At 57.2% G+C, this 57,671-nt stretch carries 43 protein-coding genes and 1 other RNA gene (2 of these 44 cut by a window edge); 37 read left to right on the top strand and 7 right to left on the bottom strand.

Annotated features, from left to right (window positions below):
* Window positions 1–422: the 5' portion of a thioesterase family protein gene (locus tag Q3Y58_RS10585; RefSeq protein WP_274218461.1), read on the bottom strand. 160 nt of this gene lie to the left of the window's left edge; only the first 422 of its 582 coding nucleotides appear in the window; the start codon lies at window positions 420–422; its stop codon lies beyond the left edge, outside the window.
* Window positions 423–700: 278 nt separating this feature from the next.
* On the opposite strand from Q3Y58_RS10585, the gene Q3Y58_RS10590 reads away from it, so the two are divergent.
* Both Q3Y58_RS10590 and Q3Y58_RS10595 read left to right on the top strand, forming a co-directional pair.
* A complete protein-coding gene (locus Q3Y58_RS10590; protein WP_319622201.1) occupies window positions 701–1,819 on the top strand; it encodes an endonuclease/exonuclease/phosphatase in 1,119 nt (372 codons plus the stop codon).
* Window positions 1,820–1,980: 161 nt separating this feature from the next.
* On the top strand, window positions 1,981–2,958 hold the full coding sequence (locus Q3Y58_RS10595) for a calcium/sodium antiporter (protein WP_319622202.1): 978 nt from the start codon (window positions 1,981–1,983) through the stop codon (window positions 2,956–2,958).
* A 625-nt stretch (window positions 2,959–3,583) separates the two neighbouring features.
* Here Q3Y58_RS10595 and Q3Y58_RS10600 read toward each other — a convergent pair.
* A complete protein-coding gene (locus Q3Y58_RS10600) occupies window positions 3,584–7,183 on the bottom strand; it encodes a hydantoinase B/oxoprolinase family protein (protein WP_319622203.1) in 3,600 nt (1,199 codons plus the stop codon).
* Between the two features lie 455 nt (window positions 7,184–7,638).
* On the opposite strand from Q3Y58_RS10600, the gene Q3Y58_RS10605 reads away from it, so the two are divergent.
* From Q3Y58_RS10605 to Q3Y58_RS10620, 4 genes are all read left to right on the top strand, one after another.
* Complete coding sequence (locus Q3Y58_RS10605; RefSeq protein ID WP_319622204.1) at window positions 7,639–8,637, top strand: TRAP transporter substrate-binding protein; 999 nt, start codon at window positions 7,639–7,641, stop codon at window positions 8,635–8,637.
* A gap of 67 nt (window positions 8,638–8,704) precedes the next feature.
* Window positions 8,705–9,262: a TRAP transporter small permease gene (locus Q3Y58_RS10610; protein ID WP_274218466.1), complete on the top strand. Its 558-nt coding sequence runs from the start codon at window positions 8,705–8,707 to the stop codon at window positions 9,260–9,262.
* Complete coding sequence (locus Q3Y58_RS10615) at window positions 9,262–10,566, top strand: TRAP transporter large permease (protein WP_319622205.1); 1,305 nt, start codon at window positions 9,262–9,264, stop codon at window positions 10,564–10,566. Before Q3Y58_RS10610 ends, Q3Y58_RS10615 begins: the two co-directional genes overlap by 1 nt.
* Window positions 10,567–10,583: 17 nt before the next feature.
* Window positions 10,584–11,120, top strand: coding sequence for a winged helix DNA-binding protein (locus Q3Y58_RS10620; protein ID WP_274218468.1), 537 nt, complete (start codon window positions 10,584–10,586; stop codon window positions 11,118–11,120).
* 5 nt (window positions 11,121–11,125) lie between these two features.
* Here the strand turns inward: Q3Y58_RS10620 and Q3Y58_RS10625 are convergent, their stop codons facing one another.
* Window positions 11,126–13,222, bottom strand: coding sequence for a putative bifunctional diguanylate cyclase/phosphodiesterase (locus Q3Y58_RS10625; protein WP_319622206.1), 2,097 nt, complete (start codon window positions 13,220–13,222; stop codon window positions 11,126–11,128).
* A gap of 258 nt (window positions 13,223–13,480) precedes the next feature.
* Between Q3Y58_RS10625 and Q3Y58_RS10630 the strand changes: the two genes are divergently transcribed.
* The 3 genes from Q3Y58_RS10630 to Q3Y58_RS10640 all read left to right on the top strand — a co-directional run bounded on the left by Q3Y58_RS10630 (window position 13,481) and on the right by Q3Y58_RS10640 (window position 15,694).
* Window positions 13,481–14,173, top strand: a complete 693-nt coding sequence (locus tag Q3Y58_RS10630) for a J domain-containing protein (protein WP_274218470.1) — start codon at window positions 13,481–13,483, stop codon at window positions 14,171–14,173.
* Window positions 14,170–14,925 (top strand): N-acetylmuramoyl-L-alanine amidase, encoded by a 756-nt coding sequence (locus Q3Y58_RS10635; RefSeq protein WP_319622207.1) that lies wholly within the window; start codon window positions 14,170–14,172, stop codon window positions 14,923–14,925. Before Q3Y58_RS10630 ends, Q3Y58_RS10635 begins: the two co-directional genes overlap by 4 nt.
* 274 nt (window positions 14,926–15,199) lie before the next feature.
* Window positions 15,200–15,694: a lytic transglycosylase domain-containing protein gene (locus tag Q3Y58_RS10640; protein WP_319622208.1), complete on the top strand. Its 495-nt coding sequence runs from the start codon at window positions 15,200–15,202 to the stop codon at window positions 15,692–15,694.
* Window positions 15,695–15,841: 147 nt separating this feature from the next.
* Here Q3Y58_RS10640 and Q3Y58_RS10645 read toward each other — a convergent pair whose 3' ends face one another.
* Window positions 15,842–16,552, bottom strand: coding sequence for a pyridoxamine 5'-phosphate oxidase family protein (locus tag Q3Y58_RS10645; RefSeq protein ID WP_319622209.1), 711 nt, complete (start codon window positions 16,550–16,552; stop codon window positions 15,842–15,844).
* Between the two features lie 271 nt (window positions 16,553–16,823).
* On the opposite strand from Q3Y58_RS10645, the gene pdxR reads away from it, so the two are divergent.
* The 25 genes from pdxR (at window position 16,824) to Q3Y58_RS10770 (ending at window position 50,541) form a co-directional block, all read left to right on the top strand.
* Window positions 16,824–18,263 (top strand): MocR-like pyridoxine biosynthesis transcription factor PdxR, encoded by a 1,440-nt coding sequence (gene pdxR, locus Q3Y58_RS10650; RefSeq protein WP_319622210.1) that lies wholly within the window; start codon window positions 16,824–16,826, stop codon window positions 18,261–18,263.
* A gap of 50 nt (window positions 18,264–18,313) precedes the next feature.
* An RNA gene (gene rnpB / locus Q3Y58_RS10655) (RNase P RNA component class A) lies at window positions 18,314–18,706 on the top strand.
* A 92-nt stretch (window positions 18,707–18,798) separates the two neighbouring features.
* Entirely contained in the window at window positions 18,799–19,620 is an 822-nt protein-coding gene (locus tag Q3Y58_RS10660) for a sugar phosphate isomerase/epimerase family protein (protein ID WP_319622211.1), read from the top strand.
* A gap of 425 nt (window positions 19,621–20,045) precedes the next feature.
* Complete coding sequence (locus Q3Y58_RS10665; protein ID WP_274218476.1) at window positions 20,046–20,516, top strand: division/cell wall cluster transcriptional repressor MraZ; 471 nt, start codon at window positions 20,046–20,048, stop codon at window positions 20,514–20,516.
* Window positions 20,513–21,550 carry a 16S rRNA (cytosine(1402)-N(4))-methyltransferase RsmH gene (gene rsmH / locus Q3Y58_RS10670; RefSeq protein WP_319622212.1) on the top strand — a complete coding sequence of 346 codons (1,038 nt, stop codon included), beginning with the start codon at window positions 20,513–20,515 and terminating at the stop codon, window positions 21,548–21,550. Before Q3Y58_RS10665 ends, rsmH begins: the two co-directional genes overlap by 4 nt.
* Window positions 21,551–21,554: 4 nt before the next feature.
* A complete protein-coding gene (gene ftsL / locus Q3Y58_RS10675) occupies window positions 21,555–21,908 on the top strand; it encodes a cell division protein FtsL (protein WP_274218478.1) in 354 nt (117 codons plus the stop codon).
* 7 nt (window positions 21,909–21,915) lie between these two features.
* On the top strand, window positions 21,916–23,622 hold the full coding sequence (locus Q3Y58_RS10680) for a peptidoglycan D,D-transpeptidase FtsI family protein (protein ID WP_319622213.1): 1,707 nt from the start codon (window positions 21,916–21,918) through the stop codon (window positions 23,620–23,622).
* A gap of 85 nt (window positions 23,623–23,707) precedes the next feature.
* Entirely contained in the window at window positions 23,708–27,082 is a 3,375-nt protein-coding gene (locus Q3Y58_RS10685; RefSeq protein ID WP_319622214.1) for a UDP-N-acetylmuramoylalanyl-D-glutamyl-2,6-diaminopimelate--D-alanyl-D-alanine ligase, read from the top strand.
* Window positions 27,083–27,091: 9 nt separating this feature from the next.
* On the top strand, window positions 27,092–28,177 hold the full coding sequence (gene mraY / locus Q3Y58_RS10690; RefSeq protein ID WP_274218481.1) for a phospho-N-acetylmuramoyl-pentapeptide-transferase: 1,086 nt from the start codon (window positions 27,092–27,094) through the stop codon (window positions 28,175–28,177).
* An 11-nt stretch (window positions 28,178–28,188) separates the two neighbouring features.
* On the top strand, window positions 28,189–29,595 hold the full coding sequence (gene murD / locus Q3Y58_RS10695) for a UDP-N-acetylmuramoyl-L-alanine--D-glutamate ligase (protein ID WP_319622215.1): 1,407 nt from the start codon (window positions 28,189–28,191) through the stop codon (window positions 29,593–29,595).
* A complete protein-coding gene (ftsW, locus tag Q3Y58_RS10700; protein ID WP_274218483.1) occupies window positions 29,595–30,752 on the top strand; it encodes a putative lipid II flippase FtsW in 1,158 nt (385 codons plus the stop codon). The genes murD and ftsW overlap by 1 nt, the downstream gene beginning before the upstream one ends.
* A 27-nt stretch (window positions 30,753–30,779) precedes the next feature.
* A complete protein-coding gene (gene murG / locus Q3Y58_RS10705; RefSeq protein WP_319622216.1) occupies window positions 30,780–31,904 on the top strand; it encodes an undecaprenyldiphospho-muramoylpentapeptide beta-N-acetylglucosaminyltransferase in 1,125 nt (374 codons plus the stop codon).
* Window positions 31,901–33,322 carry a UDP-N-acetylmuramate--L-alanine ligase gene (gene murC / locus Q3Y58_RS10710; RefSeq protein ID WP_319622217.1) on the top strand — a complete coding sequence of 474 codons (1,422 nt, stop codon included), beginning with the start codon at window positions 31,901–31,903 and terminating at the stop codon, window positions 33,320–33,322. Before murG ends, murC begins: the two co-directional genes overlap by 4 nt.
* Window positions 33,322–34,278 (top strand): UDP-N-acetylmuramate dehydrogenase, encoded by a 957-nt coding sequence (murB, locus tag Q3Y58_RS10715; protein ID WP_413697808.1) that lies wholly within the window; start codon window positions 33,322–33,324, stop codon window positions 34,276–34,278. Before murC ends, murB begins: the two co-directional genes overlap by 1 nt.
* A gap of 40 nt (window positions 34,279–34,318) precedes the next feature.
* Entirely contained in the window at window positions 34,319–35,242 is a 924-nt protein-coding gene (locus Q3Y58_RS10720) for a D-alanine--D-alanine ligase (RefSeq protein ID WP_319622219.1), read from the top strand.
* Window positions 35,243–35,361: 119 nt separating this feature from the next.
* Window positions 35,362–36,144, top strand: coding sequence for a cell division protein FtsQ/DivIB (locus Q3Y58_RS10725; RefSeq protein WP_274218488.1), 783 nt, complete (start codon window positions 35,362–35,364; stop codon window positions 36,142–36,144).
* Complete coding sequence (ftsA, locus tag Q3Y58_RS10730; protein ID WP_274218489.1) at window positions 36,141–37,463, top strand: cell division protein FtsA; 1,323 nt, start codon at window positions 36,141–36,143, stop codon at window positions 37,461–37,463. The genes Q3Y58_RS10725 and ftsA overlap by 4 nt, the downstream gene beginning before the upstream one ends.
* A gap of 105 nt (window positions 37,464–37,568) precedes the next feature.
* Window positions 37,569–39,305 (top strand): cell division protein FtsZ, encoded by a 1,737-nt coding sequence (ftsZ, locus tag Q3Y58_RS10735; protein ID WP_274218490.1) that lies wholly within the window; start codon window positions 37,569–37,571, stop codon window positions 39,303–39,305.
* Window positions 39,306–39,556: 251 nt separating this feature from the next.
* Complete coding sequence (gene lpxC / locus Q3Y58_RS10740) at window positions 39,557–40,513, top strand: UDP-3-O-acyl-N-acetylglucosamine deacetylase (protein WP_413697812.1); 957 nt, start codon at window positions 39,557–39,559, stop codon at window positions 40,511–40,513.
* Between the two features lie 156 nt (window positions 40,514–40,669).
* A complete protein-coding gene (locus Q3Y58_RS10745; RefSeq protein ID WP_319622322.1) occupies window positions 40,670–41,536 on the top strand; it encodes an outer membrane protein assembly factor BamD in 867 nt (288 codons plus the stop codon).
* Window positions 41,537–41,568: 32 nt separating this feature from the next.
* Window positions 41,569–43,239: a DNA repair protein RecN gene (recN, locus tag Q3Y58_RS10750; RefSeq protein ID WP_319622220.1), complete on the top strand. Its 1,671-nt coding sequence runs from the start codon at window positions 41,569–41,571 to the stop codon at window positions 43,237–43,239.
* A gap of 180 nt (window positions 43,240–43,419) precedes the next feature.
* Window positions 43,420–44,637 carry a glycosyltransferase family 87 protein gene (locus tag Q3Y58_RS10755; protein ID WP_319622221.1) on the top strand — a complete coding sequence of 406 codons (1,218 nt, stop codon included), beginning with the start codon at window positions 43,420–43,422 and terminating at the stop codon, window positions 44,635–44,637.
* 105 nt (window positions 44,638–44,742) lie between these two features.
* Window positions 44,743–46,923, top strand: a complete 2,181-nt coding sequence (gene ligA / locus Q3Y58_RS10760) for an NAD-dependent DNA ligase LigA (protein ID WP_319622222.1) — start codon at window positions 44,743–44,745, stop codon at window positions 46,921–46,923.
* A 173-nt stretch (window positions 46,924–47,096) separates the two neighbouring features.
* Entirely contained in the window at window positions 47,097–49,532 is a 2,436-nt protein-coding gene (locus tag Q3Y58_RS10765) for an ATP-dependent helicase (RefSeq protein WP_274218495.1), read from the top strand.
* 106 nt (window positions 49,533–49,638) lie between these two features.
* Window positions 49,639–50,541: a 50S ribosomal protein L11 methyltransferase gene (locus tag Q3Y58_RS10770; RefSeq protein ID WP_274218496.1), complete on the top strand. Its 903-nt coding sequence runs from the start codon at window positions 49,639–49,641 to the stop codon at window positions 50,539–50,541.
* Between the two features lie 392 nt (window positions 50,542–50,933).
* Here the strand turns inward: Q3Y58_RS10770 and Q3Y58_RS10775 are convergent, their stop codons facing one another.
* On the bottom strand, window positions 50,934–51,113 hold the full coding sequence (locus tag Q3Y58_RS10775) for a hypothetical protein (RefSeq protein ID WP_274218497.1): 180 nt from the start codon (window positions 51,111–51,113) through the stop codon (window positions 50,934–50,936).
* 302 nt (window positions 51,114–51,415) lie between these two features.
* Between Q3Y58_RS10775 and Q3Y58_RS10780 the strand changes: the two genes are divergently transcribed.
* A complete protein-coding gene (locus tag Q3Y58_RS10780; RefSeq protein ID WP_319622223.1) occupies window positions 51,416–53,233 on the top strand; it encodes an aminopeptidase P family protein in 1,818 nt (605 codons plus the stop codon).
* A gap of 83 nt (window positions 53,234–53,316) precedes the next feature.
* The gene (locus Q3Y58_RS10785) at window positions 53,317–54,351 is read left to right on the top strand and encodes a phytanoyl-CoA dioxygenase family protein (RefSeq protein ID WP_274218499.1); all 1,035 of its coding nucleotides are present in this window, start codon (window positions 53,317–53,319) and stop codon (window positions 54,349–54,351) included.
* Window positions 54,352–54,374: 23 nt separating this feature from the next.
* Here Q3Y58_RS10785 and Q3Y58_RS10790 read toward each other — a convergent pair whose 3' ends face one another.
* Together Q3Y58_RS10790 and Q3Y58_RS10795 are read right to left on the bottom strand one after the other, a co-directional pair.
* The gene (locus Q3Y58_RS10790) at window positions 54,375–54,689 is read right to left on the bottom strand and encodes an AzlD family protein (protein WP_274218500.1); all 315 of its coding nucleotides are present in this window, start codon (window positions 54,687–54,689) and stop codon (window positions 54,375–54,377) included.
* Window positions 54,686–55,435, bottom strand: a complete 750-nt coding sequence (locus tag Q3Y58_RS10795; RefSeq protein ID WP_274218501.1) for an AzlC family ABC transporter permease — start codon at window positions 55,433–55,435, stop codon at window positions 54,686–54,688. The genes Q3Y58_RS10790 and Q3Y58_RS10795 overlap by 4 nt, the downstream gene beginning before the upstream one ends.
* 482 nt (window positions 55,436–55,917) lie before the next feature.
* Between Q3Y58_RS10795 and Q3Y58_RS10800 the strand changes: the two genes are divergently transcribed.
* Window positions 55,918–57,671 carry the 5' portion of a chloride channel protein gene (locus tag Q3Y58_RS10800; protein ID WP_319622224.1) on the top strand. The gene runs 61 nt beyond the window's last position, so the window shows 1,754 of its 1,815 coding nt (coding positions 1–1,754); the start codon lies at window positions 55,918–55,920; its stop codon lies beyond the right edge, outside the window.

Raw genomic sequence — 57,671 nt, forward strand, 5'->3', positions numbered from 1 at the left:
TCGCGGTCGTAAAGACCGACGCGCACCAAAGCACTAGCCGCCAGAATGCCTTTCTTGGGGCCGCTGCGGAACCGAAACCGCTGCTCGATGACGCTGGTTTCCTCATTCCAGTATACGATGCGGCTTTCCAGCGTGAATGGCTCGAACAGCCGGATTTCCTTGCGAAACCTGATCTTGGCCCCTGAGACCACTGGCATCCACTTGTGACGCATGACCGCTTTCCAAAGGCCGGTACGCACCATGAGGTCGAGGCGGCCCAGATCCATGAAGGTGAGGTACTGGCCGTTGTTGAGATGCACATTGGTGTCGATGTCTGACAGGTGAACGCGGTAGTTCAGGGTGGAAAGGTCCGTGCCGGACTTCAACCGCGGACGAAACGGCGTGAGGAGGAAGAAGAGGACGAGGCGAAACCAGAGGCGCATGGCGATACTTTATTTTTCAAAGTTCTAGGGAGGATTGATCCGCATTTGTGGCATGCACACACCGCTTTCACAAGCGGCCTCTTGGTCTGAGTTTCTGCCGAGTGTGGTGGCAGGCTGGTTGTGCCGCGCCGTTGCGCCCTGCCAGACAAAGGCCTGGGTTGTTGCGCTTTGAGCTGCGCGTGCCGCCCGCCGAGCTCCCTGAATTTTGAGGGCAGGGATGTCAGGGAAGCGTCATTTGCTGGTCCTAGTGTAAGGCTAGATGGCAGATGGGGGGCGTGATGCAAAGCTTCAAACTGACCAGCTGGAACATTGAGAATGCCGACAAGTTGTTGGACGCGGTTGTTTCCGAAGACGAAAGTGTCAAGCGAAAAGCCTTGGTGCGGCTTGACGCGATCCGCGAAGAGATCTCGGAAATTGATGCGGATGTGCTGCAAATCTGCGAGGGGCCAAATGGCGAAGCGCGGGCACACGCGTTTTTTGACAAGGTGGCGCCGGACTATACGCTGGTGGTGCGGGGAACAGAAGATGCCAACGCCTACGGCATAAAGGGGGCTGAAGGCCCATTTGGGCGGCAGTGGATCTGGTTCCTGATCAAGCAGGGCACGCCCATCTCCGGCCGTTTGCTGCATATTGATGCTTGGCAACAAATGACTGAGGCCAACTCTGGCGGTGCGCATAAAGAGGGGAAATGGGCCATCTCCTATCCGCGTCTTGTAGAGGATGAACTGCACTTCGACATTGAGAACCAGCACAGCTACTGGCGCCACCCGCAGGTGCTGCTCTTGGAGGTTGATGGTCACTTTTGCGAGGTGATCGGTCTGCACCTGAAGAGCAAGCACACCGGCACGGCCATTGAAGGGGATGTGAATGACGCCGCCTTCTTTGAAGATCACCCCAAGCTGGTAGCAGAGCTGATCAAGGACCGCACCAAGATCTCTACCGAGTGCGTTGATGTACGCCACTACATTGAGCAGCGTTTTGAGGCGGATGCGAGTGCCCCCATCATCATTACCGGGGACCTGAACGATGGGCCGGGCAAGGAGCGGATCGAGCAGCGCTTCATGTATCACGACCTGTTGGGCGCCCTGCAGGGCGATGTGTTTTTCGCCCGGCGTTTCTTGAACCATGCCTTGTTCGATGTGGAAGAGGATGAGCGCTGGTCGGTCCATTTTCAAGACAAGCTCGACCCCGGTCGGAACCCACATATCTTGCTGGACCACATTCTCTTCACGCAGAGCTTTACCGGCAATCCGAGGGTGGTGCCCTTCGCCTTCAAGGCCACGCGTGGGGGCGGCAAGGTGGAGCACGAGGTCCATCACCGGGTGACCGGACAGCGGCCCAAATATGCCATGACAAGCGACCATCGCCCGATCTCCATGGTGTTTGAACGCCGATAGCGGTGCTTTTTGTGCCTGCGCCCGATGTGCTTCGGGCGTTCCGTAAATTTTTTAGATGGCACAATTATTCGGTGATCTCTTGTAAGCGCCTGAGTGCTTCCCCATGTTCGCTGCGGTCTTAACATCAAGCGCAAGAGGCGCTTTTAAAAAGTCTTCGCAAAATGGTTATTCTTCAACTGGTCGGGGGGCTGGTGCTGCTGCTTGTGGGCGGCGAAGCACTGGTGCGCGGCAGTGTGGCTGTGGCCACCCGCCTTGGCGTTTCAAAACTCTTCATTGGCCTGACGCTTGTGGGCTTTGGCACCTCCATGCCGGAACTGGTCGCCAGCCTTCAGGGCGCGTTTGCCGGCTACCCCGGTGTTGCTGTTGGCAACATCGTGGGCAGCAACATCACCAATGTGCTGCTTATTTTGGGTACGTCTGCGCTCATCATGCCCATGGTGGTCAACAGGGAAGCGTTCCGCCGCGACGGGGCTGTTCTGGCGTTTGCCAGTCTTGTCTTGCTGGCTGTTGTGTTGAGTGGCGCCTTGTCTCGCCTTGCGGGGTTGGTGCTTGTTGGCCTGTTGCTGGCCTATACGATCTGCAGTTTCTGGGTGGAGCGGCGGGCGAAAACAGCCGCCAGCGCGGTGCATGAAGCTGAGGCGGACGAGCTGTCCGAGCCGCAGCTTTCTGTTGGCTGGGGCGCGGTTCTTTTCTTCGCTGGCGTAGGCGGCATTGTCTTTGGGGCGGATATGCTGGTCTCCTCCAGTGTGGATGTGGCAAAGCGCATTGGTGTTTCGGATGCGGTGATCGGCCTGACGTTGGTCGCCATTGGCACCTCCTTGCCGGAACTGGTGACATCGATTGTGGCGGCTGTGCGCGGACACAGCGATGTCGCCTTTGGCAACGTGATTGGCAGCAACATTTTCAATATCTTTGGCATTGGCGGGGTTACGGCGCTGGTCGTTCCAATTCCTGTGCCTGCAGAGATTGCCGGGCTCGATATCTGGGTGATGGTGGGCACCGTTGGGCTCATGGCGGTGGCCTGCATAACCGGGTGGCGGGTGAGCCGCCGGGAAGGTCTGTTCTTCCTTGCCTGTTACGGGGGCTACTTGGCGTTGCAATTGACGCCGGGCCTGCGTGCGGCTTTGGGCCTCGCCTGATAGTGTAGGGGGCGGCGGCCGGAGGGTCATGATTGGAGTATGCCTCCGCTTTCACCTAGCGAACCGATGGAGGTCATCCCGCACTTGATGCGGGATCCAGACGGTTGTTTGATTATTGCGGGGTGAGGGTTTGGGGCTCGCGATTGCTCACGCTTTTTGTGCTGGATCCCGGATCTGCGTTCAGCTGTTTGCTGCACTTGTCCGGGATGACGGTGAAGGGGAGGTGGGGCCAGTGTGCCTTGCCGGGATTTCTAGGCGGCTCGTGGGCCTTTCTGGGCTTCTATGGCGGTGAGTGGGTCTCACTGGGTATTCTTGGAGGCTGGTGCTGCCAGAGCGCCTTGAGTTCGCAGAGGCGGTTCTTTTTGTCAGCGCTAGAGTTTTTGGCGCGTCATGAGGCCGCTTTCGCTTGCCACCCCAACGGAGGTCATCCCGCACTTGATGCGGGATCCAGACGGTTGTTTGGTCGCAAGGGATAAGGGTTCTGTGCTCGCAGTTGCTCGCGCATTTTGCGCTGGATCCCGGATCTTCGTTTCGCTGTTCGCTCAACTTGTCCGGGATGACGGTAGAGGGGAGGGGAATGCCCGGAGTGTCTCCGGGCATTCATGACCTGTCGAGCCAATGGTTGCTAGGCCTTGCCCCAGCCGCCGCTGGTTGGGGTGATGACGGTGACGGCTTCGCCTGCTTCCAGTACTGTTTGGTCACAGCCCTTCAGCGTTTCGACGGTGCCGTTCAGGCGGCGGACTTGTGTGCTGCCAACCTGACCATTCTCGCCGCCTTCCATGCCTTTCGGCTCGATCGTCCGGTGCGAGGAGAGGATGGCGCAGTCCATTTTCTCCAAGAAGCGGATGGTGCGTTTGGTTCCATCGCCTGCATGCCACTTGCCCTTGCCGCCAGACCCTTTGCGGATGTGGAAGTCTTCCAGCAGCACCGGATAGCGGAACTCCAGAACTTCCGGATCCGTCAGGCGGGAGTTGGTCATGTGGACATGAACACCATCCGTGCCGTTGAAGCCGGGACCTGCCGGGGAGCCTGAACACAGTGTCTCATAATACTGATAGGTCTCGTTGCCGAAGGTTAGGTTGTTCATGGAGCCTTGGGAGTTGGCCATGGCGCCAAGAGCGGCAAACAGCGCGTTGGTAACGTGCTGGGAGGTTTCCACGTTGCCTGCGACAACGGCAGCGGGATAAACCGGGCGCAGCATGCAGCCTTCCGGCAGGATGATGTTGATGGGGCGCAGGCACCCTGCGTTCATGGGGATGTGACCTTCCACCATGACGCGGAAGCAATAAAGCACGGCGGCGCGGGTCACCGGTTCGGGCGCGTTGAAGTTGTTCTCCTTCATGGCACTGGTGCCGGTAAAGTCGACGGTGGCTTCACGCTTTTCCTTGTCGACGGTGATCTTGACCTTGATGACTGCGCCCTGGTCGGTCGGGTACTCGTAGGCGCTGTCTGACAGGGCCTCGATGACGCGGCGCACGCTTTCTTCGGCGTTGTCCTGAACGTGGCCCATATAGGCCTGAACGGTTTCAAGACCGAAGTGGGTGGTCATCTTGCGCAGCTCTTGAACGCCCTTCTCGTTGGCGGCGATCTGCGCCTTCAGGTCCGCCACGTTCTGGTGCACGTTGCGCACCGGATACGGGTGTTCCGTCAAGAGCTTGACCAGCGCGTCTTCCTGGAACGTGCCCTGATCGACCAGCTTGAAGTTGTCGATGAGGACACCCTCTTCATCCACCTTGGTGGCCAGCGGGGTCATGGAGCCGGGGGCGGAGCCGCCTACATCGGCATGGTGACCACGGGAGGCGGCCCAGAACAGAATCTCCTTGCCTTTCTCATCAAAGACCGGGGAGACCACAGTGATGTCCGGCAAGTGGGTGCCGCCATTATAGGGCGCGTTGAGGGCGAACACGTCACCCGGTTTGATCTGGCCGTTGTTGAGCTTGATCACGGCCTCGACAGAGCGGTCCATGGAGCCAAGGTGTACGGGCATGTGCGGGGCGTTGGCCACAAGCGCGCCGTTTTGGTCGAAGACAGCGCAGGAGAAATCCAGCCGCTCCTTGATGTTGACGGAGTAAGCGGTGTTTTGCAGGGTCACGCCCATCTGCTCGGCGATGGACATGAAAAGGTTGTTGAACACCTCCAGCATGACCGGATCGGCGGTGGTGCCGATGGCTTCCGTCTGGCGCAGCGGAACAACGCGGGTGAGGATGATGTGATCCTTTGCGTTGATGGCAGCTTGCCAGCCCGGCTCCACCACCACAGTGGCGTGGGGTTCCATGATCAGCGCCGGTCCGGAAATGGTCATGCCGGGAAGGAGAGCGTCGCGTTTGTAAACATTGGCCGCCTGCCAATCGCCATCGGAGAAGAAGCGGGTTGCCTCTGACGGTTCGGGAGAGTTGGAGGCAAGGGTGAGGTCCGGTTCGGTGAGGCCCGCGCCGCCGCCGACGGCCTCCACTTCCAGTGCCTCAACGACGATGCCCTTGTTCTCATAGGCAAAGCCGAACTGCTTTTTGTGCGCTTCGGTGAATTCGGCAATCATGCCATCGCGGTCGCCATCAAGCATGGCAACGGGCAAGGGGGTGTCGGTGCCATCGTAGCGCAGGTGGACACGTGGCAGCAGGGTGATTGCATCGGGTGCAACGCCTTGCCCTTCCACCTCGGCGCGCGCGTCTGCGGCAAGATCGTCTTTGAGCGCGGTGAGAGCGGCAAGCTGGTCGGTTTCAAGGGGCTTGACGACCGCCTTCTGACGGGTGGCGCGAATGTCGGCAAGGCCCATGCCGTAAGCGGACAGAATGCCGGAAAGGGGGTGAACGATCACCGTCTTCATGCCAAGGCTGTCGGCGACCAGACAGGCGGCCTGACCGCCCGCGCCGCCAAAGCAGGTGAGGGCGTACTCGGTGACGTCATAGCCACGCTGAACGGAGATCTTCTTGATGGCGTTGGCCATGTTCTCAACGGCGATCTTCTGGAAGCCTTCGGCTACCTGTTCGGCTGAAAGGCCATTGTCGATCTCCTTGGCAAGGGCGGCAAACGCGGCGCGAACCGCGCCTTCATCGAGCGCTTCGTTCTGATCGGGACCGAAGATCTTCGGGAAATAGGAGGCCTTGAGCTTCCCGGTCATGACGTTGGCGTCGGTGACGGTCAGCGGGCCGCCGCGTCGGTAGCACTTGGGGCCGGGGTTGGCACCAGCCGAATCTGGGCCGACCTGAAAGCGTCCATCCTTGTAGTGAAGGATGGAACCGCCGCCTGCGGCCACCGTGTGGATCATCATCATGGGCGCGCGCATGCGCACACCGGCCACTTCGGTTTCAAAGGCGCGTTCGTATTCCCCGTCGAAGTGGGAGACGTCGGTGGACGTGCCGCCCATGTCAAAGCCGATGACCTTTTCAAAGCCCGCCATTCGGGAGGTTTCCACCGCGCCTACAACACCGCCGGCCGGGCCGGAGAGAATGGCGTCCTTGCCCTGAAACAAGGAAGCGTCGGTGAGACCGCCGGAGGACTGCATGAACATAAGGCGGCAGTCTGTGTTTTGGATGTCCAGCTCGCCTGCGACCTGCTCCACATAGCGGCGCAGAATTGGCGAGAGATAAGCGTCCACCACGGTGGTGTCGCCGCGGCCCACCAGTTTCATCAGCGGGGAGACTTCGTGCGAAACGGAAATTTGCGGAAAGCCGACCTTCCTGGCGATTTCAGCAAACTGCTTCTCGTGCTCGGGGAATGCATAGGAATGCATGAGAACGATGGCGATGGAGCGAATGCCGTCGTCGAACGCGGCGCGCAGGTCTTTTTCGACCGCGGCAAGATCTGGCGCAACTTCAACGGTGCCATCGGCGCGCACACGCTCTGCTGCCTCGATCACCTGATCGTAGAGAAGTTCCGGCTTGATGATTTCCTTGGCGAAAATGTCCGGGCGGGCCTGATAGCCGATTTCCAACGCATCGCGGAAACCTTGGGAGATGAGCAGCAGCGTGCGGTCGCCTTTGCGCTCAAGCAGCGCGTTGGTGGCAACTGTGGTGCCCATTTTCACGGTTGCGATGTTTTCGGAAGGAATGCGCTCGTTCTTGCCGATGCCCATAAGGTCGCGAATGCCCTGAATGGCGGCGTCCTTATAGGCCTCTGGATTTTCAGAGAGGACCTTGTGGGCCTGTAGTGTGCCGTCGGGCTTGCGCGCAACGATATCGGTAAAGGTGCCGCCACGGTCTATCCAGAAATCCCATTTGGCTGTCATGATCATCCCTCTGTCTATTTGGCTGCCGCGTTGAGCGGGCGGGTATGTATTTTCCGCAATGCTGACATTTTATCGATAAATTGTCGATGACTTTTTCGCGTTTTTTTGCGATCTGGCGAATTTTCGGCCTCAGGCCCTGTTGATTAGATGTGCTCGAAAATGACCAGAATGGAAGGATTTTTCTGATCCTTGGCAATTATCAGTATGACTGGTGCATTTGGTTTTGCAAAAGTTTCAAACAGGGGGTGGCGCCGGGAACTGGTATATCTAACAGTAGCTTGGCAGTTCATTTTAGCAGGCTAATCAATATTGATATTGATAATTTGTCGATAAATTGTTGCCGTATGTGTTTTTCCGGTCTACGCTGATCCGTAATTGCACTTGCATGAGAAGCCTGAAGACAGGTCCACAGGTGCAATGATTGGGGAAAATGCCGCTTCCAAGAGGAGAACATCATGCCGCACACCCGTTCGATCACCAAGGCTGGATTCCATCTGGCCGCTGTTGCTGCACTCGGCCTTATGGGGCTGACTTCGGCTTCCGCGCAGACCAAATGGGAAATGCCGACGCCGTATGGAGACAGCAACTTCCACACGCAGAACATTGCGGCGTTTGCAGATGAGGTTGCCGCAAAGACCGATGGGTCTTTGACGATCCAGATCCATTCTGCCGGGTCATTGTTCAAACATCCGGAAATCAAGAATGCCGTTCGAAAGGGGCTGGCCCCGATCGGTGAGGTGCTGGTTTCGCGTCTTTCCAACGAAGATGCCGTGTTTGGCGTGGATTCCGTCCCGTTCCTCGCGCCCTCCTATGATCAGGCGTGGGAGCTTTATCAGGCCTCCCGCTCTGCCATGGAGGAAAAGCTGGAAGAGCAGGGGCTTCAGCTGCTGTTTTCCGTGCCGTGGCCCCCGCAAGGTATCTTTGCCAAAACCGAGATCAGTGAGGGTTCCGACCTCAAAGGCCTGAAGTTCCGTGCCTACAATGCGGCGACCGAACGCATGGCGCAGCTGGCGGGTGCAGTACCAACTCAGGTGGAAGTGCCGGACATTCCGACCGCGTTCTCAACTGGCCGCGTTGAGGCGATGATCACCTCCCCATCAACGGGTGCCAACTCCAAGGCCTGGGACTTCCTGAGCCACTATCACGACACGCAGGCCTGGTTGCCGAAGAACATGGTGATCGTAAGCCAGCGCGCGTTTGACCGTCTGAGCGAAGCAGAACAGGTTGCGGTGCTGGAAGCGGCTGCGGCAGCAGAACAGCGCGGCTGGGAAGCGTCCAAGCAGGAAACAGCAGCCAAAACCGCAATCTTGCAGGATAACGGCATCACCGTTGTTGCGCCAAGTGAACAGCTCCTTAGTGATCTGGCCGTGATTGGCGAAACCATGACGGCCGAGTGGAAAGAGCAAGCCGGAGATGCCGGCGCGGCTATTCTGGACGCCTACAAAAATCAATAGGAAACGGCGCACCGAGCTTTTGGTTCGGTGCTTCCTTCTTCAGCATCTAGTCCGCTAGGGGGAACCGATGCGAAAGGCATTAAACGCGCTTTATCAGGCGTCAACGATCCTTGCTGCCTGCTGTTTGGTGGGGATTGCAACACTTGTCGTTCTTCAGGTCGGCGGACGGCTGATTGATGGAGGACGGTCGCTCATCGGGCTTGAGCCTCTTGGGTTGCTGGTGCCCTCTCTGGCCGAAATCGCAGGCTTCATGTTGGTGGGCGCGTCGTTTCTTGCGCTTGCCGGCACACTGCGCCGCGGCGACCACATTCGGGTGTCGATCTTGATTCAGGCGGTGCCAGCGAAAGTCGGGCGGTTTCTCGATGTGTGGGCACTGCTCGTTGGGTTTTGCCTTGCAACCTATTTTGCATGGCATGCAGGGCTGCTGGCCTATGACAGCTATGTCTATGACGAGGTGTCGTTCGGCATCATTCCCATTCCACTGGTTTATCCGCAAGCCGTGATGACATTTGGCATCGGCGTTCTTGCCATCGCGTTTCTGGATGATCTGGTAACCATGCTTTCCGGTGATGCGCCGAGCTTTGAGGCTGGCCATGCTGACGACATTGTAGAGGGGACGGAGTAATGGATCTTTCGTTCGTCGCGCTCTTTCTTGGCCTTGGCATGCTGGCCGCTCTTGCAACCGGGGTTTGGGTTGCTGCCTCCCTGTTTGGTGTTGCTTTGGTTACCATGATGGTGCTCGTTTCTGTACCGGCAGGCACCGTGATGGCGACCACTGTTTGGGGGGCGGCCAATTCATGGGATCTGACCGCGCTGCCCATGTTCATCTGGATGGGGGAGATCCTGTTCCGGTCGCGGTTGTCTGAGGACATGTTTGCCGGGCTGTCGCCGTGGATGCGCAATCTTCCGGGGCGGCTGTTGCACGTCAACATTCTTGGGTGCGGTATCTTTGCCGCTGTATCTGGTTCTTCAGCTGCCACAACGGCGACCATCGGCCGGATGTCTCTGCCGGAGCTGAGAGAGCGCGGCTATGATGAGCGCATTGCCATTGGAACGCTTGCCGGATCCGGAACGCTTGGCTTGCTGATCCCGCCCTCCATTATCCTGATCGTTTATGGGGCGGCGACGGAGCAGTCCATCGCCCGTCTGTTCATGGCCGGGGTGTTGCCCGGTGCCATGCTCTGCCTCTTGTTTATGGGATATGTGGCTTTCTGGGCCTTCATGAACCGGGACAAGATGCCTGAAAAAGAGGAGCGGGTGCCGCTTGGCGCGCGCCTGATGGCAACGCGCCGCCTGCTTCCGGTGGTTGGGCTGATCGTCGGTGTGATCGGTTCCATTTATGCTGGCCTTGCTTCGCCGACCGAAGCTGCGGCAATCGGGGTGGTCTTGTCTCTGCTCCTGTCTTGGGCGTCCGGCACCTTGAACCGGGAGAGCTTCACCAAAGCCTTGCTTGGAGCTACCCGCACTTCGTGCATGATTGCCTTCATTTTGGCGGGAGCGGCGTTCCTGACCGTGGCCATGGGTTACACCGGCATTCCTCGGGAACTGGCAGGCTGGATCGGCGGCATGGATCTGTCACCTTATGTGCTGCTGATTGCGCTCACTCTGTTCTTCGTTGTGCTTGGATGTTTTCTTGACGGGATTTCCGTTGTGGTTCTGACCACCTCCGTGATCCTGCCCATGGTTGAAAACGCCGGGTTGGACCTGATCTGGTTTGGCATCTACCTGGTGCTAGTGGTGGAAATGAGCCAGATTACACCGCCAGTGGGCTTTAATCTGTTCGTGCTTCAGGGCATGACGGGGCACAACATTTTCAAAGTTGCGCGGATGGCCCTGCCGTTCTTCATGCTGATGATTCTGGCAGTCTTCCTGATTGTTGCGTTTCCCGGGCTGGCACTTTGGCTGCCGGAAACCATGCTGAGCAACTGATGCAAAGGACCTGAACAATGACCGACACGCCTCGGAACCCGCTGGATAAATCTGTCGGCCCAGTCGTGTCGGCTGCCCATCTGGCCTCTGGCGAGATGCCCGCTCTCTCCGAGATCGAGTTTGCCGTGACCATGATGGTGCATGCCTATCAGCGTTGGATGGTGCGTTGTATGGCGGCCGCTGGTGTCGAGGGAATGTCGGCTCTGGATGTATTAATTCTGCATAGCGTCAATCACCGGGGGCGTTCAAAGTCCATGGCCGATCTTTGCCTGGTGCTGAACATTGAAGACACGCACACTGTCGCGTACGCCCTGAAAAAGCTGCAAAAGGCCGGCCTCATTGCCACCGGAAAGCGCGGCAAGGAAAAGACGGCGACCATCACCGAAAAAGGTGAGGAGATTTGCCAGCATTATAAGGAGCTGCGTGAAGCGTTGCTCATCAAGCCGATGAAAGAGCTGGGGCTGGATGAGGCGGAGTTGTCGCGTCTGGCAGCTACCTTGCGCTCTGTTTCCGGGCACTATGATCAGGCGGCACGCTCTGCAACCGCCATGTAGGTTTTCTAGGAACTGACCGGATGCTCGTGGCTTGAGAACGCGTTGTCCATGCGTCCCTCGCTGACGTTTTGAAGGCACTTGACGGCTGCGTATGGATTTTCCGGATCAATGACCCTGGGCTTGCCAAACAGGAACCCTTGAACCAGATCGCACCCGGCGGCCCGAAGGATCTTGCGCTGGGTGTCGTTCTCCACGCCCTCGGCGGTAATCAGCACATCAAGAGAGCGGCCCAAGCCAATGATGGAGGCGACGATGGCGTCTGTGTGGGCATCCTGACCGAGGTTGGTAATGAAGCTGCGGTCGATCTTGATCTTGTTGAATGGAAACTTGGAAAGATAGCTCAGGGATGAATAGCCGGTGCCGAAGTCATCCATGGCGATGGAAACGCCCATGTCGCTGATCCGTTTCAAGGATGCGACCACGTTTGAAGTGTCCTTCATGAGAAGGCTTTCCGTGATTTCGATTTCCAAACGCCTTGGGGGCAGACCGGCATCGCGCAGTGCGCTCTCGATCTTGTTTTCAATTTCGCCCGTTCGGAACTGGGAGGGAGAGAAGTTGACGGCCACCTTGAGGCTGGAATCGACCCAGCTGGCGGCGTCCTTGCACGCCTTGCGCAAGATGTATTCCCCCAACTCCTCGATGAGGCCGGTTTCTTCTGCCAATGGGATAAAGACATCTGGGGAGATCCAGCCCCGATCCTCATGTTGCCAGCGCAGCAGAGCCTCAAAGCCCTTCAGCTTCTTGTCGGAGAGGCTGACCTGCGCCTGATACTGAACCGAGAAGTTGTCGCAGGCCAGAGCCTTGCGCATCTCCGCTTCGAGCGCCTTACGGTACTGAAGCTCCTCATCCATGCTGGGGTGATACCAGGTATAGCCGTTACGCCCACCGGTCTTGGTGCGGTACAGGGCAAGGTCAGCACAATGAAGCAGCCGTGAACTGCGCCATGCCGCGTCGGAAGACTTGGCAATGCCCATGGAAAGCGAGATTTCCAAGTTCTTGCCGTCTACGTGGCAGGGTGCCTTGACGGCGGATACAAGGCGTTCAGCCAGCACCTCCACTTGCTTTTGGGAGGGGACTTCCTCGAGAAGGACTGCAAACTCATCGCCGGAAATACGGGCGACCAGATGATCATCAAACACAAGGCGGAGGCGGTCTGCGATCACCTGAAGGAACAGGTCTCCGGCGGCGTGGCCGTGGGTGTCGTTGATCTCTTTGAACTTGTCCACGTCGACAGCAATCACATAGACCTCGGCAAGCGTGACGTTGGACTTGCGCAGGGCCTTGGTCAGTTCTTCATTGAATACGGCGCGGTTTGGCAGGTGCGTCAGCGGATCGTTGTGGGCCAGAAAGCGAATGGTCTTGGTGGTTTGCCAGCGCTCTTTCAAAGAACGCCACAGGAAGGCGACGGCGGAAACGGCGAAAATCAGAACGATCAGGAAACCGCAGGCAGTTGCCGCGGCTACGGCCCGCACCACGGTTTGGTGGGTCACGGTGGGCTCTGCTTTCAAGACAAAGCTGTAAAGCACATCGCCGTTATGGCTGTAGGGCACGATCGCAGTGAACTCTGGTGTGCCGAACGTAAAAACCTCGAAGTTTCCAGCGAAGCTGATGAGGCCGGTGTCCTGCGCAGCGTGCCAAGCCTGCTTGAGCGCGTCGTCCTTCAACAGCTCAATGGCAGATTTCTGCGGCATCTGTGCCGGGAAGACCGACAGGACTTCGCCCTGATTGCTGACGCCGAGCAGCCAATGCACGGGGAACACCGAGGAAAGCTCGTCCGCCAGCAGCGGGGCCGTGGTGGCGTCCATTACGTGGTCATTGTTCAGCAAGCGCTCATGCCAGGACATTGTCTGGTCTTGGGTGCCCCGCAAACCGATTCCGGAAACCTCCTGTTGAGGCTGTAGCATGACATTTCGGGGCAGGATCAGTTCTTCGTTCTCTTCGATCTTGGTAATCAGGCGGTCGACGTTTTCTTGCGCCTCGGACCGGAAGGAGAAGTAAAGTACCGTTTTGTTAACTATAAAAAAGGCCGCTGCGAGAACTAGAAAGCCAATAAGAATGCAAAGAACATAATTGATGCGCTTGAATTGCGGCGACGCTTCCAAGAGAGACTCCATCTACGCGAGAGTCGAGGGTGGTTAACCCAGCCCTTTTCTATAGGTCTTCCCTTATAATTTCCCAATTATGAATAAATGGTAGTAATTGACATTGTGTCTATTCACATTTTCTGAAAATGCTAGTGTGTTCAGTGCAAATGCTGGCGGGTGCCCGTGAAGGCTGTCTCCTGTAATTCTCAGGGGAAATGATGTCGAGGTGAGAGAGGGCACCTCGAAACCGCAATTAAGATAGCTTAAGGTTCTTTTATGGATATCTGGAGCCGCCTATCGGCCATTGTGGTCGCCCTGCAGGAAAGCAGTGCTCAACTTGCTGAGCGCTTGCAGCAACTCATCAAGAACACGGGTGAGGCGCGCAGGTCCGTTGCCTTTACTGCGGCCATGATTGCGCTTTCGGCCAAGATGGCCAAGGCTGACGGCGTGGTGACCACGGATGAGATCCTCGCATTTTATGAACTCTTCGAAATTCCCGAAGGAGAAGAGCGGAACGTGGCCCGGCTGTTCTCGCTGGCGCAGCAGGACGTGGCTGGCTACGACCTTTATGCGGAAAAGCTGTATCAGCTGCTCGCCGATGATCCGCAAACCTGTGTGGATGTGCTGGACGGCCTGTTTTACATCGCCAAGGCTGATGGTGTCATCCACGAGGCGGAACTGAGCTATCTGGAAAAAGTGGCCTCCATTTTCCGTTTGGAGCCGGTGAGTTTCAGCCGCATCAAGGCACGGCATATGCGCGGTCACTATGACCCTTACATGGTGCTGGGTGTAGATCCGGAAATCAGCGACCTTGATCTGCAGAAGGTTTATCGGCAGGAAGTGCGTGAGACCCATCCTGACCGGTTGATCGGGCGGGGCGTTCCAGAAGAATTTGTTCGTATCGCCAATGAGCGGCTTGCGGCCTTGAATGCGGCCTATGCGCAGGTACGAGCGGAAAGAGGCCTATGAGCGTGAAACCTGAGTGCGGTGTGCCCGCACAGCTGAAACCTTCTCCCAATCACAATGAACGTGCAATGCCGGTGGACATGCTGGTGCTGCATTACACCGGGATGCCCGACCATGACGAGGCGCTGGCCCGGCTTTGTGATCCCCGCAGTGAGGTTTCCGCTCACTATGTGGTGATGGAAGACGGCAGCATCTATCAGTGTGTGCCAGAGGGCCGCCGGGCATGGCATGCCGGGAAGGCCTGGTGGAAGGGGGAGACTGACATCAACTCCTGCAGCATTGGCATCGAGATTGCCAATGTCGGCCATGATGGTGGCCTGCCGGAGTATCCGGAAGCGCAGATCGAGGCGCTCATCGGACTCTGCAAGGACATCCTGAGCCGTCACGACATTCCTCCGGCGCGGGTGCTGGGGCATTCAGATGTGGCGCCAGACCGAAAGATCGATCCGGGCGAGAAGTTCCCTTGGGAGCGCCTTTACAATGAGAGCATCGGGCATTTTGTAGCTGAGAAAATGCAGCCACAGAGTTCCGGCTTCTTCCAGCGGGGGGATGAAGGTGCGCCCATTGAAGCGATCCAGGCTCTTCTCGGACTTTATGGTTATCATATCCGTCAGTCCGGCGTGTTTGACCAAAAGACCTATCAGGCTGTGGTCGCGTTCCAGAGGCATTTCCGTCCGAGCAGTGTTGATGGGGTTGCAGACCCGGAAACCATCACGTTGCTGCATAGCCTCCTAAGGGGTTTGCCTAGTCTTTAATGCGGAGCGCTTACCCAGGGTTACGTGAGGGTTATGTGAAATAGGCCCCTTGCCAAGGTTAATATGACGTTAGGTAAGGTGCTTATGGTTTCACAGTTTCAGCCAAATTGAGGCGGGGTTGCCGCCTCTTTGCCTTATATTCCACAAATGCGGGCTAATCTGTCACTTAAGTGACATAAAACTTGAAACAGTTTGTGAATTCCCGTGCCCGATTTTCGTCCCATCCGGCAATCATAACCGCCCTCGCTCAAAACAACTTTGCCAGGACAGACAAATGAAACTTATGAAACGCGCTCGGGCCGCGGTACTTCCTCTTTGTGCGATTGCAATTCTTGCGGGTAATCCAGTTGGTTATCTTGATGGGGACTTTGCAGCCTCCGCCAAGTCTGAGGAAAAGAAGATTGAGACGCTGATCAAGGAAACAGCGAAGAAGCATGGTGTGCCGCATGAGTTGGCCCGTGCTGTGGTTCAGGTCGAAAGCAGCTTCAATCCAAGCGCACGTGGTGCTGCTGGTGAAGTGGGCCTGATGCAGATCAAACCTTCTACAGCACGTGGTTTGGGCTACCGCGGCTCTACGAAGGCGCTCTACAATCCAGAAACAAATCTGGAATGGGGCATGAAGTATCTCGCAGGTGCGCACAAAAAGGCCGGGGGCGACCTTTGTGGCACGATCCTGCGATACAACGCTGGTCACTATGCTAAGCGCATGAACAAGACCAGCGCACGCTACTGCCAGAAGGTTCAGAACATTCTGGGTAAGGATAGCTGATATCCGATTGCTGCTGTTGGTGGGCTGGGGCTTTAGAAAAGTTCAGTAAATTGCTGCCCGCTTGATGTGGTCAGTGTGCCTGCAAGGACAGAGAACGGACGGTCAGTTTCTCACTGTGCGCTGACCGTCCCTATCTTTGACGTGGTGTTACACAAACTTCTGCCGCGCCTTCAGGGTTGAGGCAGTGACGGGAACACCCTCCTTCACGGTTCCATCAGTTACTGGAAGTCCAAGTGCGGTCGTGACAGGAATGATGCCTGCCCAGTTCGGCAGGGCGTAGTCTTCCGGTTCATCTATCGGCGGCCCTTGACGCATCTTTGCAGCGGCATGCTCGGTATCGAATGCCCACACTCCGGTTGCCTTGAGTTCCTTTGGGGTCAGGGGGCGGAGTTCATCCCACCGATCGGGTAGGATATGGTTGGTAATAGCTCGAAGGGCAGCAAGCTTTTCTTCGGTGTCTGTGACGGGATGGGCGGTTCCGTGCAACACAACACTGCGGTAGTTGAAGCTGTTGTGAAATGCGGAACGTGCGCACACGATGCCATCGACGTGGGTGACCGTCAGGCTGACTGGCGCGCCCTCATCAACGCCTTTGACAATTCGTGCTGCTTTGGCACCGTGAATAAACAGCCGACGATCCATTCTTCCAAAAGCCATGGGAATAACCATGGGCCTCCCATCATCAATGAACCCAACATGAGCAACCAGCGCGGTATCAAGGATGCTTGCGATGGTTTCCCAGTCATAATCAGCTCGCGTCGACACTCTTACCTTGGCGTAGGAGGGTCTGCGGTGCTTTTCAGTTTTGTGTGACGTACGCTCTTTATGAAGAGGTGCGTCTATTTGCGTATTTGTCATCTGGTCCTCGGTTTTGAGCAGACTGTCGGCAACGAATAGGACCAGTATCGCTCGGGTAACTGGATCTAAAGAAGATCCAATTATTTAAATAATTTAGATCCAGTTACTCGGGCACCCCTGCTCGGACCTCTGTAAATGAAGGTCAGCCCGCCACTTTTTCCCGATATCTCTTGAAAACACGCCATGTGCATAACGAGGTGTGTTCGTCGGCGTGATGGCTCTGCTACACCTGATAACTGGTTTGTTGTTTTTTCAAGTTTTGGGTGCCGGTTTGTTTCCGTTCGAAATTGAGTTGGAACGTGATGGTTCTGTTTCTCTGACCAGTCAGATCTATCGCGTGATCCGCGAAAACATTGCTCGTGGCATCATTGCGGAAGGAGAAAAGCTCCCCAGTTCCCGGCGATTGTCGGCGACCCTTGATGTTTCCCGAAACACCGTGAATACGGCCTATGAGCTGTTGCGTGCCGAAGGCATGATTGATGTGCGCACAGGTGCCGCGCCAGTTGTGAATGGTGTGCAGGCACTTGGACGTGGAGAGGGTGTGCCCATGGCCGCGCCCAGCCGCCATCTTTCAAAGCGCGGGGCGGTGTTGGCCACGAACCATCGTTTCAAGTCTTTGTATGGCGAACGCGGTTCAACCATGCAGCCGGGAGAGCCTTCGCGCACGCTGTTTCCTTCAGAACTTTGGGCGCGGTGTCTGCGCCGTGCAGCGCGGCGGGTTTCTGGCGGCGCGCTGGGTTATGAGCATCTTGTTGGATTGCCCCAGTTGCAACGGGTCTTGGCTCGGTATCTGTCACAGGAGCGTGGAGTGCGCGCCAAGCCGCACCAGATCCTCATCCTGCCGACGGTGCAATCTGCCTTGACGCTGATGACGCAAGCCTTCACCGACCCGGGAGATCAGGCGCTGATTGAGGAGCCGGGCTATCTGGGCGCGCGTTCTGCGTTTCTGGGAGCGGGCCTGAAGCTAATGCCTTTCCAGCCCAACGATAGTCTTGATGAAAGGGCACTGGATGCCGCGCGGCTGATTTACGTCACCCCATCTCACCAGTATCCGCTTGGAACACGCATGGATATGACCCGGCGACTGGAGCTGCTGGCATTTGCGCGCAAGACCGGTGCGATCATTCTGGAAGATGATTACGACAGTGAGTTTTTGTTTGAAGGGCGTCCTCTGGCAGCCTTGCAGGGCTTGGGAGCTGATGGCGAGGTTGCCTACATGGGAACGGTGGCCAAGTCCATGCTGCCCGCGATCCGGCTGGCGTATCTTGTGGTGCCGGAGGTGCATGTTGAGGCCCTGAGCGTGGCACAACGGGCGCTGGGCGCTCTTGCCAATGTCCATGTGCAGGCGGCTCTGGCGGATTTCATCGACGATGGCCACTACAGGGCGCATCTGAAGAAGATCCGGGTACATTATCAGCGCAGTGGCGCGCTTCTCGCACAGCAGATCGGGGCCCGGTTCGGGAATAAAGTGAGTGTTTCAACCCCGACCGGCGGCTTGCAGATGCCTCTGTTCTTCAATGAAGATGTGAATGATGTTGTGGTGGCATCCCATATGAACGCCAAGGGCTTTGGCGTGGTGCCGCTTTCCATTGCCTATCTGGGAACGCCGCAGGCCGGGCTCGTGATTGGCTTTTCTGAAGCCACGCCGGCGATGATCGACCGGTTTTGCGACGTGCTTCAGGAAGGTTTAAGTGTTGAGGCGGACAGATAAGGCGTTTCAAGGCCTTGACCTTTTGGGGTGAGCAGTCTAGTCCCGGCGCACCAGTCGGCCGGACGGCCGCTCCCGCAAGTGCCGAAAGGCCGCGGGGGAGGAAAGTCCGGGCTCCATGGAGAAACGGTGCCGGATAACGTCCGGCGAGGGCGACCTCAGGGAAAGTGCCACAGAAAGCAAACCGCCTTCACATGTGAGGGTAAGGGTGAAAGGGTGGGGTAAGAGCCCACCGCGCGTCTGGCAACAGAGGCGGCATGGTAAACCCCACCGGGAGCAAAACCGAATAGGGGCGGCGCGGAGGCCTCGGCTTCCAGTCTTTCTTCAGACCTGACCGCCCGGGTTGGTTGCTTGAGGCGTCCAGTAATGGGCGTCCCAGATGAATGGCCGTCACGTGCGGGCTTGCCCGTGCCATACAAAACCCGGCTTACAGGCCGACTGGTATTCCTTTTTGCATTGCGCTGTTACTTCCTTGACATCTGAATGCACTAGCAAGCACGTAATTATACGCGTTTAAGCTGAGTCATAGGAGTGGGGAATGGGTGGCTATCTTCCCATCGTCGGTGCGGCGATGAGTATTACGGAATTTGATGAGCACCGGGAATGGATGCTGGAAAAGCAGCGCCCGCTGGAGCTGCAGGATTTCGTGCCCGGTGATGTGCTGAATGGCAACTGGGAGCATCTTGCGGATGAAGTGCTGGCCAAGCTTGAGGGCTTTGACGGTCCTTTGGGAATTCATGGGCCGTTCTGGAATCTGGACATTTCAGCCGCTGACCCGGACATTCGCCAGGTGGTGCAAAAGCGTCTCGACCAAGGGCTTGAAGTGTGCCGCAAAATCAAGGCCACTCACATGGTGGTGCATAGCCCCTACACGAACTGGGACCATCACAACCTGGACCAGTACGATCAAGGCCGTGCTTTCAAGCTTGAGTGCATTCACGAGAACCTGCGCGCGGCTGTCGCCAAGGCCGAAGACATTGGGTGCACCTTGATGATTGAAAACATCGAGGATGTGGATCCGAATGTGCGCGTTGATCTGGTCAAGTCGTTCAACAGTGACGCTGTTGCCGTGTCGCTGGATACGGGCCACGCCTACTATGCGCATGGCTCTACCGGTGCGCCGCCGGTTGACTACTACGTGAAGGCTGCGGGGGCGCTGCTCAAGCATGTTCACCTGCAAGATGCGGACGGGTATGCCGACCGTCACTGGGCCATGGGCGAGGGCACGTTAAAGTGGGAGCCGCTGTTCCGAGCTTTCCAGAAGTACACCAATCATCCGCGGTTGATCATCGAGTTGGCCAACAACAAGGAGCTGCCCAAAGCGGCGCAGTATCTGCTTGATCAGAGACTCGCTCAGTAGTCGTCTGGTCACGCATTCCCAAAGTTCCCCAAAAGGGGCAGGAAAAGGTCGCTGAAAGTTCAGCGGCCTTTTTTATTGGGGACCCTCGGGAAAATGCCCCACACAGCTAAATGACTGTGTTTCCGGCGGGTCTTGGAAGGTGCTTTCTCATTCAATTTTAAGGATTTTTAAGGTTATTCCGCGTTAACCATAGGAGTTGACCGTGGACCATTTTGTGCGGGTTTCGGTGGCGTGAGAACCCAGTTCGTGCGTTGACGTCCCGTGCTGTCCCATGCTATCCCAAAGTGTCCCGGAAATGACCAGATTGTGGCTTCTGGTCCCGGACCGAGAAGGTGGCTCGGATGGCAGGTGGCTGATCCACGGTTTTTGAAGAGTTAAGCGGCAATTGATCGGGTGGAATTCCCGGTCCTGAGGCAAGGGGAAAAATGTCAGGGTTCGTCTCGCACTTCACCAATCGGGTGGATGCCAAGGGTCGTGTATCGATCCCTGCACCCTTCCGTGCGGCCTTGGCGAAGGACGGCTTTGAAGGTCTTTATTGCTTCCCATCTCCATTCCAGAGCGCTGTAGACGCGGGCGGAAACGGTCTGGTTGCCGAAATTCAGAAGAAACTTGAGGGCTTTTCCACCTTGTCGTTGGAATATGATGCGCTGTCGACAGCGCTTTACGGTGCCAGTGAAACGTTGAAAGTGGACCGGGATGGCCGATTTGTGCTGTCCGACATGGTGCGCCATCACGCTGGCATTGAGGATGAAGTGACCTTTGTGGGTCAGGGCTTCAAGTTCCAAATCTGGGAGCCCTCGAAATTCCGCAAGCATCGCGAAGAGGCAATGAAGCGGGCGCTGGCGGTATTGGCAGGCGGCGGTGGTTCCGCTGCCTCACTGGAAGGGGCGGTATGATGGCGGGTCGCGACGAAAACGAAGAGGTCGCTGGCGGACTGACCCGTCACATCCCCGTCCTTCTGGATCGGGTTATGGAATCCATGCAGCCGCAGCCGGGTGAAGTCATCATTGACGGTACCTTTGGCGCGGGCGGGTATTCCCGCCGTTTTCTTGAGGCGGGGGCGACTGTTATTGGCGTGGACCGGGACCCGGATGCCATTGTTGGTGCAGCGCCGTTGAAGCAGCTTTTTCCCGATACGTTGAAAATGGTTCATGGCCAGTTTGTTGACCTGGATGAACACGCGCACGGCCTTGGTTATGACAAGGTGGACGGCGTGGTGATGGACCTTGGTGTTTCTTCCATGCAACTGGACCAGGCCGAACGGGGGTTTTCCTTCCGTAATGACGGCCCGCTGGACATGCGCATGGAACAGGATGGCCCGAGCGCTGCAGATGTGGTGAACACGCTGGAGCACAAGGACCTGACCCGGATTATCGGCCTTTTGGGCGAAGAAAAACGCGCGTCTTCCGTTTCTCATGCCATTTGTCGGGCGCGGGACGAGAAGCCATTCGAGACCACGCTTGAACTTGCCAAGGTGGTGGAGAAGGTGGTGGGCCGGAACCCGAAGAAGCCGGGCATTCATCCGGCGACGCGGACGTTTCAGGCTCTGCGCATTTATGTAAATGGCGAGCTGCATCAGGCAGCTGGCGCGCTTGCATCTGCGGAACGCATTCTCAAACCGGGCGGCCGCCTGGTGGTGGTGACGTTCCATAGCCTTGAAGACCGCATTGTGAAGCGTTTTCTGCAGGACCGTACCAAGGTGCGTGGTGGTGGTTCCCGCCACATGCCGGAAATGGACGTTCCGCCAGCGACATTCGAATTCATCGTCAAGGGCAATCAAGACGCGAGCGCCGACGAGGTGGCGGCAAACCCTCGTGCGCGCTCAGCGCGCTTGCGGGCCGGTCGTCGATTGGATGCGCCGGCTCGCGAGCTTGATATTCATGAGGCCGGTGTGCCGCGCCTTGCTGCATTTAGAGGACTAGGGGGCTGATACGATGTTGAAGATCGTTAATCTGTTGTTTCTGATCCTCGTGGTTATCGGGGCAGCAGCTGTTTACGACATGAAAATGTCGACCGAACACCTGACGGAAAAGGTGGCAGAGCTGCAGCGACAGATCGAGAAGGAAAAAGAAGATATTCGCTGGTACAAGGCCCAATGGAGCGCTCTGAACCAGCCGTCTCGTCTTCAGGGCGTGGTAGACCGCTACAACGCCTATCTGGAGCTGGAGCCACTGGGCGCGAGCCAGATTACCACCGTTGAGGCGCTGCCGGTCAAGCCGGTCCAGCTGCAGCCTGTTTCCGGCGATCCGATGGGTGGCTACGCCAGTCGCCTTCCTGCAGTACAGTAGGGGGTGAATGGTGGCCGGGCACTCCAACTCTTTCCTGAAAGCACCTGCCAAGCCGCGCACGGGGGGCGTTGCCTCGACCGTTCGTGAGCCTGCGCGTTCGCGCGTTTACATCGCAATGGTGGCCTTCTTCTGCGTTTTTGCTGCCATTGGCGGGCGTCTTGTAACGCTGGCCATGCAGCAAACCGAGCAGGGGTCATCTTACATTGCGGCGGAAAAGCCGAGTGCGGCACGCCCGGACATACTGGACCGCAACGGTGAAATTCTGGCCACGGACATCAAGAGCGCATCGCTTTACGCCGAACCGCGCAAGATTCCGGATCCCGATGAGGTGTTTGAAGGGCTGATCTCGGTTCTGCCAGAGCTGAACACGCCGCGCATTGCACAGCGGCTGCGCGGTGACGCTGCCTTCATCTGGCTCAAGCGCGAAATCACCAATGAACAACGTGACCGTATCCATAGCCTCGGCCTTCCCGGTGTCGGTTTCCGTGAAGAGACGCTTCGCTTCTATCCAGGGGGCAACACCGTAAGCCACGTTCTGGGAACGGTGAACGTGGATGGCCGCGGCATATCCGGCATCGAGAAGTACATAGATCAGGCCTGGTTGAACGATTTGCGTGAACTGGGCTTTACCAGCGAAGAAGGGCTGGAGCCGGTTCGGCTGTCAATTGACCTGCGGGCGCAATATGCGGTGCGCGACGAGTTGAAGCGCGCCATGGAGCACCACAAGGCCAAGGCTGCCATCGGCATTGTACTGCAGGCTGACACTGGTGAGGTGGTTGCCATGTCGTCTCTGCCGGACTTTGACCCCAATGATCGCAGTGAAGCGCTTCGTCCAGACCGGTTGAACCGGGCTACGGCAGGGGTGTTTGAGATGGGCTCCGTGTTCAAGGGCATCACGGTGGCAATGGCGCTGGAAAGCGGTAAAGTATCCATCGACGACAGCTTTGATGCACGCAAGCCGATCCGTGCCGGTGGGCGAACCATCAACGACTTCCATGGCAAGCGCCGCATTCTGTCTGTGCCGGAAGTGTTCATCTATTCATCAAACATCGGCACAGCCAAGATGATGCTGGAGGCCGGCATTGATGAGCAGAAGCAGTTCCTCAAGAAATTGGGTCTGACCGAGCGTCCCGGTGGAGAGCTGCCGGAAAGAGCCATGCCTCTTATGCCGCCTCGCTGGAATGAACTGGCTGCCATGACAATCTCTTATGGTCACGGCATCTCGGTGACCCCGCTTCAGACTGCGGTGGCGATGGCCACAATGGTGAACGGCGGCAAGCTGATTGAGCCGACCTTCCTGCCGCGGACGGAGGAAGAGGCGGCCAAGGTGGCACAACAGACCATCTCGCCGCAGACCAGTGATGCCGTGCGCTATCTGAACCGCCTCAACGTGTTGCAGGGCTCTGGTCGCCGCGCGGCGGTTCCCGGTTATGATGTAGGCGGCAAGACCGGCACGGCGCAAAAAGTAGTGAACGGCAAATATGTTGAAGGCCTATACCTGAACTCGTTCTTGGCGGCGTTTCCGATGTCGGACCCGAAATATGTGGTTCTGATGATGCTGGATGAGCCGCAGAAGGTTGATGGTCAGCCTTATGCAACCGCAGGCTGGAACATTGTGCCAACCACAGGCGCAGTGATCCGCCGTATCGCGCCGATGCTTGGGGTGAAGCCTAATTTCGCCGGAGATGATGAAACCATCCCGGTAAAATACTAGGATCTTTTGGAAAAACGCGTGGTCGGCAGCCTGTTAAAACCGCCTACGCCATATTGACGACTCATAGTCCGGTGATATCGACGTCATGTTGCTCGAAAACTTAACATATACAGCCGAATTGCCCGAAAATGCAGGCGCACTTGACGTCCAAGGTCTCACTGCGGACAGCCGCGGAATTGGGCCGGGCTTCCTGTTTGCCGCCCTTTCCGGTGCCAAGACCGATGGTCTGTCATTTGCCGCGCAAGCTGCTGAAAAAGGCGCGATTGCGATCCTTGTCGATGCTGACCGGGTTGAGGAGGCTCGAAAGCTCGTGCCTGCCGAGGTTGCCGTGCTCGGCGCGCCTGACGCGCGGCACGAGCTGGCGCTTATGGCTGCGGCGTTTTCTGGTGCTCAGCCAGACACCATGGTTGCGGTGACGGGCACCAGCGGCAAGACATCCGTTTCCGAGTTCGTTCGTCAGATTTTTACGTTCGCGGGCAACAAGTCTGCAAGCCTCGGTACGCTGGGCGTTGTTACCTCTGACGGACAGAGCTATGGCGGGTTGACCACACCGGACCCGGTTAAACTGCATGAGGGCCTTGCCCAGCTTGCCAAGGATGGCGTGACCCATGCGGCCATGGAGGCGTCCAGTCATGGTCTGGACCAGCACCGTCTTGATGGCGTGTGGTTGGTTTCTGCTGGTTTTACCAATCTGGGCCGCGACCACATGGACTACCACCCAACGGTGGAGGACTACCTGCAAGCCAAGCTGCGGCTGTTCCGCGAAGTGCTGCCGGACGGCGCTGCCGTGGTGGTGGACCCTGAGGCGCCATTCGGTGACCGGGTTGTGGCCGTTGCAGAAGAACGCGGCCTGCCGCTGTTTACCGTCGGTGCCAATGGTGAGGGCCTGAAGCTGGTTTCCGACAAGCCTGAGGGCTTCGGGCAGCTTCTGGAGCTGCAGTGCGACGGCGAGACCCATTCTGTCATGCTGCCGCTTGCCGGTGAGTTTCAGGTTTCCAACGCGCTGGTCGCTGCAGGTCTTGCCATAACGGCGGGGGTAGAGCCACGGGTTGCCATTGAGGCACTGGCGACCTTGAAGGGTGCGCCGGGCCGTATCGAGCATGTTGGCACGAAGGCCAATGGCGGTCTGGTTTTCGTAGACTATGCCCACAAGCCGGATGCGTTGGAGAACGTGCTGGCGGCGTTGCGCCCCTTTACCAAAGGCCGGTTGATCAGCGTGTTTGGATGCGGTGGCGATCGCGATAAAGGAAAGCGGCCTTTGATGGGCGAGATTTCCGGTCGTCTGGCGGACATCTCCATCGTCACCGATGACAACCCGCGGACCGAAGACCCGCAGCAAATCCGAAACGAAATACTGGATGCCTGCCCGACCGCGCTAGAAATCGGTGATCGTGCTGAAGCCATCCGTCGCGGTATCGAGTTGTTGGGCGAGGGAGACATTCTCTGCGTGGCTGGCAAAGGCCATGAGACGGGCCAGATTGTTGGGGCTGATGTCCTGCCGTTTTCTGACCATGACGCCATTCGTGATGCACTTGCAGAACTGGACGCCGTTGAGGGTGACGTTGAAAGTGTGCCGGACGCGTTTGAAGAACTCGATCTGGCCGATCTGGTGAGCAAGTCGCTGGAAGACGATGCCTCGGAGAAGGATGAGCCGTCCTCAGAGGTTTCTGGTGCTGAAGCTGAAACTGCTGCCGATGCTGCCTCTGAAGAACCGGCATCAACGCCTGCTTCCGAGGAAGCAGATGAGTTGTTCGAGGCCGAGGCTGAAGAGGTAAGTCCCCCACAGCGCGCAGAAAGTGAAGAGCGAAGCGCTCCTGCGCCTGCCGAAGTTGCAGCACCTGTAGAAGAAACGGCTCATTCCGAAGAGGTTGCTCTGGCACAGTCTGCACCTGAAGCGGAAACGCCAGTTGTTGAAACGCATGCCGAGGAACAGCCGAAGATTGAAGAGGCTGTTGTGGTGGCGGCGGTTTCTGAAGCGGTGAAGGAAACGGTCGAGGTCGAGCCGGAAACTGCGGAAGAAGACGAAGAGCCTCTTGATCCGAGCGCGCCACTGTGGACCCGCAAAGACTTTGCGCATGCCATGAAAGGCGATGTACGCGGCTCCCTGCCCGAAGCCATTACCGGCATTTCAATTGATACCCGCAGCCTTGAAGCGGGAGATGCCTTCTTTGCGCTGAAGGGCCCGAATTTTGACGGCCACCAGTTTGTCAGCGCAGCGTTGGAAGCCGGTGCTGCTGTTGCTGTTGTTGAACGTGCGCAGCTTTCAGACTTGCCGGAAGATGGCCGGTATGTGGTGGTTGAGGATGTGCTTGAGGCCCTGCAAGACTTGGGTATCGCCGCACGTGCCCGCACCAGAGCGCGCATCATTGCGGTAACCGGGTCCGTTGGCAAGACCAGCACCAAGGAAGCGCTCAAGCTGGCGCTCTCCCGGTCTGGCCGGGCCCATGCTTCTGCGGCGTCCTACAACAACCATTGGGGCGTGCCGCTGACACTGGCGCGCATGCACGCAGCCACCGAATTCGGCGTATTCGAGATCGGTATGAACCACGCTGGTGAGATTACGCCGCTGGTGAAGATGGTCCGCCCACATGTGGTTATGATTACCACTGTTGAAGCCGTGCATCTTGAGTTCTTTGAGAGCGTTGAGGGCATTGCTCGCGCCAAGGCCGAGATTTTTGACGGCCTTGAACCCGGCGGTACGGCCATTCTGAACCGTGATAACCGTCAGTATGACCTGTTGCGCTACCTGGCCAGCATTGCGGGCGTTAAGAACATCGTGACCTTTGGGCAGCGCAAAGGCGCTCAGGCTGTTGCTGAGAAGGTTGTGCCACGTGCCGACTGCACAACGCTGACAGCCAACATCCTCGGCAATTCGATCACCTACAAAGTGGGATCTCCAGGCGCTCATCACATTAACAACTCACTCGGCGTTCTGGCAGGGGTAGCTTGCCTTGGTGCCGATCTGGCTCTTGCGGGACTGGCGCTTGGCGAAATGCGGCCGCCGAAAGGTCGGGGCGAGCAGACCGTTCTCAACGTGGGCGGCAAGTTCGCCTACCTGATTGACGAGAGCTACAATGCCAACCCGGCCAGTATGAAAGCGGCGCTTGATTTGCTTGGCGGACTGCCGATCGAGGGACGGGGAAGGCGCATCGCTGTTGTGGGCGACATGCTTGAACTTGGCCCGGATTCTGAAAAGTTTCACGCACAGATTGCAGGCGAGGTCGAACGCGCTGGGGTTGATCTGGTTTATTGTGTGGGCAGCGAGATGAAGTCCCTTTGGGACACCTTGCCGACAGATAAACGAGTTGCTTATTCAAAAGATTCAAGAGGCATGGTGGACCGGGTTCTCTCCGATATCTCGCCGTGCGACATCATCATGATCAAAGGCTCGCTGGGTACGCGTATGGGGCTGATCGTTGATGCTGTGAAATCACGATATGCTGAGCCAGCGGAAGGCTGAGGACAATAAATGCTGTATTTTCTAGGAGAGCTGGCTGACCAGTTCTCCGCTTTCAACGTATTCCGGTATATCACCTTCAGAACGGGCGGCGCCATCATGACCGCCCTTCTGTTTGTCTTCCTGTTTGGCCCCAAGATCATTTCGGCGCTGCGTGTGCGTCAGGGCAAGGGCCAGCCAATCCGCGAGGACGGGCCGCAAAGCCACCTTCTGACGAAGAAGGGAACGCCAACCATGGGCGGCCTGATGATCATGTCCGGCATGATCGTGGCGACACTGCTCTGGGCGAACCTGGCCAACCCTTACACCTGGATCGTGCTGGGTGTGACGGTGGGCTTTGGTCTGATCGGCTTTTACGACGACTATCAGAAAGTCAGCCAGTCTTCTCACAAGGGGTTCAGTGGCAAGGCGCGTCTTGGTCTTGAGTTCCTGATTGCAGGTCTTGCAGCCTTTGCCGTGACACTGCTGGATACGCAGCCGTTTTCGACCTCCATTGGCTTCCCGTTCTTCAAGGAGCTGACCATCAATCTGGGGATCTTCTTCATTCCTTTTGCAGCCTTTGTGATTGTGGGCGCAGGGAATGCCGTGAACCTGACAGATGGCCTTGATGGTCTGGCGATCGTGCCAGTGATGATCGCTGCCGCATCCTTTGCGCTGATTGCCTATCTGACCGGTAACGCCGTGTTCTCCAACTACCTTCAGATCCACCATGTTGCCGGTACCGGTGAGCTTGCCGTGTTGTGCGGGGCTGTGATCGGAGCAGGGCTGGGGTTCTTGTGGTTCAACGCACCGCCTGCCGCGATCTTCATGGGGGATACCGGTTCTCTGGCTCTTGGCGGTATGCTGGGTGCGATTGCGGTGGCCGCAAAGCACGAGATCGTGCTGGCCATCATTGGCGGCCTGTTCGTTCTTGAAGCCGTCTCCGTCATCGTGCAGGTGGCCTCATTCAAGCTGACCGGCAAGCGTGTGTTCCGCATGGCGCCGATCCATCACCACTTTGAACACCTTGGTTGGACCGAGTCTCAGGTTGTAATCCGCTTCTGGATCATTGCCGTGGTTCTGGCCCTGATCGGGCTTGCAACCCTCAAGCTGCGCTAAGGAGCTGGCTCATGATCCCAATCACCACCCTTCGCGGACGACATGTTGCTCTTTTCGGTCTTGGCGGCTCTGGCATGACCACCGCCAAGGCGCTGATGGCGGGCGGTGTGCGCGTGGACGCATGGGATGACAACGAGGGCCGTGTTGAGGCCGCGCTGGACGATGGCATTGACTGTCTTGACCTTCGCGATGCGGATTTTGAACGGTATGCGGCGCTTGTTCTGGCACCGGGTGTGCCGCTGACGCATCCTGAGCCCCATTGGACGGTCAAAATGGCAGAGGCCGCAGGCGTTGAAGTGATTGGGGACGTTGAGCTGTTCATGCGAGAGCGCGAGGCCGTCTGTCCGGAAGCAGCCTTCGTTGCGATCACGGGAACCAACGGCAAGTCAACGACGACGGCGCTGACAGCGCACATTCTCAAACAGGCCGGAATGGACGTGCAAATGGGCGGCAACATCGGCCGTCCTATTCTGGATCTAGATCCGCTGACTGAAGACCGTGTTTATGTGATTGAGTGTTCCAGCTATCAGATCGATCTGGCACCAAGCCTTGCGCCGGATGTGGGTGTGATGCTGAACCTCTCGCCTGACCACCTTGACCGCCATGGATCGATGGAGAATTACGCCTCGATCAAGGAGCGGCTGGTCCGCGCCAGTCGTCTTGCTGTTGTGGGTGTTGATGATGACACCAGCAGCGCGATGGCAGATCGGCTGGAGGCGGCTGAGGTGCAGGTAGAGCGTATCTCCTGCAAGGGCGCTATCGCCAAGGGCGATGGCATCTTTGCTGATGGCCCGCAGCTTTTTGAAAGCTTTGATGGGGAACAGACGGAGCTTCTAAGCATTCAAGGCCACATGAGCCTTCGGGGTGCTCACAACGCTCAGAACACCGCTGCTGCTTCTGCTGTTGCTCTTGCTCTGGGGCTGTCACCTGAAGAACTGGCAGAAGGCATCGCTTCTTTCCCTGGTCTGGAGCACCGGCTACAGCCGGTGGCGACCGCAGGCCGTGTTGTTTTTGTCAATGACAGCAAGGGGACGAACGCAGAAGCCACCGCTCATGCACTGGCCAGTTTCGACCGGATTTACTGGATAGCCGGGGGACGAGCGAAGACTGGCGGCATCACTTCGCTGGAAAGTTACTTTCCTCGGATTGCAAAAGCCTATTTGATCGGCGAAGCTAGTCAGGACTTTGCACAGACACTTTCGGGCAAGGCCCAAGTGGAAGAATGCGGTGACCTTGAAACCGCCGTTGCTGCAGCAGCAAAGGATGCAGCGACCAGTGATGCTGATGAGTGTGTAGTTCTTCTCTCACCAGCCTGTGCGTCTTTTGATCAGTTCCCGAGTTTTGAAGTGCGTGGACAGCGTTTTGCTGAACTTGCCGCCGTTGCGGCTGCCAACCTGACCGAGCCGGGGGGACACTGATGGTATCAAGAACCGATCGAAGCCCGTTTGCTGAATGGCTTTGGACAATCGACCGTTACCTGCTCGCTGGCATCCTCATTCTGATGGGTGCAGGCGTTGTACTGTCTTTTGCTGCAAGCCCCCCAGTAGCTGAACGTATCGGTCTTGATCCATACCACTTCGTGACCCGTCAGGCGATTTTCCTGGCTCCAAGCGTCATGCTACTGCTCGCCGTATCAGCCCTGAACCAGCGCATGGTTCGCCGTGTGGCTCTTCTGGTGCTTGCAGGTTCGATTGTGCTGCTCATTGCAACGCTTTTCACCGGCACGGAAATCAAGGGCGCGCGGCGCTGGGTGAGCCTCTTTGGGTTCTCCATTCAGCCAGCCGAATTTGTAAAGCCGTCACTGGTGATCGTGATGGCGTTCCTGTTGTCGGAAGCACGAAAGCGGCCGGAAATTCCCGGTGGGCTGTTCTCCTTGATGCTTTATGCCATCGTTGTCGCTCTGCTTGTCGCCCAGCCTGACTTTGGCCAGACCATGCTGATTACCATGGTGCTGTTTGCGCTGTTCTTCCTCAACGGCCTGTCGTGGTTTGCGATCTTGCCGCTGGGTGCCGTTGGTGTGGGCGGCATGGTGGCCGGTTATGTGTATCTGCCTCACGTGCGCGGGCGCGTTGAGCGCTTCCTCAATCCCGATTCCGGCGACACGTTCCAGATCGACAGAGCCATTGACTCCTTCCTTGCGGGGGGCTGGTTCGGGCGCGGCGTGGGTGAAGGCACCGTGAAACGCATTCTGCCTGATAGTCACACGGACTTCATCTTTGCTGTTGTGGCCGAGGAATATGGCGTGCTGCTTTGCCTGTTTCTTGTGTGCGTGTTTGCCTTTGTGGTGTTGCGCGGCCTTTCGGTTGCTTCCAAGGATCAAGATCCTTTTGGCCGCCTCGCAACATCGGGGCTTATCGTCCTGTTTGGTCTGCAAAGCTGTATCAACATGGCGGTTAACCTTAACCTGATGCCTGCAAAAGGCATGACCCTTCCATTTATTTCCTATGGCGGTTCCTCGCTAGTGGCGCTGGCACTGTCCATGGGGTTCGTTCTTGCTTTGACACGTCGCAGGCTTCGCCCAACCCGGACGCCAGGTGTGACCGTGACGCGGGTTCCCGCTTCGTCGCTGGTCTAGGGCTTCAAGGGTCTGCTGGAGTACACTATGAAACCAACGATCATGCTCACAGCCGGAGGTACAGGCGGGCATCTGTTTCCAGCGCAAGCGCTGGCAGGTGAGTTGACCCGTCGTGGCTATCGGGTTGAGCTGATGACCGATGAGCGGGCTGACAAGTACGGCAGTGCCTTTCCTGCAGATGAAGTTCATCTGATTGAAAGCGACACGCTACGTGGCCGCAATCCAATCAAGCTGTTCAAGACCGCCCTGAAGTTGGGGCTTGGTACCTTGCAGGCGCGCAAGATCATCAAACGGAAGAACCCGCTGGCCATGGTCGGCTTTGGTGGCTACCCAACGTTTCCGCCGATGTTTGCCGCCAGTTTGGCTGGGATTCCGACCATCTTGCATGAGGCAAATGCGGTGATGGGGCGCGCCAACCGCCTACTGGCCAAACGGGCCACCAAGGTTGCCACAAGTCTGCCGATGAAAGCCCTGCCACAGGAGTTGGCAGGCAAGGCTGTCATGACCGGCAACCCGCTGCGCGATAACGTGATCGCGGTCACGGGTGTGCCCTACATGGCACCGGAAGCAGGTGGTCCGTTCCACCTTCTTGTGTTTGGTGGCAGTCAGGGCGCTCGGTTCTTCTCCCAGGTCTTGCCAGAGGCGCTGAGGCTTTTGGGTCCTGATGAGCGCGCGCGTTTTGCTATTGTGCAGCAATGCCGCGCTGAGGACTTGGCAAGCGTTGAAGAGGCTTATCGTTCCTTGGGCATTGCTGCCCAGCTTGAGACGTTCTTTCAGGATCTGCCGCAGCGCATGGCGGATGCACATCTGGTGGTTTCGCGTTCCGGTGCTAGCACGTTGTGTGAACTGGCTGCGATTGGACGTCCGTCCATCCTTGTTCCTTATCCGGGTGCGCTGGATAACGATCAGGGTAACAACGCAAAGCTGCTGGAAGTCGCCGGTGCGGCGTGGCCAGTGCGCCAGTCTGAACTCAGCGCGGAGCGTCTTGCGCAGATGCTGCGTGATCTAATGGCACATCCCGAGAAGCTGCAGGCAGCTGCCGAAGCTGCCAAGAGCGAAGGCCGTCCTGATGCGGTGCAGCGCCTTGCAGATCTCGTTGAACAGGTTTCCAGAGGGGCAGAAGCTCCCGTAGGTGAAGAGGTGACATCATGAAGATGCCCGTCGATATCGGTCCGGTCCACTTTGTAGGCATTGGCGGCATTGGTATGAGCGGTATTGCAGAAGTGCTCCATACGTTGGGCTACACCGTGCAGGGCTCAGATATGTCCGAAAATGCTAACGTGCAGCGCTTGCGCGAAAAGGGCATTGCAGTTCATGTGGGTCATTCCGCCGAGAACCTGGATGGGGCGGAAGTGCTGGTGATCTCGTCGGCGATCAAGAAAGACAACGTGGAACTGGTTGCAGCGCGGGAGCGCTCCCTGCCTGTTGTGCGCCGGGCGGAAATGCTTGCTGAGCTTATGCGTTTCAAGCAGGCGGTCGCCATTGGCGGCACGCACGGCAAGACGACGACCACCTCCATGGTGGCTGCGCTGCTGGATGCCGGTGGCAAAGACCCGACGGTGATCAACGGCGGCATCATTAATGCCTATGGCACCAATGCGCGTATGGGCGAAGGTGACTGGATGGTGGTGGAAGCGGATGAGTCCGACGGCACTTTCATCAAGCTGCCTGCCGATATCGCGGTTGTGACCAACATTGATCCAGAGCATCTGGACCACTATGGCGACTTTGACGGCGTCCGCGCTGCCTTCCGCCAGTTCGTGGAGAACGTGCCCTTCTATGGCTTTGCAGTGATGTGTCTGGACCATCCAGAAGTTCAGGCGCTGGTTGGCCAGATTGAAGACCGCAAGATCATCACCTACGGCACCACCCCTCAGGCAGACGTGCGGTTCAAGGATGTGCGGATGCAAGGCGGCAAGTCCATCTTCACTGTGGTGATTGATGACCGCCGTGGGGGCGAGCCGCAGGAGCTGGTCGATCTGGTGCTGCCAATGCCGGGCTTGCACAACGTGTCCAACGCGACAGCCGCGATTGCGCTTGCCATGCAGCTTGGTACCACCGGCGATGAAGTGCGCACCGGCCTTGCTTCGTTTGGCGGGGTAAAGCGACGCTTCACACACACCGGTTCCTGGAACGGCGTTGAGATCTTTGACGATTATGGCCATCACCCGGTCGAGATCAAGGCCGTTCTGCATGCAGCACGCGAGTCGACTGACGGCAAGGTGGTCGCTGTTATGCAGCCGCACCGCTACTCCCGTCTTGAAAGTCTGTTCGATGACTTCTGCGCCTGCTTCAACGACGCCGATACTGTGATCATTACGCCGGTGTTTGCTGCGGGAGAACAGCCAATTGAAGGGTTCGATCAGGCAAGCTTGGTGTCTGGCCTAAAAGCGGGCGGGCATCGTTCCGTCTACGCATTGGAAGGTCCGGAGAAACTCGCCGAGATGGTTGCTCAAGTCGCAGAGGACGGCGACTACGTGCTGTGTCTTGGTGCAGGCAACATCACTCAATGGGCTTACAAGCTACCGGAAGAACTGAAAGCACTCGGGACAGGTGAGGGGGACGCGTGATGGAAAGCGAAATTCTCTCCCGTATGGGTGACGCCGTGGAGGAGATCCGCGGCCGCATAGTGCCCAATCAGCCGCTTTCTGCGGTGACATGGTTTCGTGTTGGCGGGCCTGCGGAACTTCTGTTCCAGCCTGCGGATGAGCTGGACCTGTCAGTGTTCATGAAAGCGTTGCCGGACGATGTGCCGGTAACCGTGATTGGTCTTGGCTCCAACCTTCTGGTGCGGGATGGCGGCTTGAAGGGTGTTGTCATTCGCCTCCCGATGAAGAGCTTTGGCCAAGTGGAGTATCTTGGCAATCATCAGTTCAAGGTGGGTGCCAGTGTTCCGGACAAGAAACTGGCGGAAGAAGCGGCCAAGACCGGCACCGGTGGGTTTGCGTTCTATACAGGCATTCCGGGCGGTGTGGGTGGAGCTCTGCGCATGAATGCAGGTGCGCATGGCGTTGAGACAAATGAACGAGTCGTTAACGTTAACGCAGTACAAAGAGATGGTGAGATCCTAACGCTGACCAACGAGGACATGGGGTATGCCTACCGTCATTCCTCTGCAGCAACGGACTTGATCTTCACCAGTGCCATCATGCAGGGCGTTGCGCAACCGGAAGCGGAAATCCGCAAGGAAATGGCGGATGTTGTCGAGCACCGTGAGAAGGCGCAGCCCATTCGTGAGAAGACTGGTGGTTCCACGTTCAAGAACCCGCCAAACCACAGCGCGTGGCGCGTGGTGGATGATGCAGGCTGCCGAGGCCTGCAGATTGGCGGCGCACAAATGTCGCAATTGCATTGCAACTTCATGTTGAATGTAGGCGAAGCCACTGCTCATGACCTTGAACTGCTTGGGGAAACAGTTCGGGCACAAGCACTTGAGAAGACCGGTATTCGCCTTGAATGGGAAATCAAACGACTGGGGGATTTCATCGAGGGGCAGGAAATCGCGCCGTTTTTGGGCAACGACTAACGGACAGGCGCAATAGACAAAGCAAGGACGCAAGAAACAGATGTCGAAGCATGTTGCCGTATTGATGGGTGGATGGGCCTCAGAGCGCCCTGTTTCCTTGAACTCGGGCGCCGAGTGCGCGGATGCCCTGGAAGCTGCAGGATACAAGGTGAGCCGTGTGGACGTTCAGCGCGATATTGTTGAAGTCCTGAAGGCGCTGAAGCCGGACGTTGCCTTCAATGCATTGCACGGCCCCTTCGGTGAAGATGGCTGCATTCAGGGTGTTCTGGAGCTGCTTGAGATCCCGTATACCCATTCTGGCGTCATGTCTTCTGCTCTTGCCATGAACAAGGTGAAGGCCAAGGCCGTGATGAAGGCTGTCGGCATTCCCGTTGCCGAGCACAAGGTGATCCACCGCCGCGAAGCGGCAAAGGCGCATGCCTTGACCCCGCCTTATGTGATCAAGCCCATTAACGAGGGTTCTAGCTTCGGCGTTCTCATTGTTAAGGAAGATCAGGAGCACCCACCGCAGGAGTTGACGCGTGATGACTGGCCATATCCGGATGTGATCATGGCCGAACGATTTGTTTCGGGACGGGAAATCACCTGCGCGGTGATGGGAGATGTGGCTCTGGGCGTATTGGAAATTGTGCCAATGGGGCACACTTTTTATGATTATGATGCAAAATACGTCCCTGGTGGTTCACAACACATACTTCCCGCAAAAATTTTACCTCCTGTTTACCAAGAAATACAAAAACTGAGTTTGAAAGCGCATCAGGCGCTCGGGTGTCGAGGTGTATCCAGAGCGGATTTCCGTCTGGACGATGGACCGGACGGAACCGGAGAGCTGGTGTGCCTGGAAGTTAACACTCAACCGGGCATGACGCCGACGTCGCTGGTTCCAGAAATCGCAGCCCATGCGGGCCATGATTTCAAAGAGTTGGTTAGTTGGATCGTGGAGGACGCAAGTTGCAGCAGATAACTGCAAAAATTAATGCATGGCGCAGGCCGTTTGCGAACGGGGGCTTCGGCTCGCCGCGTCGTGGCGTGTCGCGTCTGCACCAACGGCCCGCTTGGAGCGTCGTTGGGTTTTTTGCTGTTATGCCTCGCTGGGCGCCCACCGCATGCGCGATGGGTTTTCTGGCGGCCTCTGCTACCTACGGCATCGTTCTGGGGGGGCACGGTCAATCAGTTGCTGAAAACGTTACTTCTGCAACTGGTTTTGCCATTGAAACCATTGAGATGGATGGCCTGCAGCGGGTGGCTGAATTCCAGATTCTGGAAGCGCTTGAGCTGCGGGAACATCCATCGCTGATGATGTTTGATGCGGATGGTGCCCGCGAGCGGATCGACGAGATCGCGTGGGTGGAAAATGCGAGTATTCAGAAGCTCTATCCGGGCACGCTGAAAGTCACTATCGAAGAGCAGGTGCCTTACGCCCTGTGGCAGCGTGGTGATGTGATTTCAGTGATTACCGAAGCGGGCGATGTGATCACCGATGAAGTGGATGGCCGCTATGCCAACCTGTTGCGCGTTGTAAACCATGGGGCACAGCGCCGCGCCGGTGAGATCAAGAAGGAACTGGACCGGATTCCGGAACTGCGCGCCCGGGTGCGTGCTGCGAGCCTCATCTCCGAGCGCCGCTGGGATCTGAACCTGGAAAATGGGATTGTTGTTCGTCTGCCGGAAGTTGGCATTGCCGAAGCACTTGACGATCTGGTTCGTCTTGATGCCGAAGGCGGCATTCTGAGCAGAGATATCGTAGCCGTAGACATGCGGCTGGAAGATAGGGTGGTAGTTCGCTTGTCCGATGAAGCAGCGTTGCGGCGTAAGACCGCGATCAAGGCGCGTCCGCGCCGCGGTGTAGGGGGAGCAGACACATGAGCACCAGCAAAAAGGTGATCTATCTCCCTCGTAAACGGCCTTTGCCATCTCGGCGTGCGGCTGTTGTTTCTGTTTTGGATGTTGGGTCTTCCAAGATCTGCTGCCTGATTGCAAAGCTGACGCCGAACGAAGACGGCGAGCTGCTGCCGGGCCGCACCCACAGCATTGAGCTGCTGGGCTACGGGCATCAGCGTTCCCGTGGCATCAAGTCCGGCGTTGTTGTGGATCTGGATCAGGCCGAACAGGCCATTCGCAAGGCAGTGGATTCCGCAGAGCGCATGGCTGGAGTGATGGTTGAATCTCTGCTGGCAACCGTGACCTGCGGCCGCCTGCAGAGTGAGATCTTCTCGGCCAGTGTTCCGCTTTCCTCAGAGAGCGTGAGCGAGTCCGACATTCAGCGTGTTCTGACCGCAGGTTCAACGCATACAGCAACGGATGGCCGTGCAGTGATGCACGCCTTGCCGATTTCCTACGGCCTTGATGGCAACCGCGGCATCCGTGACCCGCGCGGCATGATGGGCCGCAAGCTGGGTGTGGACATGCAGGTTGTCACGGCTGAAGTGCCGCCGGTACGAAACCTGGAGCTTTGCATCAACCGCGGCCACCTGCACGTGGAGAACTTGGTTGCGACGCCTTACGCGTCCGGCCTGTCGACCCTGGTGGGTGATGAAACTGAATTGGGTGTTGCTTGCATCGACATGGGCGGCGGCACCACAACCATCTCCATCTTCGTGGATGGTCAGATGGTGCATCTGGATGCGATTGCGGTAGGCGGCAACCATGTGACCATGGATATTGCCCGCGCTCTGTCCACCCGGATGCAGGACGCAGAACGGATCAAGACGCTACACGGTTCTGCGTTGCCAAGTGCAGTGGATGACCGTGATTTCATCAGCGTGCCGCCAGTGGATCAGGAAGGGGACCTTCCAACACAGATTCCACGCGCCATGCTGACACGTGTGATCCGCCCACGCGTCGAAGAAATTCTTGAGCTTATTCAGGAGCGCCTTGTTGCGTCCGGCTTTGCTGGCCGCGTTGGCAAGCGCGTTGTCCTGACCGGCGGTGCCAGCCAGTTGACTGGCCTGTCTGAAACAGCTCGCCGAATTCTGGGTCGCAATGTGCGGCTCGGTCGCCCGCTTGGCATCGCGAACATGCCAGACGTGGCTAAAGGTCCAGCGTTCAGCGCGGCATGCGGACTGCTTGTCTATCCGCAGGTTGCGCAGATCGAACAATTCGAACCGCGAGCGCAACGCGGTAAGTGGCTTGGTACGGGCAACTACTTCGCCCGTGTCGGGCAATGGATACGAGAAAGTTTTTGATCCCCTGAGGATCAGTCAACAGTTTCGCCTGATTGGCGGACGCACGAGAGGAAGAGCGATATGCCCGCGGGGCAGCGGACATATCTTTAGGGTCGCGAGGAACTTATGACTATCAACCTGCAAATGCCTGATATTCAGGAATTGAAGCCACGGATTACAGTTTTCGGTGTTGGTGGTGGCGGCGGAAACGCTGTCAACAACATGGTCACCAGCGGTCTTCAGGGCTGTGACTTTGTTGTTGCCAACACGGATGCTCAGGCCCTTGCACTGTGCAAGGCTGAACGTGTGATCCAGATGGGTGTTGCCGTAACCGAAGGTCTGGGCGCTGGTTCCCAGCCGGAAGTTGGCTGTGCCGCAGCAGAAGAAGTGATCGACGAAATCAACGATCATCTCTCCGGCTCTCACATGGTGTTCATCACTGCCGGTATGGGCGGTGGCACCGGTACTGGCGCTGCGCCAGTGATCGCGCGCGCTGCTCGCGAACAGGGCATCCTGACCGTTGGTGTTGTGACCAAGCCGTTCCAGTTCGAAGGCGCGCGCCGTATGCGCATTGCCGACTCTGGCATTGAAGAGCTGCAGCGCAACGTTGATACGCTCATCGTTATTCCGAACCAGAATCTCTTCCGCATTGCGAACGCACAGACTACCTTTGCTGATGCTTTTGCCATGGCCGACCAGGTTCTTTATTCCGGCGTGGCCAATGTCACCGACCTGATGGTGAAGGAAGGTCTCATCAACCTCGACTTTGCTGATGTTCGCTCCATCATGCGCGGCATGGGCAAGGCAATGATGGGTACCGGTGAAGCTTCTGGCGACAACCGCGCCATTCAGGCTGCGGAAGCTGCGATTGCAAACCCGCTTCTGGACGAAACATCCATGAAGGGCGCACGCGGCCTGCTTATCTCCATCAACGGTGGCAACGATCTTACCCTGTTTGAAGTTGATGAAGCTGCAACCCGTATCCGCGAAGAAGTGGATCCAGACGCAAACATCATCCTCGGCGCTACCTTTGACGAGGAGCTGGAAGGCCGCATTCGCGTTTCTGTTGTTGCTACCGGCATCGACCAGGACGCGCGTGACGATGTTTCTCCTGCCGAAGTGCGCATGGCTGAGCTGACCGAGCGTCTTCAGTCCGTAAGCTCTTCAAACGAGAACTCCGCACCAAAGGCATACGCGGCACCTGTTGCTCCTGCACAGGCGGCAGCACCACGTCCTCAGCACGTTGAAAAGCCAGCACCAGTTGCTGCTTCCAGCGATCCTGAGGTCGAAATTGCACCTTACCAGCCGAGCGCTTACGATCATTCTGCTGCAATCGAGCAGGTTGAAGAAGAAGCTCCGGCACCTGTTGTTGACACAACGCCAGCACCAGCACCTTACATTCCGCCAGCAGCTGAGCAGGTACAGCCAACTGCACGTATGCCACGTGTAGAAGACTTCCCGCCAATCGCTCAGCGTGAAATTCGCGCACGTGCTCCTCAGCAGCCTGCAGCACCACAGCAAGCAGCGCCTGCACCAGCCCCTGCAGCACCAGCGGCTCAGGATCATGCCGAGCAGCACATGCATGAAGATGAAGAGCGTCGCCCAATGGGCCTGCTTCGTCGTCTTGCTGGTGGTCTGGGCCGTCGTGAAGACGAAGGCTATCATGAGCCAGCTATGGAAGAAGGTCACGTACCTGCCGCGCCTCAGGAAGCGCCAATGGCACCAGCACCTGCACGCGCACCAGCATCTCACGGTGCTGCTGGTCACCTCGATCAGGCCGGCCGTTCTGCCCCGCAGAATCGTCCGTCCGTAGACGACGATCAGCTTGAAATCCCAGCATTTTTGCGCCGCCAGGCGAACTAATGTGAACAACTCGCGCCTCTCGGCAGCAACTCAGATTTTTCTGGGTTGCTGCAGCGCGCTATCCTATTGTTTTATTAGTATAAATCACTAGTTTTTCAGAGCGTTACAAAGCGTAATAAAGCTTTATTTTATTCCTCCCTTAAATGTCGCTAATGTCCAGCTCAACCGGTGGGGCGGTTCGGAATTTTTTGGCTTGAGTCTCATAACAAACGACCAAGCCCAATCAGATAAGGCTGGAATTTGCGATGACCATGCGTGTCGAAAAACAGACAACGCTCTCTGATAGCGTAACGCTGAACGGTATCGGCGTTCATTCAGGTGGACCTGCCTCAATCACTTTGCATCCTGCAGACGCTAATACTGGTATCTTGTTTCAGCGCACAACGCCGGAAGGTGATGTCGAGATTGCCGCATCGTGGCAGTCCGTTTCCGCCACTGCGCTGTGTACTGTTTTGGGCGATCCTGCCCATGGTGGTGTCTCTACCGTAGAACATTTGATGGCTGCATTCCGTGGTTTGGGCGTGGACAATGTGATCGTTGAGATCGACGGTCCTGAAATGCCAATCATGGACGGCAGTGCTGCTGCATTCGTTGAAGCGATTGATGCCACCGGGCTTGTCACGCTGAATGCGGGACGTCGTTATATCCGTATCAAAAAGCCTGTACGCGTCGTGCAGGGGGATCAGTGGTGTGAGCTGCGTCCCTATGACGGCCAGCGTTTCAACATCACCATCGACTTCGACAGCGCTTTGATCGGCGTTCAGAAGCTGGATCTGGAGCTGACCCCAGAGGTTTTCCGCAAGGAAATCTCTCGTGCACGCACCTTCGGTTCTGTTCAGGACGTTGAGAAGCTCTGGAAGCTTGGCTTTGCCATGGGCTCTTCCCTTGAGAACTCTGTTGCCCTTGATGGTGATCGTGTTCTGAACCCGGAAGGTACCCGTTGGCCGGACGAGTTCGTGCGTCACAAGGCGCTGGATGCTGTGGGTGACCTCGCTCTTGCAGGCTTGCAGTTCATCGGTGAATACCGCTCCTACAAGGGTGGGCACCGCATGAACCACAACATTCTCGTTGAACTCTTCAAGAACCCGGATGCGTTTGAAATCGTTGAGGGTGATGAAGTCGCAAGCCGTTCACGCGTAGCGGAAAAAGGCCACGCAGAACTGATCGGTGGGCTGCAGGCCGCAGCTTTTGGCCCTGAAGTTTCCTGAGAAACCTGTCATTATTCAAAGGTTATGCCCCACATCCGTCACAAATTAGCGGCAAATGGCACGCGTAGTGGTGACGAGGTCGGTACATTCAGTTAGAAGCGTCTGACGGGGTGGGGTGTGCCCGATTCCTGAAGTGACATAAGGAGCTTGGAAACATTGCTGCATTGGGGTGATGCTCAGGGGAATAGTGCTCGCAAGGGCTTGGGCAAGACAGTTCGGTTTCTCTCACTGGCGATTGCGCTAGCAGTTGCTGGATGTGCCTCTCAGGAAAAAGTAGACGAATACGCATTCGACGACACGCCTGCTGAACTCATGTTTAACCAGGGCCTTGCCCTGCGCGCTGAGGGCAAGCTTAAAGACGCTGAGAAGAAGTTCAGTGAACTGGATCGCGTCTATCCGTATTCAGAGTATGCACGCAAGGCGCTGATCAACATTGCTTATCTGAACTTCACGATGAGCAAGTATCCAGAAGCCATTGCGGCCGCAGACCGTTTCGTAACTCTTTATCCTGGTAATGAAGATGCAGCCTATGCGCTCTTCCTGATCGGCGAATCCTATTATCGCCAGATCCCGGATGTGGGCCGTGATCAGCGTTCCACTCAGCGCGCCTTGAAGGCGTTTGATGAAGTGGTCCAGCGCTTCCCGGATTCAGAATATGCCAATCAGGCACGCCAGCGCATTCGCGTGGCCCATGACCAGCTTGCTGGTAAGGAAATGGAAGTCGGCCGCTACTATCTGCAGCGCCGTCAGTACCTTGCCTCCATCAATCGCTTCAAGGTTGTCGTGCTGAACTACCAGACGACGCGCCACGTTGAAGAGGCGCTGTTCCGCCTGGTGGAAAGCTACTATGCGCTTGGTGTTGTCAACGAGGCGCAGACAGCTGCAGCCGTGCTTGGTCACAACTTCCCTGAGAGCCAGTGGTACCGTGATGCGTACTCTCTGCTGCAAAAGGGTGGGTACGAACCAAACGAGAACGAAAGCAGCTGGATTTCACGGGCGTTTGGGGATATCAAATTGCTTTGATCGCTCCGTTCTCAGCATGCTGATAGGGCCTTATGCTTTCGACGCTGTCTATTCGGGATATCGTTCTCATTGATAAGCTCGACCTGCAGTTCTCTGCAGGTATGAGCGTTCTTACCGGTGAGACTGGTGCCGGTAAATCCATCCTGCTTGATTCCCTCTCTCTCGCCCTTGGTGGGCGCGGGGACGCTGGTCTTGTGCGCCACGGCCAGAAACAGGGACAGGTGACAGCGGCATTTGATGTGCCCATGAACCATCCGGTACGCCGCCTTCTTCAAGAAAACGATCTGGAACACGATGCAGATATCATACTGCGCCGTGTTCAGTCACAGGACGGGCGCACCCGCGCGTTTGTCAATGACGCGCCTGTGAGCGCGGGCCTGATGCGCCAGATTGGGGCGCTCATGGTCGAAGTGCACGGCCAGCATGACGACCGGGCTTTGGTCGATCCGGAAAGCCACCGCATGTTGCTTGACAGCTTTGGCGGGCTTGAGGACGCCACGGCAGCGGTGCGCGAGGCTTCACGTGATGTGCGCAAAGCTGAAAAGACGCTCAAGGATCATATCGCGCGCATCGAAGAAGCTCGTAAAGAAGCCGACTATCTGCGTGACAGCGTTGATGAGCTGAGCGCCCTTGACCCACAAGAGGGGGAGGAGGAAGCGCTGGCTCTGCGTCGTCAGGACATGATGCAGGTGGAGAAAATTGCCGGCGACTTGCAGGAAGCTTTCGACACGCTTGATGGCCCTGCTTCTCCCATTCCTGAACTGGCCAGTCTGCTGCGCCGCCTGGAGCGCAAGGTAGATCAGGCCCCAGCCTATCTGACCAGTGTTGTCGAAGCGCTCGGAACCGCTTTGGACCATCTGGAAGATGGCCGCAGTGGTCTGGAGGGGGCGCTTCGGGATACAAACTTTGATCGCGGTGAGCTGGAACAGACCGAAGAGCGTCTGTTTGCGCTGCGTGCTGCCTCCCGAAAGTACTCGCGCCCGGTTGATGAACTTGCTGCCCTGCGGGATCAGATGGCCGCGGACCTTGCTGATCTGGATGCTGGTGAAGAGAAACTTCATGCGCTTGAAAAGGCAGTAGCCGAGGCGCGAGCAACCTATGATGCATTGGCGCGCAGTCTCTCTGAAAAGCGCAGCAATGCGGCCCGCGCACTGGAAGAAGCGGTGCATGCTGAACTGCCATCCTTGAAGCTGGAGCGCGCGCGTTTCATCATTCAACAGGACACCGATCCTGAGAACCGAGGCAGCGAGGGTATCGATACCATCGAGTTTTGGGCCCAGACCAACCCGGGCACCCGACCGGGGCCCATGTTCAAGGTTGCGTCAGGTGGTGAGCTTTCTCGCTTCCTGTTGGCGCTCAAGGTATCGCTTGCGGACAAGGGATCAGCACCGACGCTGGTGTTCGATGAAATTGACACGGGTGTGGGTGGTGCGGTGGCAGAGGCCATTGGTGTGCGTTTGGCACGCCTTGCCGAGAACGTGCAGGTGCTTACCGTCACTCATGCGCCGCAGGTCGCCGCTCGCGCCGAAGGCCACTTCCTCATCGAAAAGGGCGAGGTGGATGAAGAGCGCGTTGCGACCCGCGTGACACGGATTGCCGAAAAAGACCGGCGCGAAGAAGTGGCGCGTATGTTGGCAGGTTCCACGATCACCGAGGAAGCCCGCATGGCGGCTGATCGACTGCTTCACGGAACGCTGGTGTAAGCGTTCCGCCTTGCTTTGTTGGCTTGAAAACAGAAGGCCTAGTCCCTGTCTGGCCCTTGTCTGGTCCATTGCTTGACCCCGTGAATGGGGTGGGTGAAAATTCACAAAGGCTAGCATTTTCAATAATTTAACGCTGTTTTGGCACAGTAGGGGCATCGAGTATGTCACCGGAGTTGCCTGATGAATGCGTTTCCTCGTCTGAAGGCTTATTTTCACATAGCCGTCGCCCTGATTGTTATTGGCTATCCCATGTACCTGTGGGCTCTTTGGGACCCGATGGACTATGGCTTCAGTGCCATGCGTTTGGGGGGAGATTTCTTCGCCTTCTACGAGGCGGCTCTGCTATCGCTGCGGGGCTATGTGATGTTGGTGATGGATTTTCCTGAGTTTCGCCTCACCGCGCTTGAATATGCACCGGGCAGTCATCCGTTTTATGAGTGGGTGATGTCTCCCGGCCTGTTGCTGTTTCTCCTGCCGTTTGCGGTGGTTCCTTTCACGTTTTCCTACATACTGTTTTTTCTTGCCGGAATTGGAGCGTTGGTGACGGCTTGCAAAGAGCGCTACCGCTCGTTTGATACGCTTGATTTCGTTTGCCTTGCCCCGGCATCCCTGCTTTGCGTGCTTTACGGTCAGCCGGTGATCTTTGTGGCCGCGCTGTTGTGTGCTGGTCTGCGCCACCTGCCTTTATCGCCGGTTTATGCCGGACTGCTGTTGGGTGTTACCGTCATCGAGCCATTTGTCTTTGGTTTTTCCCTGTTGGCGCTGGCTGCATCGCGCAACATGATGGCCTTGAGCGCCGCCATTTGCAGTGCTGCGGGCGTAGTGTTCTTGTCTACCGTGCTGTTTGGCGCTGAAAGCTGGAGCCTTTATTGGCAAACTGCGTTTTCAACCCAGTTCTCAGCGTTGTTGCAAGCGGATAATCCGGTCATTTCCATGGCTGTCTCGGTCACTGGATCGCTGATCGCCATGGCGCTCAACAAGGAGAGCGTGGTTCTGGTCCAATCGCTTGTAACCGTTCTGGCGGCATGTGTTGTGGTGTGGCTGTTCTGGCGTGAGCGCGACCGTGAGGCACGGGATCTGGTGTTTGTGATCTGCATCGTGCTTGCCAATCCCTTCACATATGTATGGGATTTGGCGCTGGTGACGCCGCTGCTTTACTTCTACGCCGTCCGGCATGAGGTCTTCGCACCCTCTGACTACGACAGTCCGGTATTCGAGCCGATCGCGCTCACCGCACTTTATCTGCTGCCGTTTGCTGCCATCGCGCTCACATCTCATCTGGTGCCCATTGCACCGCTGGTGCTGGTAGTTGCCGTGTTTTTCGTGATCCCGCGCCTTGTGGCGCCAGTGGAGGAGGCCGGGCAGCGTTCTGGGCACGATGCCGGCCTGACAGCCTGAAGGCCCTCAAAAGACTGGGATGGGTGCGGCGTTTAGGTTGCCGGGTGGTGTGTGCTGTGCCAAATGATAGGGACAGAATTCAGTCAGTTTCAGGAAGCACGTCCCGTGTCCGCATCCGAAAGCGCCCAATCTCTCATTGAGAAACCCGTTGATGACCTGTCCCGCGAAGAAGCCGTTCTTGAGCTGGAGCGGCTTGCCGGTGAGCTGAAGACCCATGATGAGGCCTATCACACCAACGATGCGCCGATCATCAGCGATGCCGAGTATGATGCGCTGAAGCGGCGCAATGAGGCCCTTGAGCAGCGTTTCCCGGACTTGGTGCGTGAGGACAGCGCGTCAAATCGCGTGGGGGGTGAGCTGGCCGAAGGTTTTGGCAAAATCACCCACAGCGTGCCGATGCTGTCGCTGGATAACGCTTTCAGTGATGACGATCTGCGAGAGTTCTTGGGGCGTGTACGCCGCTTCTTGCGATACGATCCGCTTATGGGCGATCTGGCGGTCACCGCAGAACCCAAGATTGATGGGCTGTCGTTGGCGCTGCGCTATGAAAACGGCAAGTTGGTGCATGCGGCAACGCGCGGCGATGGCACGACCGGTGAAAATGTCACCGCCAATGCACGAACCATTGCCGACATTCCTCAGACCTTGCCTGCAGGTGTGCCTGAAATCGTGGAAGTGCGCGGTGAAGTGTACATGGCGCATGCTGATTTCGAGGCGCTCAACGCACGCATGCAGGCAAATGGCGGCAAGGTGTTTGCAAACCCGCGTAATGCCGCCGCCGGGTCACTGCGTCAGCTCAATGCAGAGATCACCAAGTCCCGGCCTTTGAAGTTTTTCGCTTATGCGTGGGGGGAGATCAGCGATCTGCCTGCCAACACCCAGATGGGAATGGTTGAGACCTTTCAGACATGGGGGTTCAAGATCAACTCGCTCATGAAGCGCTGTGTAAGTGCTGAGGAGCTGTTGGAGGTCTATCACCGCATTGAAGAAGATCGGGCGAGCCTTGGCTATGACATCGATGGCGTTGTCTACAAGGTGGACGATCTGGAACTGCAGCGCCGACTTGGGTTCATTTCGCGCTCGCCGCGATGGGCTATTGCGCACAAGTTTCCGGCGGAAAAGGCCTTCACCATCCTGCGTGAGATCGAAATCCAAGTGGGACGTACCGGCGCGTTGACGCCGGTTGCCAAGCTGGAGCCGGTCACGGTTGGCGGGGTGGTTGTCTCCAATGCCACGCTCCACAACGAGGATTACATCAAGGGCATTGGCCCCAAGGGCGAAGCACTGCGCGGGGGCAAGGATATTCGCGTTGGAGATACGGTGGTAATCCAGCGCGCCGGTGATGTCATTCCGCAGGTGCTGGATGTGGACCTCAACCGCCGTCCGGAAGACAGCACGCCTTTCATGTTTCCGGACCATTGCCCCGCTTGCGGGTCCAACGCCGACCGCGAGGTGAACCCGAAAACTGGGCGTTCGGATGCGGTGCGCCGGTGTTCCGGGGGGCTCATTTGCCCGGCCCAGGCGGTTGAAAAGCTGAAGCATTTCGTCTCCCGCAATGCCTTTGACATTGAAGGGCTGGGCGCCAAGCAAGTAGAGATGTTTTTCGAGTTCGACATGGACAAGGGCGGCGTGCGCACGCCCTCCGACATCTTCACCTTGCGCGAGCGCGACAGCAGCTCCTTGACCAAACTGCGCAGCCGCGAAGGCTGGGGTGCCGTTTCGGCTCGCAAACTGTTTGATGCCATTGATACGCGGCGGTTCATTGATTTGAACCGCTTCATCTACGCTCTTGGCATTCGTCATGTGGGCGAGGGCAATGCAAAGCTGCTGGCGCGTGCCTATGGCTCTTGGGAGGCGTTTTATGAAGCGATGAAGGCGGCAGGAGACCCCACTTCGGAAGCCTACCGTGATCTCAACGACATTGATGGCATTGGTGCCACTGTTGCGGAGGCTCTTTCGCAGTTCTTTGGCGAGGAGCACAACATTGCCGAGTTGGACCGGCTGCTGGAGCAGGTGACCCCCAAAGACGTTGTGGTGGAAGATACTTCCGGCTCTCCAGTTGCTGGAAAGACACTGGTGTTCACCGGCAGTCTGGAGCGCCTCAGCCGAGATGAGGCCAAGTCTCAGGCCGAAGCTCTGGGCGCAAAAGTTTCCGGCTCTGTCTCCAAGAAGACAGACATGGTGATTGCAGGTCCGGGGGCAGGGTCCAAGCTGAAGAAAGCACAGGAGCTGGGTATTGAGGTCATTTCAGAAGATGACTGGTTCAAACTCACTGGGGCTGACTAGGCCATTTGCCGTGTGTTGAAGGGCTGACCCTCGATAAGTCACTGGATGCATGACAATGCTCTGGAGCGTCCACAGGCAGTGATCTCCAGAGATGGATTATGTTGCTACAATGTTCTAGTTATCTGAGTTAGGAATCTTTTAACCCGCTACTCGAACCTTTGCGAAAGAGACCCATGTCAAATTCCTCCAACTGGCCGGTGCCCGATGACTCTGGTGATGTGACCCCGGCGGGATCTCATCAACCACGAGCTGGCGGCATTGCTGCGCGCGCCATGGCAGCGCGGCAACCGGCACAGGCGGCGACCTATCTGGAGGGGTTGAACTCTGAGCAGCGCCGCGCCGTTGAAACCATGGATGGTCCGGTGCTGGTGCTGGCCGGTGCAGGCACGGGCAAGACCCGCGTTCTGACAACGCGTATTGCTCATATTCTGGCAACGGGGCGGGCAACGCCTGCGCAGATACTGGCGGTGACGTTCACCAACAAGGCAGCGCGGGAGATGAAGGACCGCATTGGCCGCTATGTGGGCGACAACGTGGAAGGCATGGCCTGGCTTGGCACGTTCCACGCCATCTGCGTGAAGATCCTGCGTCGTCATGCAGAACTTGTGGGTCTGAAGTCGTCATTCTCGATTTTGGATACGGACGACCAGTTGCGGCTGATCAAGCAGATCATTCAGGCCGAAGGCTTGGACGACAAGCGTTGGACTGCCAAGACCTTCGCCGGCATGATGGACAGCTGGAAGAACCGCGGTCTCACACCGGCGCAGGTGCCCGTTGGCGAAGCGCAGAGCTTTGGAAATGGCAAGGGGCGCCACCTTTATGAGACCTATCAGGAACGTCTGTCGATCCTGAATGCTTGTGACTTTGGCGATCTGCTGCTCCACTGCATCACGATCTTCCGCGATCATCCGGATGTGCTGAAGAGCTTCCAGAACCGCTTCCGCTACATGATGGTGGACGAGTATCAAGACACCAACATTGCGCAGTACCTGTGGCTCCGTTTGCTGGCGCAGGGCAATCACAACGTCTGCTGTGTGGGCGACGATGACCAGTCCATTTATGGCTGGCGCGGCGCTGAAGTGGACAACATCCTGCGTTTCGAACATGACTTTCCCGGTGCGGCGGTAATCCGGCTGGAACGGAACTATCGCTCCACCAGCCACATTCTGGCGGCGGCTTCCCATCTGATCGCGCATAACAAGGGGCGTTTGGGCAAAACCCTGTTCACCGATGCCATGGACCCTGAGGCGGAACTGGTCTCGGTTGCGTCAGCCTGGGATTCTCAGGAGGAAGCGCGCGCCATTGGCGACGAGATCGAAACGTTGCAGACCAAGGGGCATCTTCTCAACGAGATGGCGATCCTTGTGCGTGCGTCCTTCCAGATGCGCGAATTTGAAGATCGTTTCATCACTCTGGGCCTCAACTACCGCGTCATTGGAGGTCCGCGCTTTTATGAGCGCATGGAAATCCGCGATGCGCTGGCCTACTTCCGCTGTGTGATGCAGCCAACCGATGATCTTGCGTTCGAGCGTATTGTGAACACGCCCAAGCGCGGTCTGGGTGAAGCGTCCCTGAAGCTGGTTCATGAGTATGCCCGTGCAGAACGCATTCCGCTGATGCAAGCCGCATCCGAACTGATCCATACGGAGGAGCTGCGTCCAAAGGCGCGCAAGTCCCTTGCGGATCTTCTGGCGCAGTTTGATGGCTGGCGGCTGCAGCTGGACAGCATGAGCCATACGGAGCTTGCGGAAGTTATTCTGGATGAGAGCGGTTACACGGCCATGTGGCGCGCCGACCGTTCTGCGGAAGCGCCGGGACGTCTGGACAACCTGAAAGAACTCATCCGCTCCATGGAAGAGTTTGAGAGCATGGCAGGCTTCCTAGAGCATATCTCTCTGGTCATGGACCGAGAGGGTGAGAACGAGGAAGATGCGGTGTCCATCATGACGCTGCATTCCGCCAAAGGGCTTGAGTTCGACACCGTGTTCCTTCCGGGCTGGGAGGAGGGCGTGTTCCCCAACCAGCGGGCGCTTGACGAAACCGGGCAGGCGGGTCTTGAGGAAGAGCGGCGTCTGGCCTATGTGGGCGTCACGCGTGGGCGGCAGCGGGTCAAGATCTGGTTTGCTTCCAATCGCCGCATTCATGGCTCCTGGCAGTCTTCCATTCCGTCCCGGTTCCTTGATGAACTGCCCCACGACAATGTTGAGGTTGTTGAGCAAGGCTCGACCTATGGCGGCTACGGCGCAGGTGGTGCGGGCGGCGGTTATGGCGCAAGCCGGTTTGATAACCACGATCCTTTTAAGAACACCTACTCCACGCCGGGGTGGCAGCGGGCCAAGCAAGCGCGTGCAGCAGGCACAGGTCTTGGCCGCACGCATGGCGGCACACAAACCCGCAGACAACAGCGCGCAGGCCCAAAGACCATTGAAGGAGAGCTTGTCGCCAAGTCTGTCAGTGACGGGGCTTCCGAGTTCTCAATTGGCGAGCGCATCTTCCATCTGAAGTTCGGCTATGGCCACATTTCCGCGGTTGAAGGTAACAAACTGACCGTCGATTTTGAGAAGGCAGGGCGCAAGAAGGTGCTGGACGGCTTTGTCGAGCGGACCTGAGCGCTGATCTGCTGGCCAAAACGCATGAAGCTGTGTGAGCGGACTGGCCTTTCTGCGCTGGTCCGTTTATGGCCATTTCCAACAGAACAAGTGATAGGAACGAAGAATGGCAACGATCCGTGTGCGCATTCCGCGCCCTGAGGCGGAGGCGAAGGCCCTTTCTGAGAAACTGGAATTTCTTTTTGAGGACGAGGGCTTTCCGGTCGCCGTTTTTGAAAGCTCCAGCGATGGCAGAACGTGGACAGCTGAGGTGCTGGTACTCGACAGCACAGTTGAAGACGCCACCGCCTTGACCAAGGCGCAGATCGTGCCGCTGCTGCCAGAAGGCAAACTGCCGGAAGACGCTGAAGTGGTGGAACTGCCAGAGATCAACTGGGTGGCAAAGTCACTTGAAGGCCTGAAGCCAGTACGGGCAGGGCGCTTCGTGGTGCACGGCTCTCATGACAAGGATGCGGTTTCCACACACGATATCGGGCTGGAGATTGAAGCGGCGCTGGCGTTTGGTACAGGCCATCATGGCACGACAGCTGGGTGTCTGTTGGAGCTTCAGCGCTTGTTGAAGCGTCGCCGCTACGAACGCATGCTGGATCTGGGAACAGGCACAGGCGTGTTGGCCATCGGCCTTGCAAAGCTTACCAATCAGGAAGTGCTTGCCACTGATATCGATCCGATTGCCACCAAAACCGCTCTGGAAAATGCCAAGTTGAATGGCGTTGCACCTTTGGTGAAAGGCTTCACTGCGGCTGGCGTGGATGATCGCCGCTTTGCTGAGTACGGGCCTTTTGATCTGGCTGTTGCGAACATTCTCGCCAAGCCACTTGTTCAGATGTCGGCGAAGTTCGCTCGCAACATGGCTGATCAGTCGACCTTGGTGCTATCCGGCCTGCGCGTTGAAGATGGGCCGCGTATCATCTCTGCTTACAGCCAGCAGGGCTTCCGCCTTGACCGCCGCGGTGAAATCGACGGATGGCTCACGCTGACACTCGTGCGCGGCAACTGGGCTCCATAAAAAGGCGCGACCAGTTTTCCAAGTTGTTGAAGGCGGGCTTCAGGCTCGCCTTTTTTGTTATGCGCAAGTACCGTTTTCGGGAGAATTTAGACAATAAAAAACCCCTGCTTCCTGGGAGGAAGAGTTCGGATCGGAGGAGCCGAACCCATGGAAGCAGGGGTTTGATAAGCACCGGATGCGTTGGGAGGAGCGTCATCCGGTTATTTAATATCGAATGAGTGGGAGGAATCATTCGATATTGGTGCCTGGCAAGTGGGAGGACTTGCTTCAGCGTCCGACGAACGTATGGGAGGAGTTACGTTCGACGGGAAGATCGTCGTGCCTTTCGGCAAATTTTCTTGTTTTGCTGAGGTTTCGCTCAGCTGCAGCGAAGATTCGCTGCCCTATCAGGCTTACTTGTCGCCAGCTGGCTGGTACTGGTTCTGAAGTGCGATGTACACTTCTGCCATTTCCTTGGCCTGCTGTTCGCGAGCTTTCATCATGCGTTCTACGAAACGACGGAAGAAAGATGGCTTGTCTTCACGATCATAGGCGCCCAACTCAAACTGTCCGGTGGTGACAAAAACTACCATTTGGGGCTCCTTAATATCTCTCTCGTACGTGCTTGCTGCGTTGCAGCGTTCGTTTCTTACAGCCTCTATATGGCCTATGGACGCCTCCGGAAAAAGTGTTAGTTTCGCATGTCGGTTATGCATTTGGTGCATGTCAAGCTGAAATATGTCAGCTAGGCGTCACAGAAATGCATGAAATGTTGCATTGCAATAAGCGCATGGGAGATATGCGTAATACTAATGGCTTTGGGGTTTCTATCTATAGTGTCGACGGCCAACAGAAATAAGTTGAAGGCACTTGGGGGCGGGGATAGCTTGGCGCAATGTTCCAGAATTTCGACACAGTCAATGACAAAACCCGCGGACCAGCGCGTCTTGCTGCTCTGCGTGGTGAGCTGGCCTCACAAGGCTTGGATGGGTTTCTGATTCCACGGGAGGATGCGCATCAGGGCGAGTATGTTCCTGCATCTGACTGCCGGCTGGAATGGTTGACCGGTTTTTCCGGTTCGGCCGGTGTAGCCGCGGTTGTGGGCGACAGTGCGGCAATCTTTGTCGACGGTCGTTACACCATTCAGGTGCGCGAGCAGGTGGATCTCGACGTCTTCAAGTACCGGCATCTGCATGAACAGCCGTTGGTGGAGTGGCTCTCAGGTGTGCTGAAGCCCGGCATGAAGCTGGGCTACGATCCCATGCTGCATACGGTGGCGCAGGTGCGCAAGCTCACCGATGCCTGCCATGAAGCGGGTGCGCATCTGGTTGCTGTTCAGGACAATCCGGTTGATGTGGTGTGGCAGGATCGGCCTGCAGCGCCTTTGGGCGCAGTCAATCTTCATCCGCTTGAATATGCCGGCGAGCCAGCAGCGGACAAGATTTCGCGAATTGGCAAGCTGATTTCCGACAAGAAGGCCGAGGCTGCGGTTCTCACTCAGCCAGATTCCATCGCATGGCTCTTCAACATTCGCGGTTCAGATGTGGAGCACACCCCGCTGCCGCTGTCTTTCGCGGTTGTGCCTGCTGAGGGCAAGCCGGAACTCTTCATCGATGGCCGCAAGCTCTCCAACCAAGTGCGCGATGCTCTCTCTGAGCTTACTGAGATTTCGGAGCCTTCTGCGTTGATTCCAGCACTGGAAGTGCTCGGCGCGGCAAGAAAATCCGTTTTGGTGGACTGCTCCTTGGCCGGGCAGGCGCTCTACGACGCCATTGTCAGCAAGGGTGGCAGTGTTGTTGAGGGGGCCGAACCTGTCCTGCTTCCGAAGGCCATCAAGAACCTTGCGGAAATCGAGGGCGCACGCAATGCGCACATTCGCGATGGTGTTGCCTATGCCAAGTTCCTGAGCTGGTTTGAAAAGACCGCCCCGCATGGTGAGCTGACGGAAGTGTCCGCGGCGCAGAAGCTGGAAGAATTCCGCCGTGAAACCGGGCTTTTGAAGGACATTTCCTTCGACACCATTTCCGGAGTGGGTGAGCACGGTGCGATTTGTCACTACCGGGTCAGCTATGACAGCAATCTGCCGATCAAGCTGAACTCCATCTATCTGATTGATTCCGGCGCTCAGTACGAAGACGGAACAACAGACATCACCCGCACGCTCGCCGTTGGTGCGGTGACTGAAGAGCAGTGCCGCAACTTCACTCTTGTGCTGAAGTCTCACATTGCTTTGGCAACGGCAAGGTTCCCTGTTGGTACCTGCGGCGCTCAGCTTGATACGTTGGCGCGCATTGAGCTGTGGAAGGCGGGGCTGGATTTTGATCATGGCACCGGCCACGGCGTGGGCTCTTATCTGGGCGTACACGAAGGCCCAGCACGGATCGCCAAGAATAACAATCAGGTGAAGCTGGAGCCAGGTATGATCCTCTCCAACGAGCCGGGTTACTACAAGGACGGCGAGTATGGCATCCGCATCGAAAATCTAGAGCTGGTTACACCGGCACAGGATATCGATGGCGGGGATCGACCCATGCTTGGCTTCCAGTCTCTGACCCTTGCGCCGATTGATCTTCGGCTTGTTGATCAGTCCTTGCTGACCAAGGCCGAGCTTCAGTGGCTCAACGCCTACCACCAGCGCGTGTTCGACACGCTGAACCCGCTGTTGGATGCAGAAACCAGCGCTTGGCTGAAGGAAGCTACCCGTCAGATTTGACGGGACAGAGCCTCCAAGATTTACGGTCTTTTTACGAGCACACTTTTCACTTAGCCTACCTATGATTGGTGGGAGGTGTGCTCGTGAAGGCCCTTGATCTATTCCGATATCCGCTGTGGCTGGCAGACCTTCTGGCTGGCGGAAAGTCTTTCAAAAACAATGGTATCATCGGCAGTGAGTGGCTCAATCAACGGGGGCTGCATGTCAAGCGCATGGCCTTTGCCGAGCGTATGGCGGACCTGCGCCGAGCGCGACTCAACCGCTTTCTGGATGCAGAGGATCGGGAGTTTTTCGCCACAAACGGATACGTGCTGAAACACAATGCGCTGCCAACACTGACCTTCAAGCGCCTTTTGGAAGAGCTGGAGACAACCACTTTCAGGGCTTGGGAGATGAAGCAGGGTGGTACGGTCACCCGCTTCACACCGCTTCCTCCCAAAGTGCTTGCGGGCCTTCCTGCTTTGAGTGACGCTGTGAACCTGCCTGCTTTTCAGGGTGGCTTGCGCTACTGCGCCAGTGTTGACGGAGACCCCATCGTGTTCATGCACACGGTGTTGACCGATCCAGCGGACGACAAACGGGATCCCCAGACCTTCTTTCATTCCGACACATTCCAGCCCACGGCCAAGGCTTGGCTGTTCTTAAAGGACGTGGAGCCGGAGGACGGGCCGTTCAATTACGTGCCGGGATCGCATCGCCTTACACGGGCGCGGCGGGACTGGGAGTTTCGTCAGAGCCTAAGCGCTGCCAAACACAAGAATGGGCATCATGCGGCCGGATCTTTCCGCATCACTGAGGCCGACCTTGAGGAGATGGGGCTGCCTGCCCCCATAGCGATGAACGTTCCGGCCAACACGCTGGTGGTTGCTGACACGCACGGGTTTCATGCCCGTGGCCGCAGTTCCCGTCCGGCGCTCAGGCTTGGGCTCTATGGCTCTTTGCGCAAGTCGGCCTTCATGCCCTTTAGCCCGCCGGACCCTTTGTTGCTTCCGGGTCTTCGCGGGCGTCAGGCGGAATTCTATGTCGCTCTGCAGAGCATGAGCGCCAAGATGAAGGGCAAGAAGCCTGCCTTGATCGATGTGGGGGAACTCAAGGTCACGGCCCCCGCCGTTCGGTGAGGGTGGGCGGCGCTTGGGGTGTGCTAGATAACTTGGCGGAGGAAGGCGACACAGATCACGCCAACGCAGATGGAAGGCAGAAGCGGCGCACGCATGGCCACGACAGCTGTAAGAGCAGCGGAGATGGTTTCGGCGGGCCCAGTCATGAACGCAACAGGTGCTATGATGGACATGAAGATGGCCGGAGGTACGGCTTTTAGCGCTTCTTCCATGCGTCCGCTCAAGGTGACATAGCGCAGAACGTAGACACCGGCGATGCGGGTTACGTAGGTCGACAGTCCCATCAGGAAGATGGTCCAGAGGGACATCACGTCGGTTGCAAACAGCTCCTCCATCATGATAGGCCCTCTGGTGTCCTGCGATTTTCCACGTTGTCAGGCCGGGCCAGCAAGGCTGCGGTGGCCATTCCTGCCGCCGCGCCAGCCATGATGTACCATGCGCCGGGGATGGTGGCGTGTACCAGAGCCGCGGTGAGGCCGCTTGCGGCAAGAACCGCGCCGGTGTGGATGCCGTTCCAGAAGCTCATCACGAGACAGATGAACAGGGCTGTAAACGCAAAGTCGAGGCCGATAGAGGCCGGGTCGGTGAATGCGGAGCCCAAGAACGCGCCCACAAAACTGCTGAGCACCCACATGAGATAGAACGGCACCACCAGTCCCATGTAGAAGGAAAAGGTGAGACCGTGTTTGAGGGCGCGCTTTTCGGAAAGTGCCCAAACTTCGTCCGCGAGAAAGAAAAACGCCACGAAGCGCTGGGGGGCACTGAATTGGGCCGTGTTCGGAGTGAGTGACGTACTCATGAGCACATGGCGCAAGTTGACGAGAAGAGTCGACAAAGCGATGGTCAGCCAAGGGAGCGGCTCTGCCCACATGTCCAGCGCCACAAACTGAGAGCCGCCAGCAAACACCAGTGCGCTTTGCAGCATGATCTCGAAAGGCGACAGGCCTTTCTGCGCTGCCAAGGTGCCAAACAGCACGCCAATGGGACCGGCCACCAGCAGCAGCGGGGCGATGGTCTTCATACCTGCAAGGTAGTCGTCACGGGCTGGGCTTGACGGCTTGGCAATGGCGGTAGTGTCAGTCATTGGAACTGGCTCGATTTATCTCTCTCGGCTATTCCCTTAACTGAAAGAACGGGTGGTTCAAAGGCGTGAACCTATTCTTTTTTCAGATGGTTTTATGATAAAATGTGATTGCTTCCGCATTGTTTCTGCAGAAACTACTCGGCGAGAAATGATATTTCACTGATACCTTTACGTGACACACATTTGCCGCTGCTTTTTTGAAGCAAAGCAAACACTAAACAATCTGTGAATGCTTGCCGGTTGCTTGGCCTCTAGGCAGTGGATCAAGCACGCAAGTACGTAGATGTCCTGCAGTCAATGTACTGTAGGTAATAAAATACCGATTTTTCCCCTTGATTTTCTTTGGTGATGGGTTCAGGACAACCTTGTCACGCCAAGTTCGGAGCGCGTTCATTTGCCTTACGCTTTCATGCGTTCAAGGCCTGCCTTGCGTTGTCTGCTCCGCCCTAAAACCGAACAAGAAAAGCGGATTAAGGGACAAAATGTCTACAAGTCCAATAACAGAAGCTTCAGCACCAACCACAAGCAAAGCGCAGGAGCCGGAGGAGACGCGTGTCATCTCGCTTCCTGGTCTTTGCGTCTTTGCCGTGGCAATTGGTGTGGTTGCCGCAGCAGGAGCTGTGATCTTTCGCTTTCTCATCGCGGTTGTTCATAACTTCTTCTTCTACGGCAAGTTCTCATTTGCATTTGATGCCAACCATGTGGGCGAACCCAGCCCTTGGGGCGCAGGCATCATTCTGGCCCCTGTCATTGGTGGCCTGATCGTTGTTTATCTGGTGCGCACCTTTGCGCCGGAAGCTAAGGGGCACGGCGTCCCGGAGGTCATGTACGCGATCTATCACAAGAAGGGTAACGTGCGTGGCATCGTGGCCGTTGTGAAGTCTCTGGCTTCTGCAATTTCCATTGGTAGTGGCGCGTCCGTGGGCCGCGAAGGCCCCATTATTCAGATTGGTGCTGCCTTCGGCTCCTCTCTGGCCCGTGCATTCAATCTGGTGCGCTGGCAAAAAATCACGTTGCTTGCAGCAGGTGCTGGCGCGGGGATTGCGGCTACTTTCAACACGCCGTTCGGCGGCGTGCTGTTTGCAGTTGAAATTCTCTTGCCGGAGTTCAGCAACCGGACCTTCCTGCCAGTGGTGGTGGCGACGGCAACCGCGACCTACGTCATGCACGTGGTGCTTGGCGTTGAAACCGCCTTTTTCGTGCCAACAGCAACCGACATTCAGCATGGCGCCATCGCCATTGAGCAGCTCGCCGGTTTTGCGATCCTCGGTTTCCTCGCTGGTTTTGTCAGCTGGGCGTTTATCCGTGTTCTGGAAAAATGTGAGGACTGGTTCCCAAAGCTTCCAGGCAATGAGTACACGCAGAACATCATCGGCATGTTGCTGGTGGGCTCCATGTCCTACGCCTTTTTTGTCACAACCGGGGCTTATCACACGGCTGGTGTGGGCTATGCGGCCATTCAGGATATCCTGAACGACAATCCGCAGACCTTCGTGCTCTTGGGGTGTCTGCTGGTTGGCAAACTGCTGGCAACATCCATCAGCCTTGGGTCCGGTGCCTCGGGTGGTGTGTTTGCCCCCTCGCTGTTTTTGGGTGCCTGCACCGGCGGTCTTGTGGGGCTGGCCGGACAGCATCTGTTTCCGGGCTCAGAGTTCAGCATTGCCGAGTTCGGCCTTGTGGGCATGGGCGCGGTTGTTGGCGGTGCCACGGGCGGTGCCATGACTGCCATCATGATGATTTTCGAGATGACCCGCGATTACAACGTGATGGTGCCACTGGTTCTGGCGGTTGCGCTTGCGGTCGGGGTGCGCCGTTGGCTGATTACGGCAAACATCTACACCATAAAGCTGCGTAACCGTGGTCGCCCGATTCCCACAAACCGGTTCACGAACATGTACCTCGTCCAGCAGGCCCATGACCTGATGAGCCCGAATTTCCTGCTGTTGGACAGTTCGGTGAGGGTGTGTGATGCCATCGCCCTGATGGATGCGAAGGATGTTGATCACGTTGTGGTGGTCACAGGCAAGCGCATTGACGGCTATTTGAAGTACGACGCGCTTCAGCACCGGGGCAGCGAGGCGGCCAATCTCGAACTTTGCGATGTGGTCAGCCGGGACTATCTGGTTGCCCCCGAAACGTCCATCATGAACACGGTGATCTCACGCATGAACAAGCACAATCGCCGCTATGGCATTGTGGTGCAGAACACCAAGGGCATTCCTCGGCCAGAGGACGT

The sequence above is a fragment of the Nesiotobacter zosterae genome (assembly GCF_033843645.1).
GTDB classification, from domain to species: Bacteria; Pseudomonadota; Alphaproteobacteria; order Rhizobiales; family Stappiaceae; genus Pseudovibrio; species Pseudovibrio zosterae.

Excerpts from the sequence above, each read along its gene's own strand:
- Q3Y58_RS10590 (WP_319622201.1), top strand. The coding sequence starts at position 701 with ATGCAAAGCTTCAAACTGACCAGCTGGAACATTGAGAATGCCGACAAG.
- Q3Y58_RS10595 (WP_319622202.1), top strand. The coding sequence starts at position 1,981 with ATGGTTATTCTTCAACTGGTCGGGGGGCTGGTGCTGCTGCTTGTGGGC.
- Q3Y58_RS10600 (WP_319622203.1), bottom strand. The coding sequence starts at position 7,183 with ATGACAGCCAAATGGGATTTCTGGATAGACCGTGGCGGCACCTTTACC.
- Q3Y58_RS10605 (WP_319622204.1), top strand. The coding sequence starts at position 7,639 with ATGCCGCACACCCGTTCGATCACCAAGGCTGGATTCCATCTGGCCGCT.
- Q3Y58_RS10610 (WP_274218466.1), top strand. The coding sequence starts at position 8,705 with ATGCGAAAGGCATTAAACGCGCTTTATCAGGCGTCAACGATCCTTGCT.
- Q3Y58_RS10615 (WP_319622205.1), top strand. The coding sequence starts at position 9,262 with ATGGATCTTTCGTTCGTCGCGCTCTTTCTTGGCCTTGGCATGCTGGCC.
- Q3Y58_RS10620 (WP_274218468.1), top strand. The coding sequence starts at position 10,584 with ATGACCGACACGCCTCGGAACCCGCTGGATAAATCTGTCGGCCCAGTC.
- Q3Y58_RS10630 (WP_274218470.1), top strand. The coding sequence starts at position 13,481 with ATGGATATCTGGAGCCGCCTATCGGCCATTGTGGTCGCCCTGCAGGAA.
- Q3Y58_RS10635 (WP_319622207.1), top strand. The coding sequence starts at position 14,170 with ATGAGCGTGAAACCTGAGTGCGGTGTGCCCGCACAGCTGAAACCTTCT.
- Q3Y58_RS10640 (WP_319622208.1), top strand. The coding sequence starts at position 15,200 with ATGAAACTTATGAAACGCGCTCGGGCCGCGGTACTTCCTCTTTGTGCG.
- Q3Y58_RS10645 (WP_319622209.1), bottom strand. The coding sequence starts at position 16,552 with ATGACAAATACGCAAATAGACGCACCTCTTCATAAAGAGCGTACGTCA.
- Q3Y58_RS10660 (WP_319622211.1), top strand. The coding sequence starts at position 18,799 with ATGGGTGGCTATCTTCCCATCGTCGGTGCGGCGATGAGTATTACGGAA.
- Q3Y58_RS10665 (WP_274218476.1), top strand. The coding sequence starts at position 20,046 with ATGTCAGGGTTCGTCTCGCACTTCACCAATCGGGTGGATGCCAAGGGT.
- rsmH (WP_319622212.1), top strand. The coding sequence starts at position 20,513 with ATGATGGCGGGTCGCGACGAAAACGAAGAGGTCGCTGGCGGACTGACC.
- ftsL (WP_274218478.1), top strand. The coding sequence starts at position 21,555 with ATGTTGAAGATCGTTAATCTGTTGTTTCTGATCCTCGTGGTTATCGGG.
- Q3Y58_RS10680 (WP_319622213.1), top strand. The coding sequence starts at position 21,916 with ATGGTGGCCGGGCACTCCAACTCTTTCCTGAAAGCACCTGCCAAGCCG.
- Q3Y58_RS10685 (WP_319622214.1), top strand. The coding sequence starts at position 23,708 with ATGTTGCTCGAAAACTTAACATATACAGCCGAATTGCCCGAAAATGCA.
- mraY (WP_274218481.1), top strand. The coding sequence starts at position 27,092 with ATGCTGTATTTTCTAGGAGAGCTGGCTGACCAGTTCTCCGCTTTCAAC.
- murD (WP_319622215.1), top strand. The coding sequence starts at position 28,189 with ATGATCCCAATCACCACCCTTCGCGGACGACATGTTGCTCTTTTCGGT.
- ftsW (WP_274218483.1), top strand. The coding sequence starts at position 29,595 with ATGGTATCAAGAACCGATCGAAGCCCGTTTGCTGAATGGCTTTGGACA.
- murG (WP_319622216.1), top strand. The coding sequence starts at position 30,780 with ATGAAACCAACGATCATGCTCACAGCCGGAGGTACAGGCGGGCATCTG.
- murC (WP_319622217.1), top strand. The coding sequence starts at position 31,901 with ATGAAGATGCCCGTCGATATCGGTCCGGTCCACTTTGTAGGCATTGGC.
- murB (WP_413697808.1), top strand. The coding sequence starts at position 33,322 with ATGGAAAGCGAAATTCTCTCCCGTATGGGTGACGCCGTGGAGGAGATC.
- Q3Y58_RS10720 (WP_319622219.1), top strand. The coding sequence starts at position 34,319 with ATGTCGAAGCATGTTGCCGTATTGATGGGTGGATGGGCCTCAGAGCGC.
- Q3Y58_RS10725 (WP_274218488.1), top strand. The coding sequence starts at position 35,362 with ATGCCTCGCTGGGCGCCCACCGCATGCGCGATGGGTTTTCTGGCGGCC.
- ftsA (WP_274218489.1), top strand. The coding sequence starts at position 36,141 with ATGAGCACCAGCAAAAAGGTGATCTATCTCCCTCGTAAACGGCCTTTG.
- ftsZ (WP_274218490.1), top strand. The coding sequence starts at position 37,569 with ATGACTATCAACCTGCAAATGCCTGATATTCAGGAATTGAAGCCACGG.
- lpxC (WP_413697812.1), top strand. The coding sequence starts at position 39,557 with ATGCGTGTCGAAAAACAGACAACGCTCTCTGATAGCGTAACGCTGAAC.
- recN (WP_319622220.1), top strand. The coding sequence starts at position 41,569 with ATGCTTTCGACGCTGTCTATTCGGGATATCGTTCTCATTGATAAGCTC.
- Q3Y58_RS10755 (WP_319622221.1), top strand. The coding sequence starts at position 43,420 with ATGAATGCGTTTCCTCGTCTGAAGGCTTATTTTCACATAGCCGTCGCC.
- Q3Y58_RS10765 (WP_274218495.1), top strand. The coding sequence starts at position 47,097 with ATGTCAAATTCCTCCAACTGGCCGGTGCCCGATGACTCTGGTGATGTG.
- Q3Y58_RS10770 (WP_274218496.1), top strand. The coding sequence starts at position 49,639 with ATGGCAACGATCCGTGTGCGCATTCCGCGCCCTGAGGCGGAGGCGAAG.
- Q3Y58_RS10775 (WP_274218497.1), bottom strand. The coding sequence starts at position 51,113 with ATGGTAGTTTTTGTCACCACCGGACAGTTTGAGTTGGGCGCCTATGAT.
- Q3Y58_RS10780 (WP_319622223.1), top strand. The coding sequence starts at position 51,416 with ATGTTCCAGAATTTCGACACAGTCAATGACAAAACCCGCGGACCAGCG.
- Q3Y58_RS10790 (WP_274218500.1), bottom strand. The coding sequence starts at position 54,689 with ATGATGGAGGAGCTGTTTGCAACCGACGTGATGTCCCTCTGGACCATC.
- Q3Y58_RS10795 (WP_274218501.1), bottom strand. The coding sequence starts at position 55,435 with ATGACTGACACTACCGCCATTGCCAAGCCGTCAAGCCCAGCCCGTGAC.